The sequence below is a fragment of the Sporosarcina sp. ACRSM genome, from assembly GCF_022346545.1.
GTDB lineage: Bacteria > Bacillota > Bacilli > Bacillales_A > Planococcaceae > Sporosarcina.
In genome coordinates this window covers 57,672-115,342 of the sequence record NZ_JAKRNU010000005.1, presented here as the reverse complement: position 1 = coordinate 115,342, position 57,671 = coordinate 57,672, and the positions used below count along the sequence as shown (strand labels likewise).

General features: G+C 44.0%; 50 protein-coding genes, 1 pseudogene and 1 other annotated feature (1 of these 52 only partly in view). Of the genes and pseudogenes, 43 read left to right on the top strand and 8 right to left on the bottom strand.

Annotated elements, in window-relative coordinates; translation table 11 throughout:
- Both MHZ95_RS09530 and MHZ95_RS09525 read right to left on the bottom strand, forming a co-directional pair.
- On the bottom strand, positions 1-502 hold the start of the coding sequence (locus tag MHZ95_RS09530) for an aminotransferase family protein (protein WP_239390387.1). 884 nt of this gene lie to the left of the window's left edge; only the first 502 of its 1,386 coding nucleotides appear in the window; it begins with the start codon at positions 500-502; its stop codon lies off the left edge, out of view.
- 60 nt (positions 503-562) lie between these two features.
- Positions 563-2,043: pseudogene (locus MHZ95_RS09525) on the bottom strand (aldehyde dehydrogenase family protein).
- A 268-nt stretch (positions 2,044-2,311) separates the two neighbouring features.
- On the opposite strand from MHZ95_RS09525, the gene MHZ95_RS09520 reads away from it, so the two are divergent.
- A complete protein-coding gene (locus MHZ95_RS09520) occupies positions 2,312-5,158 on the top strand; it encodes an AfsR/SARP family transcriptional regulator (RefSeq protein ID WP_239390386.1) in 2,847 nt (948 codons plus the stop codon).
- A gap of 67 nt (positions 5,159-5,225) precedes the next feature.
- Here MHZ95_RS09520 and MHZ95_RS09515 read toward each other — a convergent pair whose 3' ends face one another.
- Positions 5,226-5,675: a universal stress protein gene (locus MHZ95_RS09515; RefSeq protein ID WP_239390385.1), complete on the bottom strand. Its 450-nt coding sequence runs from the start codon at positions 5,673-5,675 to the stop codon at positions 5,226-5,228.
- A 295-nt stretch (positions 5,676-5,970) separates the two neighbouring features.
- Between MHZ95_RS09515 and ald the strand changes: the two genes are divergently transcribed.
- From ald to MHZ95_RS09485, 6 genes are all read left to right on the top strand, one after another.
- Positions 5,971-7,086, top strand: coding sequence for an alanine dehydrogenase (gene ald / locus MHZ95_RS09510; protein WP_239390384.1), 1,116 nt, complete (start codon positions 5,971-5,973; stop codon positions 7,084-7,086).
- Positions 7,087-7,299: 213 nt separating this feature from the next.
- Positions 7,300-8,274, top strand: coding sequence for an iron-hydroxamate ABC transporter substrate-binding protein (locus MHZ95_RS09505; protein ID WP_239390383.1), 975 nt, complete (start codon positions 7,300-7,302; stop codon positions 8,272-8,274).
- Between the two features lie 11 nt (positions 8,275-8,285).
- Positions 8,286-9,305, top strand: coding sequence for a FecCD family ABC transporter permease (locus MHZ95_RS09500; RefSeq protein ID WP_239390382.1), 1,020 nt, complete (start codon positions 8,286-8,288; stop codon positions 9,303-9,305).
- Entirely contained in the window at positions 9,298-10,329 is a 1,032-nt protein-coding gene (locus tag MHZ95_RS09495) for a FecCD family ABC transporter permease (RefSeq protein WP_370642985.1), read from the top strand. The genes MHZ95_RS09500 and MHZ95_RS09495 overlap by 8 nt, the downstream gene beginning before the upstream one ends.
- A 15-nt stretch (positions 10,330-10,344) precedes the next feature.
- Entirely contained in the window at positions 10,345-11,154 is an 810-nt protein-coding gene (locus MHZ95_RS09490; protein WP_239390381.1) for an ABC transporter ATP-binding protein, read from the top strand.
- A complete protein-coding gene (locus MHZ95_RS09485; RefSeq protein ID WP_239390380.1) occupies positions 11,151-11,948 on the top strand; it encodes an alpha/beta hydrolase in 798 nt (265 codons plus the stop codon). The genes MHZ95_RS09490 and MHZ95_RS09485 overlap by 4 nt, the downstream gene beginning before the upstream one ends.
- A 126-nt stretch (positions 11,949-12,074) precedes the next feature.
- On the opposite strand, the gene MHZ95_RS09480 is transcribed toward MHZ95_RS09485, so the two are convergent.
- On the bottom strand, positions 12,075-13,169 hold the full coding sequence (locus MHZ95_RS09480) for a M24 family metallopeptidase (protein ID WP_255726693.1): 1,095 nt from the start codon (positions 13,167-13,169) through the stop codon (positions 12,075-12,077).
- A gap of 105 nt (positions 13,170-13,274) precedes the next feature.
- Here MHZ95_RS09480 and MHZ95_RS09475 point away from each other — a divergent pair, with 105 nt between their 5' ends.
- Positions 13,275-13,955 (top strand): metal-dependent hydrolase, encoded by a 681-nt coding sequence (locus MHZ95_RS09475; RefSeq protein WP_239390379.1) that lies wholly within the window; start codon positions 13,275-13,277, stop codon positions 13,953-13,955.
- A 153-nt stretch (positions 13,956-14,108) separates the two neighbouring features.
- Complete coding sequence (locus MHZ95_RS09470) at positions 14,109-15,416, top strand: DRTGG domain-containing protein (RefSeq protein WP_239390581.1); 1,308 nt, start codon at positions 14,109-14,111, stop codon at positions 15,414-15,416.
- A gap of 35 nt (positions 15,417-15,451) precedes the next feature.
- On the opposite strand, the gene MHZ95_RS09465 is transcribed toward MHZ95_RS09470, so the two are convergent.
- Complete coding sequence (locus MHZ95_RS09465; RefSeq protein ID WP_239390378.1) at positions 15,452-15,775, bottom strand: YtpI family protein; 324 nt, start codon at positions 15,773-15,775, stop codon at positions 15,452-15,454.
- Between the two features lie 109 nt (positions 15,776-15,884).
- Between MHZ95_RS09465 and MHZ95_RS09460 the strand changes: the two genes are divergently transcribed.
- The 8 genes from MHZ95_RS09460 to MHZ95_RS09425 all read left to right on the top strand — a co-directional run bounded on the left by MHZ95_RS09460 (position 15,885) and on the right by MHZ95_RS09425 (position 25,791).
- The gene (locus MHZ95_RS09460) at positions 15,885-16,820 is read left to right on the top strand and encodes a DHH family phosphoesterase (protein ID WP_239390377.1); all 936 of its coding nucleotides are present in this window, start codon (positions 15,885-15,887) and stop codon (positions 16,818-16,820) included.
- Positions 16,821-16,842: 22 nt separating this feature from the next.
- Entirely contained in the window at positions 16,843-19,917 is a 3,075-nt protein-coding gene (locus MHZ95_RS09455) for a DNA polymerase III subunit alpha (RefSeq protein ID WP_239390376.1), read from the top strand.
- 122 nt (positions 19,918-20,039) lie between these two features.
- Positions 20,040-20,699 carry a FadR/GntR family transcriptional regulator gene (locus MHZ95_RS09450; RefSeq protein WP_239390375.1) on the top strand — a complete coding sequence of 220 codons (660 nt, stop codon included), beginning with the start codon at positions 20,040-20,042 and terminating at the stop codon, positions 20,697-20,699.
- On the top strand, positions 20,696-21,553 hold the full coding sequence (accD, locus tag MHZ95_RS09445; RefSeq protein ID WP_239390374.1) for an acetyl-CoA carboxylase, carboxyltransferase subunit beta: 858 nt from the start codon (positions 20,696-20,698) through the stop codon (positions 21,551-21,553). Before MHZ95_RS09450 ends, accD begins: the two co-directional genes overlap by 4 nt.
- A gap of 1 nt (position 21,554) precedes the next feature.
- A complete protein-coding gene (locus tag MHZ95_RS09440) occupies positions 21,555-22,508 on the top strand; it encodes an acetyl-CoA carboxylase carboxyltransferase subunit alpha (protein ID WP_239390373.1) in 954 nt (317 codons plus the stop codon).
- Positions 22,509-22,575: 67 nt separating this feature from the next.
- Positions 22,576-23,535 carry a 6-phosphofructokinase gene (gene pfkA / locus MHZ95_RS09435; protein ID WP_239390372.1) on the top strand — a complete coding sequence of 320 codons (960 nt, stop codon included), beginning with the start codon at positions 22,576-22,578 and terminating at the stop codon, positions 23,533-23,535.
- 42 nt (positions 23,536-23,577) lie between these two features.
- Positions 23,578-25,338, top strand: coding sequence for a pyruvate kinase (gene pyk, locus MHZ95_RS09430; protein WP_239390371.1), 1,761 nt, complete (start codon positions 23,578-23,580; stop codon positions 25,336-25,338).
- A 69-nt stretch (positions 25,339-25,407) separates the two neighbouring features.
- Positions 25,408-25,791, top strand: coding sequence for an FxsA family protein (locus tag MHZ95_RS09425; protein WP_239390370.1), 384 nt, complete (start codon positions 25,408-25,410; stop codon positions 25,789-25,791).
- Here MHZ95_RS09425 and MHZ95_RS09420 read toward each other — a convergent pair.
- Complete coding sequence (locus MHZ95_RS09420) at positions 25,778-26,755, bottom strand: AI-2E family transporter (protein ID WP_239390369.1); 978 nt, start codon at positions 26,753-26,755, stop codon at positions 25,778-25,780. The two genes, MHZ95_RS09425 and MHZ95_RS09420, sit on opposite strands and share 14 nt — an antisense overlap.
- 188 nt (positions 26,756-26,943) lie before the next feature.
- On the opposite strand from MHZ95_RS09420, the gene citZ reads away from it, so the two are divergent.
- The 20 genes from citZ (at position 26,944) to MHZ95_RS09320 (ending at position 48,276) form a co-directional block, all read left to right on the top strand.
- Entirely contained in the window at positions 26,944-28,059 is a 1,116-nt protein-coding gene (gene citZ / locus MHZ95_RS09415) for a citrate synthase (RefSeq protein ID WP_239390368.1), read from the top strand.
- 66 nt (positions 28,060-28,125) lie between these two features.
- A complete protein-coding gene (gene icd, locus MHZ95_RS09410) occupies positions 28,126-29,394 on the top strand; it encodes an NADP-dependent isocitrate dehydrogenase (protein WP_239390367.1) in 1,269 nt (422 codons plus the stop codon).
- Between the two features lie 100 nt (positions 29,395-29,494).
- Positions 29,495-30,433: a malate dehydrogenase gene (mdh, locus tag MHZ95_RS09405; RefSeq protein ID WP_239390366.1), complete on the top strand. Its 939-nt coding sequence runs from the start codon at positions 29,495-29,497 to the stop codon at positions 30,431-30,433.
- Positions 30,434-30,527: 94 nt separating this feature from the next.
- Complete coding sequence (locus tag MHZ95_RS09400; RefSeq protein WP_239390365.1) at positions 30,528-31,004, top strand: MaoC/PaaZ C-terminal domain-containing protein; 477 nt, start codon at positions 30,528-30,530, stop codon at positions 31,002-31,004.
- A gap of 83 nt (positions 31,005-31,087) precedes the next feature.
- Complete coding sequence (locus MHZ95_RS09395; RefSeq protein WP_370642984.1) at positions 31,088-31,798, top strand: response regulator transcription factor; 711 nt, start codon at positions 31,088-31,090, stop codon at positions 31,796-31,798.
- The gene (pnpS, locus tag MHZ95_RS09390; protein WP_239390579.1) at positions 31,798-33,213 is read left to right on the top strand and encodes a two-component system histidine kinase PnpS; all 1,416 of its coding nucleotides are present in this window, start codon (positions 31,798-31,800) and stop codon (positions 33,211-33,213) included. The genes MHZ95_RS09395 and pnpS overlap by 1 nt, the downstream gene beginning before the upstream one ends.
- 111 nt (positions 33,214-33,324) lie before the next feature.
- Positions 33,325-34,293: an FtsH protease activity modulator HflK gene (gene hflK, locus MHZ95_RS09385; RefSeq protein WP_239390364.1), complete on the top strand. Its 969-nt coding sequence runs from the start codon at positions 33,325-33,327 to the stop codon at positions 34,291-34,293.
- The gene (gene hflC, locus MHZ95_RS09380) at positions 34,293-35,303 is read left to right on the top strand and encodes a protease modulator HflC (protein WP_239390363.1); all 1,011 of its coding nucleotides are present in this window, start codon (positions 34,293-34,295) and stop codon (positions 35,301-35,303) included. The genes hflK and hflC overlap by 1 nt, the downstream gene beginning before the upstream one ends.
- Positions 35,304-35,465: 162 nt before the next feature.
- Positions 35,466-38,090, top strand: a complete 2,625-nt coding sequence (gene polA, locus MHZ95_RS09375; protein ID WP_239390362.1) for a DNA polymerase I — start codon at positions 35,466-35,468, stop codon at positions 38,088-38,090.
- A gap of 12 nt (positions 38,091-38,102) precedes the next feature.
- Positions 38,103-38,975, top strand: a complete 873-nt coding sequence (mutM, locus tag MHZ95_RS09370; protein WP_239390361.1) for a bifunctional DNA-formamidopyrimidine glycosylase/DNA-(apurinic or apyrimidinic site) lyase — start codon at positions 38,103-38,105, stop codon at positions 38,973-38,975.
- A gap of 14 nt (positions 38,976-38,989) precedes the next feature.
- Entirely contained in the window at positions 38,990-39,586 is a 597-nt protein-coding gene (coaE, locus tag MHZ95_RS09365) for a dephospho-CoA kinase (protein ID WP_239390360.1), read from the top strand.
- 123 nt (positions 39,587-39,709) lie between these two features.
- Positions 39,710-40,750 carry a glyceraldehyde-3-phosphate dehydrogenase gene (locus tag MHZ95_RS09360; protein ID WP_239390359.1) on the top strand — a complete coding sequence of 347 codons (1,041 nt, stop codon included), beginning with the start codon at positions 39,710-39,712 and terminating at the stop codon, positions 40,748-40,750.
- Between the two features lie 215 nt (positions 40,751-40,965).
- On the top strand, positions 40,966-41,427 hold the full coding sequence (gene nrdR, locus MHZ95_RS09355) for a transcriptional regulator NrdR (RefSeq protein WP_239390358.1): 462 nt from the start codon (positions 40,966-40,968) through the stop codon (positions 41,425-41,427).
- Between the two features lie 312 nt (positions 41,428-41,739).
- Complete coding sequence (locus MHZ95_RS09350) at positions 41,740-43,110, top strand: replication initiation and membrane attachment family protein (RefSeq protein WP_239390357.1); 1,371 nt, start codon at positions 41,740-41,742, stop codon at positions 43,108-43,110.
- A 1-nt stretch (position 43,111) separates the two neighbouring features.
- Positions 43,112-44,053 (top strand): primosomal protein DnaI, encoded by a 942-nt coding sequence (gene dnaI / locus MHZ95_RS09345; RefSeq protein ID WP_239390356.1) that lies wholly within the window; start codon positions 43,112-43,114, stop codon positions 44,051-44,053.
- Between the two features lie 141 nt (positions 44,054-44,194).
- Positions 44,195-44,435 (top strand) — a binding site (T-box leader).
- A gap of 51 nt (positions 44,436-44,486) precedes the next feature.
- The gene (gene thrS, locus MHZ95_RS09340) at positions 44,487-46,421 is read left to right on the top strand and encodes a threonine--tRNA ligase (protein WP_239390355.1); all 1,935 of its coding nucleotides are present in this window, start codon (positions 44,487-44,489) and stop codon (positions 46,419-46,421) included.
- 318 nt (positions 46,422-46,739) lie between these two features.
- The gene (infC, locus tag MHZ95_RS09335; RefSeq protein ID WP_239390578.1) at positions 46,740-47,246 is read left to right on the top strand and encodes a translation initiation factor IF-3; all 507 of its coding nucleotides are present in this window, start codon (positions 46,740-46,742) and stop codon (positions 47,244-47,246) included.
- Between the two features lie 27 nt (positions 47,247-47,273).
- Positions 47,274-47,471 (top strand): 50S ribosomal protein L35, encoded by a 198-nt coding sequence (gene rpmI, locus MHZ95_RS09330; RefSeq protein ID WP_239390354.1) that lies wholly within the window; start codon positions 47,274-47,276, stop codon positions 47,469-47,471.
- Positions 47,472-47,514: 43 nt separating this feature from the next.
- On the top strand, positions 47,515-47,874 hold the full coding sequence (gene rplT / locus MHZ95_RS09325) for a 50S ribosomal protein L20 (RefSeq protein ID WP_239390353.1): 360 nt from the start codon (positions 47,515-47,517) through the stop codon (positions 47,872-47,874).
- Positions 47,875-47,985: 111 nt separating this feature from the next.
- The gene (locus tag MHZ95_RS09320) at positions 47,986-48,276 is read left to right on the top strand and encodes a DUF1294 domain-containing protein (RefSeq protein ID WP_239390352.1); all 291 of its coding nucleotides are present in this window, start codon (positions 47,986-47,988) and stop codon (positions 48,274-48,276) included.
- Positions 48,277-48,349: 73 nt separating this feature from the next.
- On the opposite strand, the gene MHZ95_RS09315 is transcribed toward MHZ95_RS09320, so the two are convergent.
- Complete coding sequence (locus tag MHZ95_RS09315) at positions 48,350-48,727, bottom strand: sigma-w pathway protein ysdB (protein WP_239390351.1); 378 nt, start codon at positions 48,725-48,727, stop codon at positions 48,350-48,352.
- A gap of 93 nt (positions 48,728-48,820) precedes the next feature.
- On the opposite strand from MHZ95_RS09315, the gene MHZ95_RS09310 reads away from it, so the two are divergent.
- The 6 genes from MHZ95_RS09310 (at position 48,821) to MHZ95_RS20995 (ending at position 55,387) form a co-directional block, all read left to right on the top strand.
- Positions 48,821-49,306, top strand: coding sequence for a dUTP diphosphatase (locus MHZ95_RS09310; protein WP_239390350.1), 486 nt, complete (start codon positions 48,821-48,823; stop codon positions 49,304-49,306).
- Between the two features lie 94 nt (positions 49,307-49,400).
- On the top strand, positions 49,401-49,895 hold the full coding sequence (locus MHZ95_RS09305) for a helix-turn-helix domain-containing protein (protein ID WP_239390349.1): 495 nt from the start codon (positions 49,401-49,403) through the stop codon (positions 49,893-49,895).
- Positions 49,892-50,791, top strand: a complete 900-nt coding sequence (locus MHZ95_RS09300) for a metallophosphoesterase (RefSeq protein WP_239390348.1) — start codon at positions 49,892-49,894, stop codon at positions 50,789-50,791. The genes MHZ95_RS09305 and MHZ95_RS09300 overlap by 4 nt, the downstream gene beginning before the upstream one ends.
- A gap of 113 nt (positions 50,792-50,904) precedes the next feature.
- Positions 50,905-51,888 carry a zinc-binding dehydrogenase gene (locus MHZ95_RS09295; protein ID WP_239390347.1) on the top strand — a complete coding sequence of 328 codons (984 nt, stop codon included), beginning with the start codon at positions 50,905-50,907 and terminating at the stop codon, positions 51,886-51,888.
- An 87-nt stretch (positions 51,889-51,975) separates the two neighbouring features.
- Positions 51,976-53,655, top strand: a complete 1,680-nt coding sequence (locus MHZ95_RS09290) for a formate--tetrahydrofolate ligase (RefSeq protein WP_239390346.1) — start codon at positions 51,976-51,978, stop codon at positions 53,653-53,655.
- A gap of 232 nt (positions 53,656-53,887) precedes the next feature.
- On the top strand, positions 53,888-55,387 hold the full coding sequence (locus tag MHZ95_RS20995; protein ID WP_239390345.1) for a GGDEF domain-containing protein: 1,500 nt from the start codon (positions 53,888-53,890) through the stop codon (positions 55,385-55,387).
- Positions 55,388-55,774: 387 nt separating this feature from the next.
- Here MHZ95_RS20995 and MHZ95_RS09280 read toward each other — a convergent pair whose 3' ends face one another.
- Positions 55,775-57,472 (bottom strand): M3 family oligoendopeptidase, encoded by a 1,698-nt coding sequence (locus MHZ95_RS09280; protein WP_239390344.1) that lies wholly within the window; start codon positions 57,470-57,472, stop codon positions 55,775-55,777.
- Positions 57,473-57,671 lie beyond the last annotated feature (199 nt).

The window sequence follows — 57,671 nt, the reverse complement described above, 5'->3', positions numbered from 1 at the left end:
TTGTTGCACCCATTGTCACGCCGTGGTAACTTAGGTCCAAAGAAATGATTTTTCTTCGATTTGGCTGTCCTTTTAGTTTCCAGTAATGGCGCACAATTTTAAAGGCACTTTCATTTGACTCAGAACCACCCGAAGTGAAGAAGCTGACGTTTAAATCGCCTGGTGCAATGCTCGCTAGTTTTTCGGATAACCGAATGACCACTTCATGTGAGTTGTTAAAAAAAGACGAAGCATAGGCCAGTTTCATCATTTGCTCACTTGCCGCATCTGCAAGTTCTTGTCGACCATATCCAAGATTGACATTCCATAGTGAAGAAACTCCGTCAATGTATTCAACTCCATGGACATCCGTAATATGGATTCCCTTGCCTTTTTCAAAAATAACAGCTGGACCATCTGCTTGTTGGAGCGGTAACGGAGTAGTTGGGTGTAGAAAATGTTTTTTATCAAGTTGTTGTAATTGTTCAGGACTCACTTTGTTTTCTGTTATTTGTTTTGTCATTAAAAAAACCCCCTCATATAGTTTGAATTCTTGACTTGATTCAAGTTGCGGTTAGAACACTTAAAGTCCGTACCAGTCGAGGCTTTCGGCATTTAAATCGACCCATACATGTTTCGTTTGTGTATACATGTCCATCGCTTGTATCCCTAATTCTCGTCCAAAACCACTTTGTTTTGTTCCACCGAAAGGAGCTACACTGTCCAAGAAACTATAAGTGTTTAACCAAACGGTTCCAGATTTCAGACCGCGAGCCATGCGTAGGCCTCGCTTAACGTCACGCCAGCCGCCAAGCCGTAAATACTTTCATTGGCTTTGGTGAGGGCATCCTCTTCGTCTTTAAAGCGAATCACAGAAACGACTGGTCCGAAAATTTCTTCCTTGGCAACGGTCATATCATTCGTTACATTTTCTAATATGGTAGGTGTATAGTAGTAGCCATTACCCGCACCTTCATATCGTTCGCCGCCGGTAAGTAAATGGGCGCCTTCTTTTTGACCAATCTCAACGTAGCTTTCAATACGTTTTAACTGCGCATTCGATACTTGCGGACCCATTAATGTGGACATATCTAATTGATTCCCAACTTTAATGGATTGCGTTTTCTTGAGAAAAGCATGCATAAAGTCATCATAAACGGCATCTTGCACCAACAACCGAGAGCCGGCCGCGCACACTTGACCTTGTGCAAAATAAATGCCGAAAGTAGACATATTGACTGCGTTTTGAATGTCGGCATCTGAGAAGATGATATTCGGTGATTTGCCTCCTAGTTCTAATGAGAGCGGTTTCAAATTTTTCGCTGCAGCTTGCATAATAATGCGTCCGGTATTGGTAGATCCGGTGAAAGCCAGTTTGTCGATGTCTGGGTGGGAAGCAAGAGCATTTCCGGTCACAGCACCAAAACCAGGTACAATATTAATGACGCCCTCTGGGATTCCAACCTCTTGGAAGATTTTCATCAGTTCGAGTATGCTAGAAGGCGTTTGCTCGGCTGGCTTTATGACAAGAGTATTCCCAGCTGCTAATGCCGGAGCTATTTTCCACATGGCTAACATCAGTGGGAAGTTCCAAGGAACAATTGCGCCAATAACGCCTAAAGGTTCTTTTAATGTAAAGTTCAATCGATCGGGTGATGTCGCTAACGTTTCACCTTGTACTTTATTTGCCAATCCGGCATAGAACTCAAGTACACTAATGGTTTCAGGAATAGCGATATTTAATGTCTCACGAATGGTTAAACCGGATTCTCTCGATTCCACTTCAGCGAGAAACTCCGTTTTTTCTCTCATCTTCAAGGCGGCTTGATAGAGCAATCTCCCTCGATCTGCCGGGGTCATTAAGGCCCAAGAACTTTTCTCGAATGCCTTTCTAGCCGCTTTAACGGCTAGATCAACGTCTTCAGGACCCGCTTCAGCTACAATTGCATTTGTTTCGCCAGTCCCGGGATTAATCGATTCAAATGTTCTACCTGATAGCGCGTCTACCCATTTGCCGTTGATGAATAGTTTATATTCCTTCGTTATGGTCAGGTCTTTTGTCATGGGAAGTCCTCCTTTAGGGAATAGTGATTGTCTTGAATACTCGGAAAATTTAACTTAAACTGAATAATACATGTTGTTATGCAACCCCTTTCATAAATCGTTTGGAACATGTAACGCTATGATAAATAACAAGACTTACTGCAATCTTACAGAGGGGTAGAATATTCTTACTACCGGAAATTCACATTGAATGATAATGGAAGTCCTAAAATTATCTGAGTGAAAAGTGAAGGATAAAAGGATATGAAATGCTTGGAGAAGGAGTTGGATGACGATGAAAATTGAAGTGAACAGGCTGAGATTACCTACTTACTCCTCATACGCAAAACGAAATCGATTATACGATGAATTTGATCAGTATCCTAACGCCTCGTTCATTTTAATAATGGGGGACAGTGGATACGGTAAAACGACGTTCGTTTCAAATTACGTTCGTGAAAAAAATTTGCCGACTGTTTGGATCCAATTAGCAGGCACGGAACGGTATGCGCATATGTTTCTAAGTTATTTAAAAGTTGGGATCCATCGATTGAAAAATGAAGATTATCCATTAGAAACGGTATTACCTAAAAATACAGAAATGGAGCTGGAAGAAATTGCATCGTTGCTATCCAGACAATCTACACCGATGTATATTGTTTTAGACGATTATCAATCAGTAGATGCAAGTCTTGAAATCGGTTCCCTTTTGACGATGCTCACCAACCGTGCTTCTTCGATGGTGAAATTTATCGTTATTAGCCGAGTTCGTCCTTCTTTATCGACGACGAAATTGAAAATGGAACAAAAGTATATGGAATTATCCACTGCTGATTTAGCGTTTACATTTGAAGAGACAAAAGAATTTTATAACACGACGCATAAATTGGCGCTTGAAGATCATGAGCTTCAGTTAATCCATAAGACAACAGAAGGATGGATTGCGAGTTATCAGCTGATCCTTGGGGTGATCGGTAAAATGAATCAACAGGAACGTACACTTTTTTGGTCTACATTTCCTAATGTTCAAGACATTTATGATTATCTTTCCACGGAAGTCATTCAATCACAACCGGACGATATCAAGTTGTTTTTATATCGAACAAGCTTGTTGCCAGAATTGGATCCGATTGTAATTGATGAATTGCTAGGGATTCAAAAATCGGAGGAAATACTCAATCATCTTTTAAATCATCATTTGTTTATTTATCGGGATGGATTAGGCGTTTTGCGTTACCATCGATTATTTCGCCAATTTTTATATCAAAATTATAAAGGGCTTGTCACAAATGAATTGATCAATCGTGAGCACCTTAAACTTGCAGCGATATATGAAGGTCGTTTTCAACTTATTAACGCATTTGCGCACTACACGGTCGGGAAGGATTATATAAATGCAACAAAAGTTATGGGGATGATCCGAGACCGGTATAACCCTGTAGAATCCATGCTCTTATTAGACGGATGGCTGGATGAAATAGCACCGGATGAATCATTTGCCAGCAATACATTGTTTTTAATCCGATGCATTCCGTTATCTGCCTTCAACGAGTTAACAGTACTTTTTGAGAAAAGTATTTCAGTGTTGGAGAAGGAGAAAAGTGAACTGTGGCTTTGTAATCTTCAACATCGGCTTGCAACGATTTATTTGATGCGAGGGGAAATCAAAAAGGCGAAGGACCTTTTTCAAAAATCTTTGGATAGCTCGGAACGGTTTCATAATCATACAACAAATGCATTGAACTTAACTCTTCTGGCGGAAATCTATCGATACTTAGGGAATTATCCGAAAGCGATGGAATACGTGCGAGAGTCGTTATTTATTTCAGATAAATATCGGATCAGACATACACAAATTCAGGCACTTGATACGATGGCAACGATCTTTCTCGATGATAAAAAAACGGAAGAGGCTTCCCTGTATATCCACCAAGCATTGGAACTGGCACAGCAGTATGATAAATCCTCCCTGTTTTTTGTCTATACGACAATGGGAAGGTTGTTTCGCATAAAAGAAGATTTTGCAAAATCGCAGGAGTGGGGAACAAAAGCGGTTGCAATAGCGGAAAGTTATCGAGCTGAATTTGATTTAGGTTGGTCTGCTCATGAGCTGGGAAAAAGTTATCTTGAAAATGGAGAGTTTGAGAAAGCCGAGCATTTTCTTGAAAAAGCGAGCCACGCTTCTTCCTCATTTACACTTTATCATTGTGAGGTAGGGATAACGCAATTGGAATTATACAAACAGAGGGGAGATGCGAAGCGTGCAGCAAAAAAACAAGCAGAGTTGCTCGGATTATTGAAGGAGCATGACTACGAATGGTTGTTGAATCAAATGGAAGAAATTAATCACGTGAAAGAGGAGAAACATCCACGGCTCGTTATTCAAACACTTGGTCGATTTAAATTATTTTATAACGGGGAACCGCTTATTATAAAAAGAAGTTCAAGTCTTCGGCTTCTCCAGTTTTTTATTACAAATAGAAATAAGCAAATTGAAAGAGATATCCTCCTCGATGCCGTGTTTCCGGAAGGATCATTCGAAACCGTACAAAATCAGTTTCATGTCGCTGTGTCAGTATTGCGCAAAGTATTGGAGCCGAATTTAACATCGGGAACCCAGTCACGTTTCATCAAACGTATCGGCAATCACTATTTGTTTTGTACGGAAGAAATGGATTTGGACATCGAGCGTTTTACATCTTTAACATCCGTACAGGATCATCATGACTCCGAAGAAACGATTCATAACTTACAACAAGCAATTTCTTTATTTCAAGGAGATTTTTTTGAAGAGTATCCATATGAATTATTTTTGGAAGCGGAACGTGAACGACTTCGGGCATTGTTTATCAAAACAAGCCGGCGATTAGCAGATTTTTACTATGTACAGAAGGAATACAATACTTGTTTCGAATATTTTGAGAGAATCTTGAAAAAAGATCCAGATCACGAACAGACCTATCTTGACTATCTTGAGTTGCTTTTGAAACAGAAACGTACTTTAAAAGCTTCCAGTATCGCTAGTCAAATGATTCAACATTTTGATCGGGAAATGGGGATTGATGTGGAAGAATCCGTCGCCATATTATTCGCGAGGTATGATCATCCGGTAAGTTTGCAACGTATTGGCAATTAACCAATTAAGAAAAAGAGTTGTCCGACAAATGCAGGACAACTCTCTTTGCTTTAAACACATTTCTTGCTTAATGCTCTTCAGGCGTGCGGATGACCAGTACATCACATTTCGCTGAGCGAACGATATTTTCAGAGACACTACCGATCAGGAAGCGTTCAACTGCATTCAAACCAGTCGCACCACAAATGATCAAATCAGCATTCAATTTCTTGGCGATGTCTTTGGAAATCATTGTTTTAGGAGAACCATATTCAACAAGAATATTGACATTTGTCACGCCCGATTGCAGAGCCTCTTCTTTGTATTTGTTCAGCAGTTCTTCAGAGAATTTCTGAGCCCGTTCTGCAATCGACCGATCATAAGCTTCAACAGATGCATATGAACGAGTATCGATGATATTGATCAAATTCAAAGTGGCCTCATTTCGATCAGCGATTGCTACTGCCTTTTTAAACGCCCATTCCGATTCTTTTGATCCATCCACTGCTACAAGAATTTGATTATAAACTAGTGTCATCCTTTCCCACTCCATTCTTTAGTTGTTATTATTAATATTTCGAGAGTTAAGAGAAAATTCCTTTTAATTTTCTAAAAAAAAATTTGAAATTCGTCGAGATTCGACAATATTGTTACGATATATGGAATTTGCTTTACAAATGTTCATGAAAAAATACACGGTTGAATATTCCGTATTTTTCTGAAAATGAAGCCAAAATGACGACTTTCTGCTAAAATGGTAGCTACGTTGGTTTCTGACGGTTAGATTCAATACTCAATTACACTAACAAACATGTTCTTTAGGAGGAATTGTAATGCGAATCGGTGTTCCAAAAGAAGTTAAAAATAATGAAAATCGTGTCGCCATGACACCAGCGGGCGTTTTTAATTTAAAAACAGCAGGTCATGAAGTCATTATTGAAACAGGCGCAGGTCTAAACTCGAGCTTCACGGATGAAGAATATATCCAGGCAGGGGCGAAAATTGTTCCGTCCGCAGCTGAGGCATGGGATGTAGAGATGGTGATGAAGGTAAAGGAGCCGGCCGCTTCAGAATATGATTACTTACGTGAAGGGCTCATTCTTTTCACCTATTTGCATTTGGCGTCTGAAGAGCAGCTGACAAAAGTGCTTCTGGAAAAGAAAGTTATAGCAATCGCATACGAAACGGTTCAGCTAGAAAATAAAACACTGCCTCTCTTAGCACCGATGAGTGAAGTTGCAGGTCGCATGGCGACGCAAATCGGTGCGCAATATTTACAACAAACGCATGGTGGTAAAGGGATTCTACTAAGCGGTGTACCGGGTGTCCCGCGTGCCAATGTGACTATCATTGGCGGTGGGCAAGCGGGGACAACTGCTGCCAAGGCCGCGGTTGGCATGGGAGCGGCAGTCACGGTACTCGATTTGTCTGTTGAGCGACTTCGTCATTTGGATGAGTTTTTCGGGAATGACATTCAGACACTTGTTTCGAACCCATTCAATATATCAAATGCGGTGAGAGAAGCCGATCTCGTAGTCGGTGCAGTACTGATTCCTGGGGCAAAAGCGCCGAAACTTGTTACGGAAGAAATGATCAAATCGATGAAACCAGGATCGGTTCTTGTTGATATTGCGATCGACCAAGGCGGGATTTTTGAGACGTCTGATCGTGTGACGACGCATGATGATCCGATTTTTGTCAAGCACGGTGTCGTCCATTACGCAGTCGCAAATATGCCAGGGGCTGTGCCGCAAACTTCTACGATTGCTTTGACAAACGTCACGGTTCCTTATGCACTTCAAATTGCCAATAAAGGATATCGACAAGCATGCTTGGATAACCATTCCTTGCAAAAAGGCTTAAACACATTAGAAGGATATGTTACGCATCAAGGAGTAGCCGAAGCACGAGGATTTGAATACGTACCGGCAGAGACATTATTGAAATGAGCTGCTGAATGAAGATAAAGGGCTGTTCGGAAAATCAGTGAAAACTGATCTTCCGGAACAGCCCTTTTTGCTATTTTCTGCATAACTCTATTGACAACTACATAGAAGATACGGTAGATTTTAAGTGATACTGATAATCATTATCAATTGAGGGGGTATAAGTAGGCCTGCTTATATCCATTACATATTAATTACTTAAAGGAGAAGAATCGAATGAATATGAAAAAACTTTTGACAGTTGGGCTAGCAGCGACTTTTCTTGTCGCGTGTGGGAATAAGGATGTAACGAAAGGTTCTGAAGAAGAAAACGTTTCGAAAGTAGAAACTGCACAAGAGGAAGGAACTGCAACAGAACAAACGATTACATATCTTGGGGAATCTTATACCGTACCTGCAGAAGTGAAAAATATCATTACTGCAAGTTTAGAATCGATGGAGGACGCTGCAATACTTGGTGTTAAGCCGATTGGTGTAGTGACGATTGCAGGTGATCTACCGGACTACCTTGCCACCGATTTGGCTGGTGCAGTTTCAACTGGGGAGAAAACACAACCCAATTATGAAACGATTCTTTCATTGAAACCAGATGTTATTTTAGGTACATCGAAATTCCAAGAGGAAGTTGTTGAAAACTTAAACAAAATTGGCACGATGATTCCTATATCGCATATTTCTACAGATTGGAAAGACAACTTGCTCCTAATGGCCCAGCTCTCCGGTAAAGAGGCGGAAGCCGAAAAAATTATTAGCGATTACCAAGCGGATGCTGAAGCGGCAAAAGCGACCCTTGCTTCATCGGTAGAAGATAAAGAAGCTTACGTCATACGTGTCCGTCGTGGAAGCTTGTTCGTTTATCCGGCAGATGTCTATTTAAATCCTGTTTTGTATGAAGATCTTGGATTGAAAGTTCCAGAATTGATTACTTCAACTGCCGCACAAGAAGAAATATCATTTGAAACATTGGCCGATGTCAATCCGGATATGATTTTCTTACAGTTCGAACAAAGTGAAAACGATGATAATCCAGCTCTGCTAGATGAGATAGTGAACAATCCAATTTTCCAAAGCATTGATGCTGTAAAGAACGATCAACTTTTTGTCAACGTTGTGGACCCGATGGCACAAGGTGGTACAGCTTGGAGTAAAGTGATGTTCTTAAGTGCTGCTGTTGAAAAACTTTCCGAGTAATGTGCAGGGTTATGACGAATCGTTTTGAAAAAACGAAGTTTGTGCCAACTTTCATTCTGGCTTTAGCTCCCATTCTGATCGTATTTACAATTGCCTTATCGGTCCTATACGGTACGAAAGAGATTGAACTAACGACTATTTGGCAAGCGATTGCTCATTATGATGAAGGGAATGTCGATCATGCGATCATTATGCAATCCCGGTTACCTCGAGTGCTAGCTGCCTTGCTTGTAGGAGCTTTCCTCGCGATATCTGGAGCGATCATGCAGGGGATGACGAGGAATTATCTCGCCTCCCCCTCCATCATGGGGGTGACGGATGGTTCCGCCTTTGTCATTACCATCTGCATGATTTTTTATCCAGGCATGTCGAATTTCACAATGATTCTCTTTTCGATGATCGGTTCAGCTCTTGGAGCGGGTATCGTATTCGGTTTTGGTTCGTTGATGCGCAACGGGTTATCCCCCGTACGTTTGGCTATTATTGGGACGGTTATCGGGACATTTCTGAGCAGTTTATCGGCTGTTCTCGCTACATACTTTCAAGTTTCACAAGATATGAGTTTCTGGTATAACTCAAAAATCCATAAGGTAGACCCGGATACACTTGTCCTTGCTTTGCCATTAGGTGTAGGGGGACTTATCCTTGCCTTGATCATCGCCAAATCCATCACGATTTTATCGCTTGGTGAAGATATTTCAATCAGTCTTGGACAGCGGACAAAATGGGTGAAAGCGATCAGTATTTTGATTGTCGTCTGTTTGACGGGAACGGCAGTGGCGCTCGTTGGAAAAATCGGCTTTGTCGGATTGATCATCCCGCATATCACCCGATTTTTGGTAGGTGTGGATTATCGCTTCGTCATTCCGTGTTCCGCGATTATCGGAGGGGTCTTTTTAGCCCTTTGTGATGTAGCGAGCCGTTTTATCAACTTTCCGTTTGAAACGCCGGTCGGTGTTGTAACTGCGTTAATCGGGGTTCCATTTTTCCTCTATTTAATCCGTACGAGAGGGGGCGAACGCCGTGCTTAAACAGCATCGCAATCGATTTGTGATGATGATCACCGCTTTAATCGCGCTCATCTGCTTTTCTATTTACATTCATCTGACGAACGGTACGTTTGATATGACTGTCAAGGAGATTATCACTACATTGTTCCGTGTGAACCCGGATCCTAATTTTGACTTGGTCATTTTCCATTTCCGTCTTCCACGGATTGTCATTGCGGCACTTGTTGGATTGGGATTAGGGATAGCAGGTACGGTCGTGCAGGGGATTACCCGGAATGGATTGGCTGATCCGGGGATTTTAGGCATCAACGCCGGCGCTGGAGCATCCATCGTTCTTTTTATGTTCTTCTTCCAGATGCAACTTGTTGTATCGGGCACCTCGAACTGGTTTTCGATTTTAATCATGCCTGTCTTCGGTTTTGTCGGTGGGTTAGTTGCCGCCCTCATTATTTATAGTTTTGCGTGGCGCAACGGCAAATTGGATACACAGCGTCTGATTTTAACAGGTATTGCAATCAGTTCGGGCTTCGGCGCCCTTTCCATGTATATTTCGCTGAAGATGCGTGCCAGTGATTTTGAGATGGCAACCGTTTGGATGTCTGGGAGTATTTACAATGCCAACTGGGTGTTTATCGTTGCCATGCTTCCTTGGTTACTGATCTTGTTGCCCATTATTTTTAGGAAAGCTTATATACTGGATTATTTACAGCTTGAAGAAGCGACCATTAAAAGCCTTGGTATTCAGATTGAAAAAGAAAAAGCGATCTTGCTTCTTAGTAGCGTTGGTATCATTAGTGCATGCGTTTCCGTATCCGGCAGCATTTCTTTTATCGGATTGATGGCTCCACATATCGCAAGGCAACTTGTGGGCATCCACCATCGATTTGTCATTCCTATAAGTGGGGCGGTTGGGATGTTTTTAGTCATTATTTCCGATTACATCGCCAAGACACTGTTCGCTCCTGCGGAAATCCCGGTCGGCATCATTGTGGCCATTCTCGGTGTGCCTTATTTTCTATATTTGTTGGTGAAATCAAAAGCGTAAAAGGGGAATTCTTAGATGACTGCAACTATTATTCGAGCGGAACGATTAACGTCAGGCTATGACAAGTTCACGGTTTTTTCCGATTTGAGTACGACCATCCAGAAAGGGAAAATCACAACGATCATCGGCCCGAATGGCTGCGGAAAATCGACACTGTTGAAAACGGTCGGCCGGATTTTAAAGCAGCAGAGCGGGAAGGTGCTTTTACAGGAGCAGGATATGAAATCGATTTCGACGAGAGAGATCGCAAAACAACTTGCTCTCCTTTCCCAAAATCCAGAAGCGCCTTTGCAATTGAAAGTGGAAGAACTCATTTCTTACGGCCGTTTTCCACAACGGAAAAACACGGGTGCTTTATCGAAGAAAGATATGGAAGTGATTGAATGGGCGATGGAAATCACGAAAACAACAGCATTTCGGGATCGGGAAATTGCGCAGTTGTCAGGTGGCCAACGCCAAAAGGTTTGGCTTGCGATGGCACTTGCGCAAGAAACGAGCATTTTGCTGTTGGATGAACCGACGACTTATTTGGACCTCGCTCACCAATTAGAAGTGCTCAAAATTGTAGAGCGTCTCAATCGTGAGCATCATTGCACGATTGTCATGGTGCTTCATGACATCAATCACGCAGCCCGTTTCTCACATCACATCATCGCAATGCGCGATGGGGAAATCGTTACTACTGGTTCACCAGAAGAAATTCTGGAAAAAGAGGTGTTGAAGAAAGTGTTTCATATCGATGCGCGCATTATGATTGATCCTGAAAATGGTTCGCCGGTGTGCTTTGGTTATGATGCATTGCTAGAGGAGGCAGAAGCGAGATGAACGATAAAGTTACATTAGAACACACGGAAACTTGGTCCTGCTACTCTGAAGAAATGGGGGACACATACGATATAAGCGTTTCATTGCCCAAGTCTCCTTCGCCTGAAGAGGGCTATCCGGTTTTATATGTACTGGATGGCAATGCTTATTTCCAATTTGCGCGGGATGCAATCCGTTTACAATCTAAAAATGCACCTAAAACGTTTGTAAAAGCAGCGATTGTAGTCGGTATTGGCCATCCGGGAGAAGACGAGGAAGTTTCCAAACGGCGCTTTTATGATTTTACTGCGCCTGCTAAAGCCTATCATTATCCGGAGCGTCTAAAACGGTTGAATGTGGAAAGGGAACATGGAGGAGCGCTAAAATTCTTGACGTTTTTAGAAACCCGTTTAAAACCTGAAATCGAACGTCGTTATCGCGTAGATGAAAGGAAACAAGCATTATACGGTCATTCGCTTAGCGGACTTTTTACGCTATTTACGCTGTTCACAAAGCCGACTGCCTTTCAGACTTATCTTACTATCAGTCCATCGATTTGGTGGAATGACTATGAATTGCTTCACTATATGGAGCAGTTTCTTGAGCGGATGGAAAAGAACGGGGTACAACGGCTTTTCATCGCCGTTGGTGAGCAGGAGCGATTTATGGTAGACGATGCGAAACGATTAGTCGAACGATTGGAAGCAGCGCAACTGGAAAATTTGGAGTGCACCTTCTACTGTGCACCTGAAGAGAATCATGCATCCGTCGTCCCGACGACCATGAGCCGAGCCATTCGTTTTACCAATCAATAAAAAACGCTGAATTATAGTAGCCGTTCAGAGATTAACCTTAGCTCACATGCATCTTTTCGTTGATAAAGAAGGGGCTGTCCAGAAAGTCGGTTGTTACAGACTTTCCGGACAGCCCCAGTTCTAATTTCACTGAATAATGACAAGTTCTTTCGGAAATTTCGTAAGGACTTCCACACCGTCTGCCGTGACGGCTACGTCATCTTCAATCCGAACACCGGTGATTTCCGGATGATAGATGCCAGGTTCGATTGTGAAGACCATTCCTTTTTCAAGTTTAAGTTCATTAGTCCCTGTGACGGATGGATATTCATGGACGGAGATACCGAGACCGTGACCGACGCGATGTGTGAAATATTCACCATAGCCGGCTTGGTCGATAACATCCCGTGCCGCTTTATCGATTTCCATCGCTTTGACGCCAGGTCGGACGAGGTCGATAGCCGCTTGTTCCGCCTTTCGGACCGTCTCATAGATGTCGCGTTGTGCATCGCTAGGTTCGCCAAACGCAACGGTCCGCGTAATATCCGAGCAATAGCCTTCATAGACGACTCCTAGATCAAACAGGATGAAATCGCCTTTTTGAATTTTCCGATCGCCGGGCGTTCCGTGGGGGGACGCTGTTTTAGGACCAGAAAGGACCATCGTGTCGAAAGACATCTTTTCGGCACCTTTTTTCTTCATTTCAAATTCGATAGCCATTAGAATTTCCAGTTCCGTTTTACCTTCCGCGATTTCCTTGCAGCCGACTTCAATGGCATAATCCGCCAGTTGTGCTGCTTTTCGCAGTTTTTCCAGCTCGTCTTCACTTTTAATATTACGCATCCCATTCAATTGTTCATCGAGTCTGGAGAAAGTAGCTTCTGGAAATAGTTCAGTCATGCGCTCGAGCCGCTCCACTGTTAAATGGGATTTTTCGATGGCGATGGTAGCAGGGAGGTCTCCGCGTTTTTGTACCGCCTGTTTGACGATTTCCCAAGCATCATCTGTATCTTCATGCCCGATTGCTTCAAAAGACCAGCCAGCCGCCTTCACATCCGGCACTTCCATCAATGGACTAATAAGGAAAGGCTCCGCATCTTTGAATACCATGACACCGAGCAATCTTTCGTGTGGATCGCTGTGAAAGCCCGAAACGTAAAATACATTATCGGGGGTAGTGATAAATGCAGCATCTAAATTTTCTCGCTCTAAATATTGCTGAATTTCCTCTACTTTACTCAATATAAATTCCTCCTCTTTAACTTCATTAATTATAACAAAAAAGAGGATTTTTCGGTCATATAACGAAAAATGTCATATAGGCTAAAAAGATGGAGGGATTTTTCAATGCAAATTTCATATCATGGACATTCTATAGTGAAAATTAAAACTGGCAATCATACCATTCTGATTGATCCGTTTATCACAGGTAATCAATTGACCGATTTGAAAGTCGATGAGGAGAAACCCGATGCGATTTTGCTGACGCACGGACATAATGACCACGTCGGCGATACAGTAGCAATTGCGAAAGCGAGCGATGCACTCGTCATTGCACCGAATGAACTGGCCGTCTATCTCGGCTGGCAAGGGATAAAAACGCATGGCATGAACATCGGAGGCGCATGTGAATTTGAATTTGGAACGGTGAAGTTTACAAAGGCCTTCCATAGTTCGTCCTATACGACAGAAGATAATGAAATCATCTATACCGGGATGCCAACAGGAATTTTGTTTACTGCAGAAGGGAAGACGATTTACCATGCAGGGGATACATCATTGTTCGGTGACATGGAGATGATCGGTAAGAGACATCCGATTGATGTGGCGTTTGTTCCGATTGGGGATAATTTTACAATGGGACCGGAAGATGCGGCGCATGCCGTTGAATTGCTGAATCCGAAATTGGCCGTGCCGATTCACTTCAATACATTCCCACCAATCAAACAGGATCCAGAGACATTCAGAGCACTTGTCAAAGGCCATGAAGTGAAAGTGCTGGAAGCGGGAGACCTATTCGAACTGTAAACGTCTAAACGTTCGGTCCGGGCGAATGGCGCGCCACGGACCGTTTTTGTAGCCCGATTCAATGAAGTGCTTTGCAAAGATGCAAGAAAGCGTAAAAGGTGGCGGTTTGTGATAGAATGGGCTATAGGTCATGAAAGAGAAAAAGGTGAAGACATGTCGACAAAACATGAACAGATATTACGCCATATTGAAGGGCTAGCCGTCGGCGAAAAGATTTCAGTCCGTCAAATTGCCCGCGCGCTTTCTGTCAGTGAAGGAACCGCTTATCGGGCGATCAAAGAAGCAGAAAATCAGAAGCTTGTCAATACGATCGAGCGAGTTGGAACCATTCGGATCGAGAAGAAAAAGAAAGAGAACATCGAACGCTTGACGTATGCGGAGGTGCTCAATATCGTGGACGGCCTCGTACTTGGCGGGCGAGGCGGCTTGCATAAAACCTTGACGAAATTTGTCATTGGCGCCATGCAGTTGGACGATATGATGCGCTATATCGATGCGGGCAGTCTCCTCATTGTAGGAAACCGGTTAAAAGCGCATGAAACGGCGCTATTAGCAGGAGCGGCAGTCCTCGTGACAGGCGGTTTCGATGCATCGGAAGATGTGAAGAAATTGGCCGATGAACTTGAGCTTCCGGTCATTTCAACGAGTTATGATACATTTACAGTTGCCACGATGTTGAATCGAGCAATCTATGACCAGCTGATTGAAAAAGAAATATTACTTGTGGAAGATATTTTGACACCACTTGAGAATACAATTACGCTACATACAAAAGATAAAGTCGCACATTTTAACGAAGCGAATCGCAAGACGACGCATGCCGGTTATCCTGTTATTGAAAAAAACGGGAAATTAGTAGGGATCGTCACATCGCATGATGTCATTGGTAAAACGGAAGATGAATTGATTGAAAAAGTGATGACACGCAACCCGATTAGTGTCACCGGGAAAACGAGCGTAGCTTCAGCAGGTCACAGCATGATTTGGGAAGGGATCGACTTGATGCCCGTGGAAACGGAAAACGGAATGCTGGCTGGGATCATCAGCAGGCAAGATGTGTTGAAAGCCTTCCAGATGGCGCAGCGTCAGCCGCATCAGGGGGAAACGATCGATGATATCGTAAAAACGCAAATGAAAACAATCGAGAATAAGTCGTCTATCGTGGAATTTACAGTCGTTCCGCAAATGACCAATCAATTCGGATCGCTTTCTTATGGTGCACTGACAACAATCATGGCAGACGCAGGCAGTCGGGCGATCAAAATGAAAAAACGCGGGGAAAGTGTCCCTGAAAGCATTTCGTTGTACTTCATTAAGCATGTGCAATTGGGTAGCGTGATCATTGTCGAACCACGTATTTTGCAAATGACGAGACGCTTTGTCAAAGTGGATTTCGAAATTCAAAGTGAAGGGGAACTGATCGCAAAAGGCATGATCATGTACCAGCTATTTGATAAATAAGCAACAGGAAAGAAAAACTGATGCATTCATATGCATCAGTTTTCATTCAGCTCGGTCTCCTCATCGACGAAGCGTTTATAATGTTTAAATGCCCGGTAATTGAACGTACCGACGTAAGCACCTAAAGCAATGAAAATAGCAGCAACGACATAGGTGATGGTCCCGTCAAATAAGATCAGTTGATTGATCCCGAAAAAGAACAGCAAACCACCAAGAGAAGCACCGGCCATGCTCGCGTACATTTTTTTCCGGATTGGAAAAACGAGCCGTGTTCTGAATTGCCGTGTCTTAAAATAAAAATAGAAAACCGCCGAAGCGATAATTAAGAAAACAACAATGAAATGAATCGTATCGCCCAACTAAAAGCCCTCCAATATAAATAGAACTTCATAAACAGAACTTCTTATATTGTAGCGACTTTCGAAACGGATTGAAACCGGAATATATGAAAACGCGGAGGAATTGAAAATGAAAAGACAAATCATCGACACAATTGAGAAGTATGACAAAATCATTATTCATCGACATGTGCGGCCGGATCCGGATGCCTATGGCTCGCAGTTAGGGTTAAAGGAACTGATCCGAGCCAATTATCCGGAGAAGCAAGTGTTCGCTACTGGAACCCACGAAGAAACGCTTACATACTTAGGTGACCAAGATCAAGTCGATTGTGCTTTCTATGAAGGGGCACTCGTCATTGTAACGGATACGGCGAACACCGGCCGCATTGACAAAAGCTGTACAACTGCCGGCAATCTGCTGATGAAAATCGATCACCACCCCGATGAAGATCCGTATGGTGATGTGAAATGGGTAAACACCTCTGCAAGTTCCACTTCGGAAATGATCTATACATTGTATGAAGAAGGAAAGGACTCCTACGGTTGGAAAATGACGGATGAGGCTGCGAGACTGCTGTTCGCGGGTATTGTCGGCGACACGGGTCGTTTCATATTTCCGAGCACAACCTGCAAAACATTTGAAATCGCCAGCGATTTGATCAAATATGATTTCAACCGACCGGAACTCTTTGCAGGTATGTATGAAGTAAAACGTGAATTGCTTCATTTGAAAGGCTATATTTATCAAAATTTCACGATGGATGAAAATGGCGCTGCATTCGTCAAAATCGACAAATCGATACTTGAACAATTTGGCGTGACGCCTTCGGATACATCACAGCTCGTCGGTGCGTTAGGGGATGTGAAAGGGATTTGCGCCTGGATCATTTTCATCGAAGAAGCGGATCAAATTCGTGTGCGATTACGTTCAAAAGGTCCTATTATCAATAAATTGGCGGCTGAGCACGGTGGCGGCGGCCATCCACTTGCTGCCGGCGCATCCGTTTATACATGGGAAGAAGCAGATAGAGTCATTGAAAAACTGAAACAATTATGCAAGTGAAAAATGGAGCGGAGGGATTGCATTGACACTTGTCTATCCGCAAATCGTGACAGGAGCAGATCTGCTACGCGGCATTATAAAACTTGATCGACTGGCCCCACTTCTTCAAAGGAGAGGGGCTGTCTCTGTTGCAATCGTTAACTCAAAGTTGCATGGCATCCGTTCCTTTTACAAAGTGATGACAAAATACGGTATCCGCCCCGTTTTCGGCTTATCCGTCCATTTGGACATCGGAGAGGAAGCGACACCTCTTTTGTATGTGTATGCAAAAGATGATGAGGGCTATCGCAATTTATTGAAAATGAGTAGTGCAGCGGCTATTCGGGATGCGGAGACGTTGCCGGTCCAATGGGTGAAAGCGTACAGTGCGGGCTGCATCATCGTCTGCCCGTTGACGGACGCCACCTGGAAGTCGGTGGAGGATGAATCGGTAAGAGCGATCTTGAAGGCTTGTGAACAAGCGACAGTTATGGTTGGAATCAGCCGTGCGGGTGGTATGAAACATGAGAAAGAAGCGGAAATTCAAGCTTTTTCAGAAGGGAGCGGCTTGCCGATCGTCGCTGTTCATGAATCGCGTTATGTCGATCCTGACGAGGCTTTCGTCTATGAAGTCGCTCAAGCGATCCGAACCGGCTATAAGCTGAATGATCCGGCAAGGCCTAAAAACAACGATCGCGCAGCCTATTTACCGGAGGAAAGCGAGCTGTTGGAATGGTACGCAGATCGGCCCGAATGGCTGGAAAATATGACCGCCATGTTGTTAGCTTGTACGGCGTCATTGCCGCCTGCCGATTCCATGATGCCGATCTATCCGGTGAACGAAGGGGAGACATCAAGTGCATTACTGGAGAGAAACAGTTTGTCAGGATTGCACAAGCGTGTTCCTGAAGCGGATGAAGCATATCGGGAACGGTTGGCCCATGAGTTAGACATTATTAGCAAGATGGGCTTTGCCGATTATTTTCTCATTGTTGAAGACTTTATGCGCTATGCCAAAGAGCAACAGATCCTGACAGGACCTGGACGAGGTTCGTCAGCTGGATCACTCGTTGCATTTGCACTTGGCATCACAGACGTCGACCCGATAAAATACGGTTTGATCTTTGAACGATTTCTCAATCCGGGCCGCATCACATTGCCGGATATCGATATCGATTTTGCGGATAATCGTCGCGGAGAGGTCATTGAATACGTCGCCCGGAAATACGGAAAAGCGAAAGTGGCTCAAATCATCACATTTGGCACTTTATCGGCGCGTTCTGTTGCTCGGAACGTGGCCCGCGTATTTGATTTTTCGAATGAGGAAATGGCCTTTTTGTCGAAAGAAATCCCAAATCGACATGGCATCACATTAAAAGAAGCCGTTTCCTTATCCAAGCCGTTACGTGACTGGGTCGCTATGGAACCATTGCGTACGAAGTGGCTGAACGCTGCGATGGCACTGGAAGGGTTGCCGCGAAATGCATCGACGCATGCCGCGGGGGTGATCCTTTCACCGATTCCGCTTGTTGATGTGGTGCCCTTGCAAAGTGGCGGGGACGGCATTTATTTGACGCAGTGGCCAATGGGAGATGTTGAAGAGCAAGGGCTTTTGAAAATGGATTTTCTAGGTTTGCGGAACTTGACATTATTGGATCGCATCAGAGCGATGATTGCCTATGATAGAGGGGAAAGAATTGATTTTGAATCGATTCCGCTTGATGATGCCAAGACATTTGAGCTGTTCAGGGCCGGGGACACGACTGGCATCTTTCAGTTTGAATCGGAAGGGATGCGTAACGCATTGCAGTTGATCCGACCCACTCAGTTCGAAGATCTCTTTGCGATCAATGCATTGTATCGTCCGGGCCCGATGGATCATATCCCACTTTATAGCCGTAGAAAAAACGATAACGAGAAAATTACATATATCCATCCGTTATTGGAAACGGTGTTGGCAGAAACCTACGGCGTCATTGTCTACCAAGAACAGATTATGGAAATTGCGGTCCGGGTCGCAGGTTTTACGATGGCGGAAGCGGATTTGTTAAGGCGAGCTGTCAGCAAGAAAAACAAAGAAGTGCTCCAGAAAGAACGGATTCACTTTACGCAAAGTGCTGTAGAAAACGGTTTTCCTCAAGAATCGGCGATTGCAATTTATGACCTCATCGTGAAATTCGCAGATTATGGATTTCCAAAAAGCCATGCGGTCGCCTATTCACTGATCTCTTATCGCCTCGCTTTTTTAAAGGCGAATGAACCCGCCTATTTTTATGCTGCATTGTTGTCCTCGCTGACAGGCAATAGTGAGAAGACAATGGAATTATTGCGGGAAATGGACGCGAAGGGAGTCAAGCTCTTACCTCCATCCATCAGACAGAGCAAATATATGTATACGGTTGAAAATGGAGCGATCCGGATCGGTCTCGGGATCATTAAGGGCGTGACGCCAACCTTTTACGAGGCACTCAAACAGGCGAGGAAATCCGACGGCCATTGGAAATCGATGTTCGATTTGGCTGTATCACTGGGAAGTGGGGCTTTTACGGAAAAATCGATCCGACCACTCATCAAGGCAGGAGCACTCGATTTGTTCGGGGAAACACGGGATGTCCTGCTTGCCTCTATCGAAGCGGCCATTGCACATGCGCAATTCGTTCGACCGGATGATGACACAGATATGTTTGGCGATATGTTCCAAACTTTGGCCAGCCCCAAGTATTCTCCGGGGACTTCCATGTCGCGAATGATGATGTTGGAATATGAAAGGGAAGTTCTTGGATTTTATCTTTCGGAACACCCCGCTCTAGAAGCGAAAAAAATGGATGGCGGACGGTGTAATTCAATCGTTTCGGTTGCAACGCTGCGGGATCGGACACCGGTAAGACTGATTGGTCTCCTCGTGGATATAAAACGGATCCGTACGAAAAAAGGAGAAGCGATGGCGTTTCTTACGTTACAGGATGAAACGGGACAAATTTCTTGTACGCTATTTCCAAAACAATATGCCCCTTCGAATAATGCCCTCGTTGAAATGGGGATGCTTCAGGTAGAAGGGACAGTTGAACATCGCAGGGGTCAGCCTCAAATACTTGTTCAACAGATCGGAAAATTGTGAGAGTTGCGGCTATATGATAAGATTTTCAACTATGACTTTACGTACAAGCCGCTTTTCTGTATGCTAGTGACAAGAGTGGTCAGACCACTTCTGATAATGATGATCATTAGAGGGGTTCATGCATGCAAAATCCAAAACCGTCATCAAAAATGTTCCTCGATATTGTCGGTGAACTCAAAAACATCATTAAAGTGGAAGGCATTAAAACGGGAGGGAAACTGCCGTCCGAGCGGGAATTGGCTGAACGTCTCCAAGCAGGACGATCAACGGTCCGTGAAGCGCTGCGCAGTTTGGAGCTATTAGGACTGATTGAGACCCGCCGTGGAGAAGGGACATTTCTTGCTGATTTAAAGAAACACCAGCTTGTTGAAGTGCTTGCCGCTTTCATCATGCAACAACCGGAATCTTACCTCGATGTACAAGAAACGAGAAGGATTCATGAAAAAGCAGCCATTTCAACGGTCTGTTATGATAGTGCCTTACGCGATTTACCAGTTTGGACAAGTTTACTCGCAAAAATTGAAACGGATGGGGGAATCATTCGGGAAGATCTTATCCGTGAGATGATCGTTGCAACGGGGAATCGCCTGTCACTCAAGATCTGGTTTTTATTAAAACAGTATAGCAGGGTCCCTTATCAAGAAATGACAACAGCGGCTGAGAATGATGTTGTCAAATGTCTTCTTGAACATTTACTTAAAGGCGACGAAAAGGAAACGATGGCAGCTTATTCGAAATGGATTGGGCTAGTAGAAGGTGAAAGAAGGGAAAGAAGCGTATGATCCGCGATATATTTACTAAAAACAAAAAGAAACGTGCAACGGTTCCGTCCGTCGACGCAAAAAATGACGTCCCGGAAGGAATTATGACCAAATGTCCGCAATGTAAAGATGTAATTGTCACGAAAGATTTACTCAAGACGAAAAAAGTTTGTCCAAAATGTGGGTATCATTTCAAAATGACCGCAGCGGAGCGAGTGGACTGTTTGTTTGACGAAGACACATTCCAATCGATTGATAACCATTTGAAAACAGAAAACCCGCTCCAATTTCCTGCCTATACGGAGAAGGTGGAAGCGGATGCTGAGCGGACAGGGTTAAACGAGGCTGTGCTTACAGGAACCGGGAAAATCGACGGAATGGAAGTGGCCGTCGCCATTATGGATTCTCATTTCCGGATGGGGTCAATGGGATCCGTCGTCGGCGAAAAAATAACACGCGCAATTGAAAAAGCGACCGCATTGAATATTCCAATTCTCATATTCTCCGCAAGTGGTGGTGCCCGGATGCAGGAAGGCGTATTGTCGCTGATGCAAATGGCAAAGACGAGTGTCGCCCTCAATCGTCATGCCGAAACAGGAAACTTATATATATCGATCATGACGTATCCGACAACAGGAGGCGTATCTGCAAGTTTTGCATCGGTCGGAGATATCAATTTAGCCGAACCTAAAGCATTGATCGGTTTCGCGGGGAGACGCGTAATCGAGCAGACTGTTAGAGAGAAACTGCCTGATGATTTTCAAACTGCAGAATTCCTCCTCGAACACGGTCAGCTGGATGCGGTCGTCCATCGTGAAGAGATGAAGGAAACATTGGCTAAAATTATACGTCTGCACCAAAAGGAGGCGAAATAAGATGAGTAAAACAATGGGATTTGAAGTGCCAATCGTTAAGTTGCGCGAAAAAATTCAGGAACTGGAAGAGTTTACGAAAACGAATTCGGTCGATTTATCCGATGAAATCAACACGTTGAAGAAACGGCTGAAGAACTTAGAAGAAGAAATTTATGGCAATATGGAACCGTGGGATCGGGTACAAGTCGCCAGGCACCAGGAGCGTCCGACAACATTGGACTATATCCAAGCATTATTCGAAGATTTCATTCAGTTGCATGGAGACCGGGCGTATGGAGATGATGCGGCAATCGTCGGTGGAATCGGGTCGTTTGACGCCAAACCGGTTACAATCATCGGTCATCAGCGCGGAAAAGATACAAAAGAGAATGTGAAACGAAATTTTGGTATGCCTCATCCGGAAGGGTATCGCAAAGCATTGCGCCTGATGAAACAAGCAGAAAAATTTGGACGCCCCATCATTTGCTTTATTGACACGAAGGGGGCTTATCCCGGCAAAGCAGCAGAAGAACGGGGCCAAAGTGAGGCTATTGCACGGAATCTCGTTGAAATGGCGAATCTTCGGGTTCCAGTCATCTCGATCGTCATTGGAGAAGGTGGAAGCGGTGGCGCTCTCGCATTAGGGGTTGCAAATCATATTCATATGCTGGAACACTCCACTTATTCGGTCATTTCGCCTGAAGGAGCCGCTTCCATTCTATGGAAGGATGCAAGCTTAGCGAAGCAAGCCGCAGAAGCGATGAGAATTACAGCGCCGCATCTAAAAGAAATGGGAATGATTGATGAGATCATTCCGGAAATTCTCGGTGGTGCACATCGTGATCCGGCTACACAAGCGACATATATCGGACAAGCGATCCGTAATTCACTAGAAACATTAGGGACATTGGATGGCGATGCGTTGGTAGAAGACCGTTATGAAAAATTCCGTCGAATCGGTGTGTTTTCCGAATAAGGAAAACACGATGGATCATTACTTCTAACATTCGGAGATACTGACTTTGAAAGCGGGAGTGTTGAAGATGAAAAAGATAGCAGTTTTGACAAGTGGCGGTGATGCGCCCGGCATGAATGCTGCGGTGCGTGCAGTTGTAAGAAAAGCAATTTATGAAGGTCTGGAAGTTGCGGGTGTATACAATGGCTATCAAGGATTGATCGAAGGGAAAATCGAGCGATTGGAACTCGGTTCGGTAGGGGATATCATTCAACGTGGCGGTACGATGCTGCGTTCTGCCAGAAGTGCGGAATTCCGTACGCCCGAAGGACAGAAAAAGGCTATGCAACAATTGAAGAATAATGGAATCGATGGCTTGGTTGTCATTGGCGGAGATGGTTCTTTTAGGGGAGCACTCGAATTGACGAAATTGGGCTGTCCATGTGTTTGTGTCCCTGCAACAATTGATAATGACATTAACGGCACCGAGTTTACGATCGGCTTTGATACAGCTTTGAATACAGTCATCGATGCGATCGATAAAATTCGAGATACGGCAACTTCCCATGAGCGGACATTCATCATTGAAGTGATGGGCCGGGATGCCGGTGATTTGGCGCTCTGGGCAGGGCTTGCAGGGGGAGCGGAAACGATTTTGATTCCAGAGGAGAAAATTGAAATTCCGACAATTATCGACAGGCTCGTCAGCGGTACAGACCGTGGTAAAAAACATAGTATTATCATTGTGGCAGAAGGCGTCATGACTGCAGCAGAACTTGCTGAAATCATTCATAAGGAAGCAGGAATCGAAACGCGCATCTCCGTCTTAGGCCATATCCAGCGGGGTGGATCCCCTTCGGCACGTGATCGGGTCATTGCCAGCCAATATGGGGCAAAAGCGGTAGAGGTGCTGAAAGACGGGAAAAGCGGCGTAGCGATTGGCATGAAAAATTATGACGTGATAGAATATAACTTGAAAGATGTCTTCGAACAATCTGATGAATTGGATATGGATATGTACAAATTATCCAAGGAATTGTCAATCTAACTTGATACGGTTGTTAAGCAAATTGGGAAGAGGCGAGAATGAATGAGAAAAACAAAAATCGTTTGTACAATAGGCCCTGCAAGTGAGTCTCCAGAAGTTTTGGAAAAACTGATCGATGCTGGCATGAATGTTGCCCGGTTGAACTTCTCTCATGGCGACCATGACGAGCATAAAAAACGGATTGAGACAATCAGAAATGTGGCGGAAAAAAAGGGGAAAGTGGTCGGTATCCTGTTGGATACAAAAGGTCCTGAAATCCGTACACATTCGATGAAAGATGGACAAGTTGACCTAGTCGCGGGTCAATCTATTAAAATCTCCATGCAGGAAGTCCTCGGTGACAGCGACGTCTTTTCGGTTTCGTATGACAAGCTGATTGACGATGTTCATGCAGGCTCAGTTATATTGTTGGATGACGGTCTTATTCAATTGGAAGTAACGGATCTAGATAAAGAGAATGGGCTTATACATACCGTCGTCGTCAATTCTGGAACATTGAAAAATAAGAAAGGCGTAAATGTACCTGGCGTTTCTGTACAACTTCCAGGCATGACGGAAAAAGACGCATCTGATATTCTGTTCGGAATAGAACAGGGAGTCGATTTTATCGCCGCGTCATTTGTTAGACGACCGTCGGATGTGATGGAAATCCGAACGCTGTTAGAGAACAATAATGGCGCTCACCTCCAAATCATTCCAAAGATCGAAAATCAGGAAGGTGTCGATAATATCGACGAAATCTTGACGATTGCGGATGGATTGATGGTTGCAAGAGGGGATTTAGGCGTTGAAATTCCAGCTGAAGAAGTGCCGCTCGTCCAGAAAAAACTGATCGAAAAATGCAATCAGGCCGGGAAACCGGTTATTACAGCTACTCAAATGCTAGATTCGATGCAACGCAACCCGCGCCCGACACGTGCGGAAGCAAGTGACGTGGCGAATGCTATCTTGGATGGTTCGGATGCGATCATGCTTTCCGGTGAAACGGCGGCAGGTCTCTATCCAATTGAATCTGTTCAAACGATGGATCGAATTGCCAAGACAACTGAAGCGTCCATCGACTATCGTTCTGTCGTCTCCACACGCCGCCGTGAAAAGCATGGCAATATGACAGAAGCGATTGGACAAGCGGCTGCTTACACGGCTATCAATTTAAAGGTGAAGGCTGTGCTAGCGCCTACGGAAAGCGGTCATACAGCGAAAATGATTGCAAAATATCGTCCTGGTTGTCCGGTTATTGCGGTCACATCTTCCGACGCCTGTTCAAGAAAACTTTCGCTTGTTTGGGGCATCTATCCGATTGTCGGTAGAAAAGTGGCGTCCATCGATGAAATCTTGCAGGAATCTGTTGAAGAAAGTGTCAAACATCAATATGTCAGTCATGGAGATGTTGTCATTATTACAGCAGGTGTTCCGGTTGGCGAAGCAGGGACGACGAACTTGATGAAAATCCATGTGATCGGTGACTTATTGGCAAGAGGACAAGGTATTGGAAAATCAGTTGCATTTGGTCGTGCAGTTATAGCTAACAATGCAAAGGAAGCACTTTCTTATGATACGGAAGGGGCGATCCTCGTGACGACTGCATCGGACAAGGACATGATGCCAGCCATAGAAAAATGTGCAGGACTGATTACAGAAGAAGGCGGACTGACGAGCCATGGAGCCGTCGTTGGTCTAAGTCTCGGTATTCCGGTCATTGTCGGAGTTGAAAATGCGACAAAGAATATTCTTCATGGTAATGATATAACGATCGATGCTGAGTCTGGTGTTGTCTATAACGGTCATGCCAGCGTACTTTAATTGATTTAAATATTAAACAAGGCTGCTTCCGGCTAGATCGGAGCAGCCTTGTTTAGGAGGTTGTTACGTATGAAATGGCTTATCCTTGCGTTTATTGCAATCCCTACGACTGAGCTTGCGTTGCTGATCTATTCAGGAAAAGTGCTTGGTCTTTTTCCGACCATCGCTATTATTTTGCTCACTGGAGTAGGAGGCGCATATTTTGCCAAGAAACAAGGGATGAAAGTATGGAAAGAGTTTCAGTATCGACTGGCTGCGATGGAAACGCCCGGTAATGCACTCATCGACGGCGTATGCATTTTCTTTGGTGGAATCTTATTGCTGATGCCTGGCTTTTTGACAGATATTTGCGGATTGCTATTGCTCTTCAAAGGACCCAGAAATCTGATCCGCCCCTTCATCCACAGATGGATTTATAAAAAAATGAAAAATGGTCGAATTATGATGATGTGAACATCGAATGCCTTCTCACTTTTATTGCGGCAAACAGTAGAAATGGCGTCAGAAGGATACCGGGTATTCCGAACAGGTAGAACGAACATACCGTGATATAAAATGCATGTATCGGTTTCACTTGGAATGTGGAGGCCCACATATACGATTCCGCCATTTGCCGGGTTGTCATAGTGAAAAAATAAAGAAAAATCAATGAAATTCCGATGAGTTTGTTTCCGGTATAAAGGAAAAATGCAGACATTGGTAATAGAAAGATACCTATCCCGAGAAGCGGAAGACTGTCTGCCAGTGAGATAAGAAAAGCGGTGCCTATTGGTGACTCAAATCGCAGAAAGAAAAAACCGACTGTCAGAACTAAAAATGTTAGTAAAAACAATCTGAACTCCACAGATAAGAATGTGCCAATCAACATACTGCTCTTGGTAATCATATCCTTTGTGGATGTCCGGATCACCTTTGGAAAATAGATAAGAAACCAGAAACGGTTTTTACCCGATTCCCTTAATGCAAAGAAATAGGCGACAAGGAAGATGAATAAGCTAAACATTTGTTGAAAAAAAGCGCTGATTTTTGTGACCGTATATTCCAACAACGCATGTCCGTATTGAACGATATTATTTTCCAAAAAAGTAAAGGTTTTAGCGATGATATCAGTGTTTCCTGTAAAAGGAGAAATTTGTCGTTCAACGGCAGGAAGCGTATCGAGTAATCCGTGTAAAGCCATAAAAGTAAAAGCACCGACTAGTAAAAAGATCAGGCACATGACGATAAGTGTCGCAAGCGTCAGTGGCAATTTCACGATAGATCGGATCGCCTGTAAAATCGGAGCGGTGAAGTAGGCGACAATGACCGCAATAGCAACCGGGGGCACGAAAAATAAGACGGCCAATATTAAAATAGCAGGAAGCCATTTTATAATCAGTCGTTGCAAACCCTGATGTTTACTGTTGAAAACAGTCATTTTCCACCTCTTTTTTTATAGTACTGAAAACAAAAACAAGCGTTTCCATTCACAAAGGTGACAAAATTGCTTATAATACTATTTGTAAGCGTTTTTAGTTGTTTTGCTTTAGTATCATTATTAAAGAGTAGCTATTTTTTTCTTTCCAAAGAACAGAATAGCTACATTGAACAGAAGGAGCGATTTATATGACCACAACAAAAGGGTTGGAGGGAGTTGTAGCGACACAGTCCGCCATCAGTTCAATTATTGATGACACACTTACATACGTCGGCTATGACATTGACGATCTAGCAGAAAACGCGAGTTTTGAAGAAGTTATCTATCTTCTATGGCATCAACGCCTACCAAAAACGGCAGAGCTCAACGAATTGAAACAACAGCTTGCAAACAATATGTCTGTTCCTCAGGAAGTCCTGAACCATTTTACAACATACCCAATTGGGGAAGTTCACCCAATGGCTGCGCTTCGCACGGCTATTTCTCTACTCGGATTATACGATGACAAAGCGGAAGATATGTCCGATGAAGCAAATTACGCAAAAGCGATTAAACTACAAGCGCAAATCGCTACAATTGTTACTGCGTTTGCACGTATCCGTAAAGGGCTTGAGCCAATCGCTCCAAAATCGGACTATGGCTACGCTGAAAACTTCTTGTACATGTTATCTGGCAAAGAGCCGGAAGCGATTGCCATCGAAGCGTTCGATAAGGCGCTTGTCCTACACGCAGACCATGAGTTGAATGCTTCTACCTTTACAGCTCGTGTATGTGTGGCAACACTTTCCGATATGTACTCTGGCGTTACGGCTGCGATCGGCGCATTGAAAGGCCCATTGCATGGCGGTGCGAATGAGCAAGTTATGAAAATGCTAACAGAAATCGGATCAGAAGAAAATGTGGAAACGTATATTCGCGAAAAACTTGACAACAAAGAAAAAATCATGGGGTTCGGTCACCGCGTCTATCGCAAAGGCGATCCTCGTGCAAAACATCTGCGTGAAATGTCCAAAAAATTGACAGCACTTCGCGGAGAAGAGCAGTATTACAATATGTCTTTAAAAATTGAAGAAATCGTTACAGGCGAAAAGAATTTGCCGCCGAATGTTGATTTTTATTCGGCTTCCGTGTACCATTCACTTGGAATCGATCACGATTTATTCACACCAATTTTTGCAGTGTCCCGCGTATCCGGTTGGATTGCACATATCCTTGAACAATATGCAAACAACCGCTTAATTCGTCCGCGTGCGGATTATAATGGACCGGGCATGCAAAAGTACGTAGCAATCGGCGATCGATAAAAATAGAAATGGAGCGGCCTCAACAAGTGCCAGCCCTAGCATCTTGAAATTAGGAGGAAATGAATTATGACTAACGGTGGTAAAATTACAGTAACAAATGGTGTTTTGAATGTTCCTGATCACGCAACAATCCCTTTCATTATCGGAGATGGGACAGGTCCTGACATTTGGAACGCTGCATCGCGCGTACTTGAAGCGGCTGTTGAGAAAGCATACGCTGGACAGAAAAAACTTATTTGGAAAGAAGTCCTTGCGGGTGAGAAAGCATTCAATGAAACAGGCGAATGGCTTCCACAAGAAACGCTTGACGTGATTGAAGAATACCTAATCGCGATCAAAGGCCCTCTAACAACGCCAATCGGAGGCGGTTTCCGTTCATTGAACGTAGCGCTACGCCAAGAATTGGATCTCTATACTTGTCTTCGTCCGGTTCGTTATTTTGAAGGCGTACCTTCTCCTGTTAAACGTCCGGAAGACTGTGATATGGTTATTTTCCGTGAAAACACAGAAGATATTTACGCAGGTATCGAGTATCAAAAAGGTACTGACGAAGCGAAAAAACTAATTACTTTCCTACAAGATGAAATGGGCGTGGACAAGATTCGTTTCCCAGAAACTTCTGGTATCGGGATCAAACCAGTTTCAGAAGAAGGAACGAAACGTCTAGTACGCGGTGCACTTAACTACATCATCAAAGAAGGTCGTAAGTCATTAACACTTGTTCATAAAGGGAACATCATGAAGTTCACAGAAGGTTCATTTAAAAACTGGGGCTATGAAGTGGCAGAACAAGAATTCGGTGATAAAGTGTTCACTTGGAACCAATACGACGCGATCAAAGAAGCTGAAGGAACAGAAGCTGCAAACAAAGCACAAGCAGATGCTGAAGCAGCTGGCAAAATCATCGTAAAAGATGCGATTGCGGACATCTTCCTACAACAAATCTTGACACGTCCGAAAGAATTCGACGTTGTTGCAACGATGAACTTGAACGGAGACTATATTTCTGACGCACTTGCAGCACAAGTGGGCGGAATCGGTATCGCTCCTGGTGCGAACATCAACTATGATTCAGGTCATGCGATTTTTGAAGCAACACATGGTACAGCACCGAAATATGCGGGTCTTGATAAAGTGAACCCATCTTCAGTACTTCTTTCAGGCGTTCTAATGCTTGAACACCTTGGCTGGAACGAAGCTGCGAAAATGATCACTGCTTCAATCGAAAAAACGATTGCTTCAAAAGTGGTCACATATGACTTCGCTCGCTTGATGGATGGCGCTACTGAAGTGAAGACATCTGAATTTGCAGATGAACTGATTAAAAACCTATAATTCCAATAAGGGATTCTGAATATCTTGGATAAATAGTAAAAATGAGAACGGAGGGGGACCAGTCCCCCTCCGTACATTTGAAAAAAAGGAGAGTTTTCGCATGACAATGAAACGTAAAAAAGTGTCCGTCATCGGTTCCGGTTTCACAGGTGCAACAACTGCATTCCTTCTAGCACAAAAAGAACTTTGTGATGTAGTCCTTGTTGATATTCCGCAAATGGAAAACCCGACAAAAGGAAAAGCGTTAGATATGCTTGAAGCCGGACCTGTCCAAGGGTTCGATGCCAATATTATCGGTACTTCAGACTATGCAGAGACAAAAGACTCTGATATCGTCATCATTACGGCCGGTATTGCACGTAAACCGGGCATGAGCCGTGACGACCTTGTACAAACGAATCAAAAAGTCATGAAAGCTGTTACAAGTGAAATCGTAAAACATTCTCCAAATACGACCATCATCGTATTGACAAATCCAGTAGATGCTATGACATACACGGTATACAAAGAATCGGGATTGCCGAAAGAGCGTGTAATCGGTCAATCAGGCGTTTTGGATACAGCTCGTTTCCGTACATTTGTTGCGCAAGAATTGAACTTGTCCGTGAAAGACGTTACAGGTTTCGTTCTAGGCGGACATGGAGACGACATGGTTCCACTCGTACGCTATTCCTATGCCGGTGGAATTCCGTTGGAAAAGTTAATCTCACCTGAGAGACTTGAAGAAATTGTAGACCGCACACGTAAAGGTGGAGCGGAGATCGTGAACCTCCTTGGGAACGGTTCTGCTTATTATGCTCCAGCAGCATCTCTCGTAGAGATGGCTGAAGCCATTCTAAAAGATCAGAAGCGGGTTCTTCCTTCCATTGCTTACCTTGAAGGGGAATACGGCTTGGAAGGCATTTACCTTGGTGTCCCGACTGTTCTCGGAGCAGGTGGCATCGAGAAAGTGATTGAACTCGAATTGACAGAGGAAGAAAAAGCTGCCCTTGCAAAGTCGGCTAACTCTGTCAAAGCTGTTATGGAAGTTCTTGTCTAATCATATATGAATGAATCGGGTAGCGTTCGCTACTCGATTTTTTTTCGATTAATTGATAAACTTGAATTATCTTATATTCGAAGGGGGAAATAAGTTGATATTAGGGAAAAAAAGGCGCCTTGGAAGAAAAGTTGGAGATATTTCTGTCGGGGAAAAGTTGAAGCTGACAGAAAAAATTGAAGATAAAGACCTGTTATTATACCTTGGCTTGACAAATGATAGTAATCCGCTCTATATCCAACATGATTATGCTTTGCAAACAGCTTATGAAAAGCCGGTTGTACCCGTGATTATGCTTACAGGTATTATTACATCTGCCGTTTCAAAGTATTTACCAGGGCCAGGTTCGCATATTGTTGCTCAGCAACTTACATTCCCTAAAGCGGTTTATCATTATTCGACGATTGATTTTCTATTTGAAATCGTTCGTGTGGATCAAACGGAAAATAGTATTGATATTTCAGTTCTAGCGACGAACGAAGAAGAGGAAATTGTCATTACCGGCCAGGTGACCGTCATTCCTCCTAAGGTGAATGAATTGCTTACTTCACAAACGATGGAAAACTTTTAACTTGCTTTAGAATGAATATAAGTCCAGAGCAGCGGGGGCGTAATTACGTCAAGGTATTTTTGACTAGGGAGTGTTGACACGTGATGAATATGACAACTAAGAAAATATTGATTGTGGATGATGAACAGCCAATTCGTACATTGCTTGAATACAACTTGAAACAGGAACGGTATGAAACCATTTCTGCGGCGGATGGCGAAGAAGCTGTACATAAAACGGAATCAGAACAGCCAGACCTGATTCTGCTTGATCTGATGCTTCCTAAAATGGATGGAATTGACGTATGTAGAACGTTGAGACAACGTGGCATTGAAACACCAATCATCATGTTAACCGCAAAAGGGGACGAGTTGGATAAGGTACTCGGACTTGAGATTGGCGCGGATGACTATATGACGAAACCATTCAGTCCGAGGGAAGTGGTTGCCCGGGTTAAAGCGGTGTTAAGGCGGACCGGTGATCGAATTGATCGGGAAGAGGAAAATGGACTTTTGCAATCCGGACCATTGACCGTCCATCCGGAACAATATATTGCTTATTTAAACAAAGAGGAACTTGAGTTTACACCTAAAGAATTTGAACTGCTCGTGTATTTTATGCAAAATAAAAATCGTGTCCTTTCGCGGGATCAGTTGCTGAGCGCAGTTTGGAATTATGACTTTGCGGGCGATACGCGAATCGTGGATGTACACGTCAGTCATTTGCGTGAGAAAATTGAAGAGAATACAAAGAAACCTCTTTTTATCAAGACAGTGAGAGGAATCGGATATAAATTTGAGGAGCAGAAAATGTGATGAAAGGCCTCTATTTCCGTCTTGTCATTGCTTGTTCCGTGTTGGTTTCGGTTCTACTAACTGGTCTCGGTATTGTCCTTGGCCAGTTTTTTTCATTGTTTGCAGATACGGTTGATTTGGAAATTCAAAGAAAATACTGGATATTTCTTCTTGTGACGCTCATTATCGCTTTCTTCTTATCGATGATTGTGGCATCTAAAATGATGCAGCAATATGCACATCCAGTTGATAAAGTGACGAATATCGCCATGCAGATTGCAAAGGGCAATTATTTGGTAAGAGTACAAACGGAAAAGCATGAGTATGACACCGAATTAGCCACAGCGCTGAATAGGATTGCTAGCAATCTTCAAGAAATGTCAACGTTAAGAGTGATGGAAAAAGAGCGTTTGAAAACATTGGTTGAAAGTATGGGAAGCGGCTTATTGATGTTCGGTCGAGAAGGAACTGTCAATTTGGTAAACGGTGTTTTCGAGAAAACATTTGGCTATTCAAAGGAAGAACTAGACGGCAAAACATATAAATCGATTGGCTTGCCAACAAATATTGAAAATCTGATCGAGGATGTCTTCATGACGGAGCAGGTCATTGAAAAACAGGTTCGCATTGAAGTTGGCGGGCAACTTTCTTACATGGGTGTTTATGGTGCCCCGGTTATCGGCCACCATGGCAATTGGCTTGGAATCGTGGTTGTTATGCATGATATAACTGAGCTCGTCCGTCTTGAAGAAGTGCGCAAAGATTTTGTTGCCAATGTTTCACATGAATTGCGCACACCGGTAACGTCCATCAAAGGTTTTACCGAAACATTGCTGGATGGAGCGATGCATGAACCGGCTATTTTACAAGAGTTTCTTGTCATTATACAAAAAGAAAGTGATCGGCTCCATCTTCTCATTGCAGACTTATTGGAACTATCTGGAATCGAAAGGGAAGGGTTTTCCCTCGAGTTTGTTCGGGTCAATGTAAAAGAAACAATAGAAAATGCCTTAAAGATCGTCTCTGGCAAGTTGGAACATAAGAACATGGAGCTGATGGTGAATATTCCGGATTATCTGATCATCGAAGCGGATACGGATCGCCTCATCCAAGTGATGGTTAATCTTTTATCCAATGCGATCACTTATTCAAAAGAAGGGACAAAAGTGACAATCACGGCTAAGAAGACTGCTGAGCAGGCTGTGATTGAAGTGCAGGACCAAGGGATCGGCATCGAGCAAGCGGAATTGCCTCGGTTGTTCGAAAGGTTTTATCGGGTCGATCGTGCCAGAAGCCGCGATTCCGGAGGGACAGGTTTAGGATTAGCCATTGTGAAGCATTTGATTGAAGCACATGGGGGGACGGTCGAAGTGAAAAGTACCATCGGAGTTGGTACGACCTTTACCATCCGCCTTCCATTTTCACAGCAAACGTAAACGATCCAGCGCTTTGGATCGTTTTTCCTTTGGATTTTATTCATTGCTATGAAACTTTCATGAAATTCAACCGTATAATCAAGAAGATACATAAAGAGGAGGGGCTATTTTATGAGTACACGCCGAATTTCAGTACTGATCGGCATGATAATTGCCGGCTTGTTGCTAGTCGTCATCGCCTTGACGACGTGGTACACAGTCGATGAGTCCGAACAGGCTGTTGTCATTACATTTGGTACGGCAGATACGACAGTCACGGATTCAGGATTACATTTTAAATTACCATGGCCGATCCAGCATGTGGAGATACTTTCTAAAGAAACCTATAGTTTACAATTTGGCTACAAGCAGGATCCTGGGGGAGAATTGGTTTCATTCGATAAGGAAACAAAAATGATTACGGGAGATGAATATATTGTCCTCACGGATCTCGTTGTACAGTGGAAAATTACCGAACCACAAAAATATTTATTCAACGCCCGGGATCCACAAGAAATTCTGACAGATGCCACTTCTGCATCCATTCGCTCAGTCATTGGAAGTTCGAAAATTGATTCGGCCTTGACGGATGGAAAAGCGGAAATTGAAGCACAGACACGCGAATTGCTTGCATCACTCGTCGACAAATATGATATCGGGATTGCTATCCAAGGTGTGAAATTGCAAGATGTCGAATTGCCGAATGCTGAAGTGCGTGCAGCTTTCACTGCGGTAACAGACGCACGTGAAACGAAAGAAACCAAAACCAACGAAGCTGCGAAATATAAAAATCAGAAGATGAGCGAAGCGGAAGGGGAGCGTGACGCTATCAAATCTCGGGCAGCAGGGCAAAAAACAGCCCGGATCGAACAGGCGCGCGGAGATGTTGCTCTCTTTAACAACTTGCATGCTGAATACATGAAGAATAAAGAAATTACGCGACAACGACTGGTCATTGAAACGCTTGAGCAAGTATTGCCGAAAGCGAAAATCTATATTATGAACGATGACGGGGAAACCGTGAAGTACTTGCCATTGCAACAACTGGAAAACCAAACCCCTCCCCCTGCAGAAAATAGTAAAGAAGGAGGCGGGAACTAATGGCGAACGACAATAACCCATTCAAAAGTATGGAAGAGAAATTTATCGAAAAACAACGTGCGAAACAAAAAGGGAGTAAAGAACCGAAAACAGCCGGCACGCCTAATCGTCCGAAAAAACCGCTAGAGTTCAAAAAATATGCGAAACTGACCGTCATTTTAACAGCTATTTTTGCAATCGCCATCATCTTAATCGCAAACTTATTTATTGTTAAAGAAGACGAGTATCGGGTCGTCCGTCAATTTGGAGAGATTAAACGGATCGTCAAAGAGCCGGGCATCAATATGAAAATACCGTTCATCCAAAGCGTCACGACTTTGCCGAAAAATCAGATGACGTACAACGTTTCCGAAGAAGAGATCAATACAAAAGATAAGAAACGGATCATTATCGATAATTATGCGGTCTGGAAAATAACAGATCCCGCTAAAATGATCGCCAATGCCCGCAATATCGTAAACGCGGAAGCAAGAATGGAAGAGTTCATTTACTCGGTGGTCCGCACAGAACTCGGTCAGTTGGATTATGTAGATATCGTCAATGATGAAAATTCTTCCCGAGGCAGTTTAAATGATCGTGTAACAGAGCGAGTGAATGAATTTCTCACTGAAGGGAATTACGGCATCGAAGTGGTGGATGTCCGGATGAAACGCATCGACTTGCCGGAGGAAAATGAACAATCAATTTACACGCGAATGATTTCTGAACGCGAATCGACGGCACAAAAGTATTTATCCGAAGGGGATGCGGATAAGAAACGAATTGAAGCTGAAACCGACCGTGAAGTACAGGAAATGCTTGCACTTGCGAAAAAAGAAGCGGCTGTCATCCACGCTGAAGGGGAAGCTGAAGCCGCTAAAATTTATAACGATGCTTTCTCGAAAGATCCCCAGTTTTACAACTTATACCGCACACTGCAGTCTTATACGAAAACGATCGGGGATGACACGATGATCATTCTCCCTGCGGATTCGCCGTATGCGAAAGTGTTGACTGGTTATTTGGAATAACGAAAATGCCTGCATGACTAGCCTTCTGCTAGCCATGCAGGCATTTTCAATTATAGCCGCAGACGTGGTAAGATGAAGGAAGATGACGCCTTTGCTTTCAGGAAGCGGCATGAAAGTAAAGTCTCCGGTATAGTTGAAGAGACGAATAGGAGTGGACACTTCATGACAAAAAAGAAAATTGTATTGCTGGACGGAAACAGTTTGGCATATCGGGCCTTTTTCGCCTTGCCCTTATTGACGAATGACAGCGGCATCCATACGAACGCCGTTTACGGATTTACGATGATGCTGCAAAATATTTTAGCGGATGAAAAACCGACGCATATGCTCGTAGCTTGGGATGCGGGAAAAACTACCTTCAGGCACAAAACGTATGGAGAATACAAAGGGGGACGTCAAAAAACACCGCCTGAATTATCGGAGCAATTCCCTTATTTACGCAAGCTGCTCGAAGCATTTAATATCCCTCAGTATGAACTGGATCAGTACGAAGCGGACGATATTATCGGCACACTGAGTAAAACGGGTGATGCGGATGATTCCGAAGTGATCGTCATTTCGGGGGATAAAGATTTAACACAGCTGGCGAGTGATAAGACAACGGTGTATATCACCCGAAAAGGGATGACGGATATCGAGAAATATACACCCGATCATGTGAAGGAAAAATACGGTATCGAGCCACAACAAATTATTGATATGAAAGGCTTGATGGGCGATACATCCGATAATATACCGGGTGTGCCTGGTGTCGGGGAAAAGACTGCATTGAAGTTGTTGAAAGAGTATGGATCGGTTGAAAGCGTCTACCAGTCCATCGACAATATCACGGCAAAAAAATTGAAAGAGAATTTGACGAACAATGAAGAACAAGCCTATATGAGTAAAGCGCTTGCGACAATCGAAGTGAAGGCGCCCCTGACGATTTCAATCGATGATCTCTCCTATGCAGGGCCAGATATGGACAAGCTGACATCGATCTACCAAGAGTTGAAATTTAAAACTTTGCTTGAAAAAATCGCGCCTCAAGAAGTGGAGCAACCGCAAGAGGCGATTGATATCCAATTCCTCGTCGAAATAACGGAAGCGGATCTCACAGATGAGATGGCTATCCATATCGAGATGATCGAGGATAACTATTTGACCGCGGATATTTTGGGGATCAGCCTAGCGGATGAAAAACGTACATTGTTCGTTACGTTAGCAGTTGCTCAAGAATCGGCTATTTTCAAGGAATGGCTTGGGAATCCGGCCAACAAGAAATACACGTCCGATTCAAAAGCGGCAATCGCCTCCCTGGCAGAGCGGGGACTCATTGCAGAAGGCTTTGAGTTTGATCTTCTACTCGCTTCCTATATCGTCAACCCATCATCGACTTATCCGGATATTGCCTCCATTGCAAGGGACTTCGGAATGACAGAAGTGCAGTCCGATGAGAGTGTATACGGAAAAGGTGCAAAAAAATCAGTGCCGGATGAAGAGAAAATTGCCGAGCATGCCAGTCGGAAAGCGCGGGTGATTTGGGATCTGCGAGATGTTATTGAAACGAAACTAAAAGAGAATGATCTTTATGATCTCTATCACGAACTTGAACTGCCACTGGCAAAAATTTTGTGCCAAATGGAAGTCACAGGCGTTAAGACGGACTTGAAGACGTTGCAGGAAATCGGCTCCGATCTCTCCGCAAAGTTAACCGAACTCGAAGCGGCCATCTATGAAGCGGCAGGTGAAAAATTCAATATCAATTCGCCGAAACAGCTCGGCGTCATCCTGTTCGAAAAAATCGGTTTGACACCGATCAAAAAGACGAAAACGGGGTATTCGACGGCAGCCGATGTTCTTGAAAAACTGGAAAACGAACATGAAATCATCGGATTGATCTTAACTTATCGCCAACTCGGCAAGTTGAATTCGACTTATATCGAGGGATTGTCCAAAGAAATTCACGAGGATGGAAAAATCCATACACGTTTCCAACAAGCGCTGACAACGACCGGCCGTCTCAGTTCTATCAATCCGAATTTACAGAACATCCCTGTCAGGCTTGAGGAAGGTAGGAAAATCCGAGCTGCATTCGTCCCATCGGAACCTGGCTGGTACTTATTTGCAGCGGATTATTCCCAAATCGAGCTCCGTGTGCTAGCGCATATTTCGAAGGATGAAAAAATGATCGAGGCATTCCGGGCTGGCGCGGATATCCATACGAAGACGGCAATGGACGTGTTTGGTGTGGATCAAGACTCCGTTACATCGGATATGCGTCGGGCAGCAAAAGCGGTCAACTTCGGAATTGTCTACGGGATAAGTGATTATGGGCTCTCACAAAGTTTAGGTATTACACGTAAGGAAGCTGCGACGTTTATTGACTCTTATTTGAACAGCTTCCCGGGTGTGAAGGCGTATATGGAAGAAATTGTGGCTGATGCGAAGCTGAAAGGCTATGTCACGACATTGATGAACCGGAGACGGTATTTGCCCGATATTACAAGTTCGAACTTCAATTTGAGAGGATTCGCAGAACGGACAGCGATGAATACGCCGATTCAGGGAAGCGCTGCTGATATTATCAAAAAAGCGATGATTGACATGGCAAAAAGACTGGAAGATGAAGGCTTACAGACACGCATGCTCCTGCAAGTGCATGACGAGCTCATTTTTGAAGCGCCTGAAGATGAAATTGAAAAATTGAAACAAATCGTACCAGAAGTGATGGAATCCGCCATTGCATTGGATGTACCGCTGAAAGTGGATTGGGCATTCGGATTGTCCTGGTACGAAACGAAGTGAGGAAAGTAAAAGATGCCAGAATTACCGGAAGTTGAAGGGGTCGTCCGTGCACTTGCGCCGGTCGCGAAAGGTAGGACGATCCAGGAGGTGACCGTGTCCGATACGGTTATCCATTCAAAACAATTAGGAAAAGAAGCGATTATCAAAGGAATCACCACAGAGGATTTTAGGACAGAGATGGTGGGCATGACCATCATGGAAGTGACGCGCCGCAGCAAATATATTTACTTTCATTTACAAAAAGAAGGGAACGCTTGCCTCCTTGTCAGCCATCTTGGCATGACGGGTGCCTGGTTCAATGTGAACACGATCGATGACATACCGGAGTTGAAGTTCCGCAAGCATATTCATGTTCTATTCAAGATGGAAGATGGAGGTTTACTCGTCTATTCGGATATCCGTCGTTTCGGGGAAGTGAGACTGTTGGGTTGCGAGGCGGATCATCCGCCTCTATTGAAAATGGCACCAGAACCTTTTGAGGCGGATGCTTGCCGTCATTTCCTGGAGATGGCGGCGCTAGCGAAATATGCCCGGAAACCGATTAAAGAAGTGATCATGGATGGTCATGTCATTTCAGGTTGTGGCAATATTTATGCAACAGAAGCGCTTTTCAATATGAGCATCCATCCGGGAAGAACAGCGGGACAGATCAGCGAAAAAGGAAAAAAAGAATTGTTTCATGCTATTGTCGCTGTGTTACAAGAAAGTATTGATGCAGGCGGCAGTTCGATTTCCGATTATCGGAATATCAATGGAGAGGCCGGGACAATGCAGGAAAGACTTCGGATGTATGGACGGAAAGTGTGCGCTGTATGCGGAGCAACGACGGAAAGCATGAAAATTGCAGGCCGCACATCCGTCTATTGTCCAACTTGCCAAAAATGAGGGGAGGGAGAACGATGATTATCGGTTTAACTGGAAGTATTGCAAGTGGAAAAAGTACCGTATCTACGATGTTGAAGCGAAAAGGCTTTCCAATTGTGGATGCGGATGAAATCGCGAGACAGGTTGTTGAACCGGGAAGCCCAGTTCTTACAGAGATTAGCCAAGCGTTTGGACAAGAGGTGTTACAAGCTGACGGATCGTTGAATCGCGAAAAACTTGGCGAGCTGATTTTCAATGACAAAGAAAAGCGTCTGCAATTAAATGGAATCATCCACCCTGCCATACGTAAAGAAATGTTAAGGCAGAAAGAAGAATGGTTGGCGAGCGGTGCCAAGACGGTCATCATGGATATACCCCTTCTATTCGAAAGTAAGCTCCAGTCGCTTGTCGATAAAATCATTGTCGTATCTGTTACACCGGAAATACAAAAAGAAAGACTCATTGCGAGAAATGTGTTATCGGAAGAAGAAGCGGATGCCCGTATTCAATCACAGATGCCTGTGAAGGAGAAAGAAAAAGAGGCGGATGCCGTTTTATACAATAATCATACGGTTGAACAGACGGAAGAACAGCTAGAAAGACTTTTACTAGATTGGGAAATGAAGTCTTGACTTGTATTCTGAAAAGAAAGATATTATAAAAGTTTAGTTTTCACCTTGGTTATCACATATAATGTGTTATACTAATCACAGATAATAGATAAAAAGTATAACATACATGTGGGAGGACTACTTATGACTACTTCAATAGCGATTAACGGGTTCGGAAGAATTGGACGGATGGTGTTCCGACAAATGATTTTAGAGGATGATGTAACGATTGTTGCAGTGAATGCGTCATATCCACCTGAAACGCTTGCACACTTGATCAAGTATGATACAACTCATGGTACATTTGAGGGTGAAGTGATTGCAGAGGACGGAGCTCTCGTGGTCAACGGAAAGCGTGTAAAAATTGTTGCGGATCGGGACCCACTGAATCTTCCGTGGAAAGAGCTTGGCATAGATATCGTTATTGAAGCAACGGGTAAATTCAATTCACGTGAAAAAGCAGCCCTTCATCTTCAAGCGGGAGCGAAAAAAGTGATTTTGACTGCTCCAGGAAAAAATGAAGACATAACGATCGTGATGGGTGTCAACGATGACAAGCTCGATATTGACAAACACGATGTCATTTCGAATGCCAGCTGTACAACGAATTGTTTGGCTCCAGTAGCTAAAGTGCTGAATGATCGATTCGGCATTGAAAATGGCTTGATGACGACAGTCCATGCGTATACAAATGATCAGAAAAACTTAGATAATCCGCATAAAGACCTTCGCCGTGCACGTGCATGTGCGCAATCCATCATTCCGACTACGACAGGGGCTGCCAAAGCATTGTCGCTTGTATTGCCTGAATTGGAAGGGAAGATTCATGGCTTGGCATTGCGCATTCCAACACCGAATGTTTCGCTTGTCGATCTCGTAGTGGATGTGAAACAGGATGTCACAATTGAAATGGTCAACGAAGCTTTTGAGCAAGCTTCGAAAAATGAACTGAACGGTGTTCTCCGATTCACGACAGAACCGCTTGTCTCCATCGACTTCAATACAACAACTGACTCGGCAATCATTGACGGTCTTTCGACTATCGTCATGGGTGACCGAAAAGTGAAAGTGCTTGCTTGGTACGATAACGAGTGGGGCTATTCAGCACGGGTTGTGGATTTGACGAAAAAAGTTGGAAAAGCACTAAACAGTGTAAACAATTTTAAAACAGCAGTAAATGCATAATGTTTGTTCCGCCTCAATCACCAAGAAGAGGCGGAATTTTTTTATCTTTTTCCGCTTGATGTCATAGCGTGTCGGATAGGGATTAGAAGAGGTAGGATCGTGTCGAACTATTCGGAATGTGGGGGATGGCACAATTCTTTCAACTACATTCCGATTTTTTGAGGGCGTTCTGTTATAATTAAGTTACTATCTATGGAAAAGCGGAGGAAACAGCTATGATATGTCCAGCATGCCAGTATAATGGCACCCGGGTCGTCGATTCTCGGCCGGCAGAAGAGAATCGATCGATACGACGCCGGAGGGAATGCGAAAGTTGTGCATTCCGATTCACGACATTTGAAAAAGTGGAGGAAATGCCACTGATCGTCGTGAAAAAGGACGGTAGCCGAGAAGAGTTCAATAGCGAAAAAGTGTTAAGAGGGTTAATCCGGGCATGTGAGAAACGCCCTGTGTCGCTGGAGGATTTGAAAACTATCGTCTATACAATCGAGAAAAATTTAAGAAGTGCAGGTATTGTGGAAATCAATTCGGATGAAGTCGGTGAAATGGTGATGGAACAATTGATTGACGTCGATGAAGTTGCTTATGTCCGATTCGCTTCTGTCTATCGTCAATACCAGGATGTGACGGTGTTCATCGAAGAATTGCAAAACCTGCAAAAACGGACAAAAAAATAGCGTAAGGAATTTATCCCGCATTAACGGGCAGTAAGACTCCCACCTCAAGACTTAAGTAAAACGATAAGGATAGGTGGGAGATCAACTGCCAATCGAACAGCGAAGGGTTCGATTTGCCGTATTTCTGCGCTTTTTGCAGAAATTAAGGCACTTACAGGACGCCGCGAACTTAAGTCGCCTTCCTACAGCGGTTAGTTTGGGCATCCATTAAAGGAAGATAAAAGCCCGATTGGTTCAACTAACAATCAGTGGGGGATGAGGAAAACCCCCACTGATTGAAGTTTCACTTTATGAATGGAAAGGAGGAGTAAAGTGGCACATCTCTATAAAGAACTGCAACCAGTCGATGCATACACCATTGGGTTGCCACATCCATTTTCGGATTATGATCGTCAACTCCTCACTTTATTTTATCAGCCACTGATCGGTCCTGATGCGTTAAGCCTTTTCATGACGCTTTGGGCGGACGGGGAACAGGGAAATGTCACTACGTACAATCACTATCATCTGATGAACATTTTGACGATGCCCCTTGGGCGTGTTTTTGAAGCACGGATCTCATTGGAAGCAATCGGTCTATTGCGGACAAGAAGAAAGAAGGAGGGGGATGTAAGGGAATTCATCTACGAGCTTTTACCCCCTCTTGATGCAAAAGCTTTTTTCGCAGATCCCTTATTATCGACATTTTTATTTAGCAAAATAGGAGAGCAGGCATATCGAAATTTAAGAGCACATTTTGCGCTTGATCACGAAGCGGATGATGGATACGAAGATGTCTCCCGAACATTCATGGATGTATACAAGCCTGTACCGCAGAGTTTTAGTGAGGAAATGTTGAACGAAAATTTCCAAGGTCGGAACGAACCGAAACCAATTCCGTTTGTAGAATCCTCTTTCGATTTTGACCTCCTCAAAGCGGGATTATCCGAGCAGATGGTCCCGCAAGCTGCATTGTCCGCAGTTTCCAAAGAAATGATTGCGAAGTTGGCATTCCTTTATTCATTAACACCACTGGATATGCAAAAAGTCGTGATGATGGCACTTGATGAAGACCTTAAGTTGCCGGAAGAACGCTTGCGTAAAGCTGCAACCGAATTTTACAAAATGAATGTATCAAAAGAGCCTCCTGTTCTACGGAAAGTGTACGAACAAGCGCAACCGACGCAACAAGTGGAACTGAAAACTAGAGACGATGAATTGGTTCATTATCTTGAAAACACACCACCTATCGATATGCTCCGCGATATTAACGGGAAGGAGCCGCTTCCTGTGGATGTGGAGCTTGCGGAGAGACTGATCCATACACATGGTTTGTCCATAGGTGTTGTCAATGTGCTGTTGCAATACGTCCATTTGCGCAATGATGGTAAAATCACGAATAAATATGTAGAGCGAATTGCTTCCCACTGGATGAATAAGAAGATCGAAACGGTGCGGGCCGCAATGGAAATTTCGCGGCAGGAGCATGATCAGTATATTAAATGGAAAAACGAAGGACAGAAGGCGCCGACAAGACGGAAATCCGGGAGAGAAGAGCGGGTTCCCGATTGGTTTTATAAGAAAGAAGATAAACCGGAAAAACAGGAGAAACCGAAGAAATCTTCCGCAACCGATTTCAACGTTGAAGAAGAGCGCCGTAAATTGATGAAAGAACTGGGTATTACAGGAGATGAGGTGAACTGAATTGGAACGAATCGGAGATGCATTGAATCGGGTTGTGAAGGCACCGACATTTGCAACACGCTATGAAGAATTACGAAAAGAAGTGATGGAGAGTCCCGGGGTACAACAATTCTTGTCGGATCATTCCACTGAAGTTGATAAGGAAATTGTAGACCGAAGTCTCAATAAGCTATACGAATATGCAACTGCCTCACATCGTTGTGACAAATGTCCGAACCTCGATGGCTGCACAAACATCATGAAAGGCTTCGAACCGAAACTCTTAATGGCTCGTGGGCTGATTGACGTGGAGTATATGAAGTGCCCGACCAAGCTCGCTGACGAAGAAGTCCGCAATGTTGCCAAAATGGTCGATAGCATGTACATGCCAAAAGACGTCATGGCAGCGAAATTGCAGAATATCGATATGTTTTTTGACGAGAGTCGGGTGAAAGTGGTCCGTGTAGCTAAAGATTTTCTGAATGCCATTGACGAAACAGGAAAGCTTCCTGAACGCGGACTATATATTTACGGACCTTTCGGGATTGGAAAGTCCTTCATTCTCGGCGCATTGGCCAATGAGCTAGCCACTCGGAAAATCCGCACAGTGGCCGTCTATGTTCCCGAGTTTTTAAGGGAAATCAAACAATCGATCCAAGATCAATCGCTCAATGAGAAGCTCGACTTTGTAAAAAAAGCGCAAGTGCTGATGTTGGACGACATCGGTGCGGAGGCAGTCACGGCTTGGACAAGGGATGATGTTCTTGGAACGATTTTGCAATATCGGATGGCCGAAAAACTGCCGACCTTTTTCACATCGAATTTCAATCTGGATGATCTTGAACATCACTTGGCCCATACACAACGAGGAGAAAAGGAAGTCGTCAAAGCTGCACGGATCATGGAAAGGATCCGTATGGTCAGCATTCCCGTGCAGTTGGATGGGGAAAACCGGCGGCGCTGATAGAAGAGTGGCAGCTGGTAGACATTTTGTCGTCCCAAAACGTTACTTAGTGGGGCAGAAATGTACAGCGAAGGTCGTAAGTTTTGAAAATGACTTGCATTTTCGCAAAAATCGACGTATACTACAAATTATTCAATAAGCTGAAATGCAAGGACGAGGACAAGAATCGATTTGTCGACTTACAGAGAACAGGGTCATTGGCTGGAAGCCCTGTAGAACAGACAGACGATTTACCACCTCCGAGCAGCATCGGTGAACCGATACGAGTAACCGATGACGGAACCCGGCCCGTTAGCCGATGTCAAGCTTCATCTTTCTGTCAATTGTTATGACAGATGGAAGAAACAAGGGTGGAACCACGAGCTAAAGCTTCGTCCCTTTCCAGGGATGGGGCTTTTTTTGTTGCTTAAAAAGAAAAAAGGAGCGTATTCAAATGGCAGAAATGATTAACTTAACATTTCCGGATGGTGCGGTGAAAGAATTTCCACAAGGTACAACAACAGAGGAGGTTGCGGCATCGATTAGCCCGGGACTTCGGAAAAGTGCGCTGGCAGGGAAAATTGGCGATAAGCTAATTGACTTGAAAACGCCGATTAAGGATGATGGTGAAATTGCGATCATTACACCGCAATCACCGGAAGCTCTTGAGATTTTGCGCCATAGTACAGCGCATTTATTGGCTCAAGCCGTCAAACGGAAGTTTCCGGACGCGAAGCTCGGTATCGGCCCTGTAATCGATAGCGGATTTTACTACGACATCGATTCCCCAGAACCGATTACGGCAGATGACTTACCGGAACTTGAAAAAGAAATGAAAAAGATCATCGGTGAAAATGTTGAAGTGATTCGTCACGATGTAACACGTGAAGAGGCGGAAAGACGTTTCAAAGAGATCGACGATGAGTACAAGCTGGAACTGCTCGAAGCGATTCCGGAAGGGGAACAAGTATCCATTTACGAACAAGGGGAATTCTTCGACCTTTGCCGTGGTGTCCATGTACCGTCGACAGGAAAACTGAAAGAATTCAAATTGCTTAGCATCGCGGGCGCTTATTGGCGTGGAAATTCCGATAACAAAATGCTACAACGGATTTATGGAACAGCCTTTTTCAAAAAAGATGAATTAAAAGAGCACTTGCGTCTACTGGAAGAAGCGAAAGAACGGGATCACCGGAAAATCGGGAAAGAACTCGATTTGTTCATGAATTCCCAAAAAGTCGGCCAAGGCTTGCCACTCTGGTTGCCAAAAGGTGCGACAATCCGCCGTGTTATTGAGCGCTACATCGTCGATAAAGAAGAAAAACTAGGCTATGACCATGTGTATACACCGGTACTCGGAAGTGTAGAACTCTATAAAACATCTGGTCACTGGGGTCACTACCAAGATGGCATGTTCCCAGTCATGAGCATGGACAATGAGGATCTTGTCCTTCGTCCGATGAACTGCCCGCATCATATGATGATTTACAAAAACGGCATCCATTCTTATCGGAATTTACCTATCCGAATTGCAGAGCTCGGTATGATGCACCGCTATGAAATGTCCGGGGCGCTATCCGGTTTACAGCGTGTCCGTGGGATGACATTGAATGATGCACATATTTTTGTGCGACCGGATCAAATTAAAGAAGAATTCAAACGTGTTGTTCAGCTCATTATCGATGTCTATAAAGATTTCGATATCAAAGATTATTCCTTCCGTCTTTCTTATCGTGATCCAGAAGATACGGAGAAATATTACGATGATGATGAAATGTGGGAACATGCACAACGTTTGTTAAAAGAAACGATGGACGAAATGGAGCTAGACTATGTAGAAGCGATTGGGGAGGCAGCTTTCTACGGACCGAAGCTTGATGTTCAAGTGAAAACAGCAATCGGAATGGAAGAGACGCTCTCCACTGCACAACTGGACTTCCTGCAACCTGAACGTTTTGACTTGACGTATGTCGGAGAGGACGGTAAACACCATCGTCCAGTCGTCATTCACCGAGGTGTCGTTTCGACGATGGAGCGTTTCGTTGCTTTCCTTATCGAAGAATACAAAGGGGCATTCCCGACTTGGCTTGCACCTGTTCAAGTCGAAGTGATCCCAGTTTCACCGAATGCTCATTTCGACTACGCTGATGGAATTCGTGAAAAGCTAGTGGCAGCAGGATTCCGGGTGGATATCGATAGCCGTGACGAAAAAATCGGTTATAAAATCCGGGAAGCCCAAATGCAAAAAGTGCCTTATATGCTAGTGCTTGGTGACAAAGAAGTGGAATCCGGTGAAGTGAATGTCCGTAAATACGGAGAACAAAAATCGGAAAGTATGCCATTCGAAGCATTCCTGGCGAAATTAAAAGACGAAGTGGTCAACGTCTAACTCTTTTCGAAAAAAGTAATTGACACATATCTTTATCCATGTTAAAGTAATTAAGGTTAGTAATGACTGAATACAGTTTGTGGTATAAGAAGAGGCTACCCGCTTCTCACCTGTTTGACGCCTAACCGTTGTTGACAGGTCAGCACATGAGTGAACGTGCCGTACATCTTGATGTGCGTACACATACGCGGGTAGACAAATTACATTTGTCTACCTTTTTTTATTGGATGGACCTGTGGGACCGACCTAACCAGGCGGTATACCCAAACCATGTATTCGCGAGATAATATCCGGAGGTGGATTACTATTAGCAAAGACATGTACGTAAATGAGGGCATCCGTGCCCGCGAGTTGCGCATTATCGATCATAACGGCGAACAGCTCGGAATCAAATCCCGCAACGAGGCATTGGAAATTGCCGCTCGTGTGAATTTGGATCTCGTCCTTGTCGCTCCGCAAGCGAAACCCCCAGTAGCTCGTATCATGGACTATGGGAAGTTCAAATTCGAACAGCAGAAAAAGGACCGTGAAGTACGTAAAAATCAGAAAATCATTCAAGTCAAAGAAGTCCGGTTAAGTCCGACGATCGATGAGCATGATTTTCAGACAAAATTGCGTAACGCGATCAAGTTCCTTGAAAAAGGCGACAAAGTGAAAGCGTCCATCCGTTTCCGCGGACGTGCCATCACGCACAAGGAAATCGGACAACGTGTCCTTGACCGCTTCGCAGAAGCGTGCAAAGATGTATCGACGGTTGAACAACGACCGAAGATGGAAGGCCGCAGCATGTTCCTAGTGCTTGCGCCAACTGCAGAAAAACAGTAACAACGAAAGATTTAGGAGGAACAGATCATGCCAAAAATGAAAACTCACCGCGGCTCAGCGAAACGTTTCAAAAAAACCGGAGCTGGTAAAGTAAAACGTGGCCGTGCTTACACAAGTCACCTTTTTGCAAACAAGTCGACGAAAGCGAAACGTCATTTGCGTAAAGCTTCCCTCGTTTCTTCAGGCGACTACAAACGCATTCGCGAAATGATCACATACATGTAATAAGCAAAAAACAATCGGACAGAAAAGCAGGAGGTAATGAACTATGCCACGCGTAAAAGGTGGAACAGTGTCGCGCAAGCGTCGTAATCGAGTATTAAAATTAGCAAAAGGCTACTACGGGTCAAAACATAGACTTTACAAAGTTGCAAACCAACAAGTGATGAAATCACTTAACTATGCATACCGTGACCGTCGTCAAAAGAAACGTGAATTCCGTAAACTTTGGATCACACGTATCAATGCGGCAGCACGTACAAACGGTCTATCTTACAGCACACTTATGCACGGATTGAAAGTTGCTGGTATCGAAGTAAACCGTAAAATGCTAGCTGATCTAGCTGTAACAGATGCACAAGCATTCGCACAACTAGCAGAAGCAGCAAAAAAATCAATCGCAAAATAAGAATCAAATTAAGAAACCGCCTCGTGAAACGGAGTTACTCCGGGACGCGGGGTGGTTTTTATTTGTACCGAAATGGTGTAAAATGGGAAAAGAGAAAAGGAGGGGGAGCGAATGGAGTCTGTGCTCGTCAGCTGGATCATGTTCATGTCGATCTGGGCGTTCGCTGCGATGGGGTATGATAAAAATCAGGCGAAAAAGAAACAGAAGCGTATACCCGAACGGAATCTATGGCTGCTTGCTCTTTTAGGGGGAGGCATCGGTGCTTACATCGGCATGCAGATGTTCCGACATAAAACAAGGCATACGGCATTCCGGGTAGGATTTTTTGTAATAGCCATTGCTTATGGTATCGGACTTCTTTATCTGCTCGGTGTCAATTTACCTGGGCTGACAAAAGTATAAGAAAAAGCCCGAAAGATATCCGGGCTTTCTATCGTCATCCAGACTCTGGGCGCCAGCCGCCCTGCGCTTTTGTTTATTTCATCAATTGTTCGATAGGGTTTTTCCAGCTGATGTCCGCTTTTGGATAATTGGATAGAATTTCTGACTTGAGGAATTGGAAATCGTCTTTTGTAAATCCTTGTAGTTTCGCTTCGTCTTTTACCCAAACAAAAATGGAGACGACATCGATGGAATCATGAGTGGTTCCCAAATACTTTTCACCTTCGAAAAGTGCACCTTTGTACGTGATGAAGAAATTTTTCCGCACATTTTTTACATCGTCATAAAAATAAAATTGCTCTTGTTCGTATGCCTCATCCAATTTCCGTTTGGCGTCAGTTAAATAACGAATTCCACGGTAAAATAGATAAATGATGAGTGCAATAATGGCTAAGCGGATCAGAAAGCCCATGACAGATCCCCCTTACTAATTTTATGGTACTCTCTTATACGGATGACTGAATGATTTGGTTTCAAGAAATTCAAAAAAAGTGGAGGTTTTTTTATGCAACTAACAACATTATTTTCTATGCAACGGGAACTGGATGCTTTTATCCAACAAAATCGGGACAAACAGACAGATGTCTTTTTAGAAAAAGGCCTGGCACTTCTCGTAGAATTGGCTGAGCTTGCCAATGAAACACGCTGTTTTAAATTTTGGAGTCAAAAAGGGCCGTCGGAAGAAACTGTCATCCTTGAAGAGTATGTAGACTCCATTCATTTTCTCCTATCGCTTGGGATTGAAAAAGAGCTGGATACCCTTTCAGACTGGCCAGAAGGGGAAGTGGAAGGAAATCTGACACAATTATTCTTGAAGACAACTGCAGTCATTCATCGTTTTTTAAATGAGCTTACAATGGAAGCTTACCAGGAGATTTGGATTCATTACGGAGCGATTGCGAAGAAGCTTGGATTTACAAATGAAGACATTATAAAGGCATACATAGCAAAAAACGAAGAAAACTATGAACGTCAAAAAACGGGATACTGAATAAGTTTTATAGAAAAATCAAAAAATTGATTGACAGAAACCTCCGATTAAAAAATAATAGAGATAGAAAGTGAAATATTAAGGGGGCGTAAGTGTGATTGAATGGAACAAAGAAGATTTTGGTATGCGTTTAAAGCAGTTAAGAGAACAACGCGGATTATCGATGATGGCCTTTGGAACCGCCATCGGTACATCTGCAAGCCGTATTAAAGATTGGGAAAAAGGAAAAAATGCACCATCTGCCGCTTGGATTGCAAAAATTTCTGAACGCTTCAATGTTTCGACGGACGAACTCATCTTAGGGACTGGGAATACCTCGACTCCATTTAAAACATCTGGCGCAACAAATGCGGAAATGCTCTACGAAAAGTTGAGAGAGTCGATGATGAGCGAGGTGGAAACAGGTGAACAAATAGAGTCAATGGATGAGTTATATGCCGAAATCGATGCGCAAAATAAAGAACGGTATCGGAGCGGGAAAGGGAGAAGGTTGGCAGAACGTGAATTATTGGCGATTTTAACTGAATTGCCGAAAAAAGAAGTCCTTGAGTTACTAGAGCTGGCAAAAATGAAAAAGCGCTGGTTATGACTGCATCGACATCCCCGAAAAAGAGCAATGGAAAGCATTTACGACGATTCACGAAGAAGAGATGCTTTTTACTATTTCTACTAGTGGGTCTTTGTGTTTTTGAGCTTTACCGAAGTAATGCGACAGTCGGTATTACGCATTATACCCTCATCTCAGAAAAACTACCCGATGCATTTCATCACTACACAATTGTCCAACTATCGGATTTACATGATGCCGTTTATGGCCAAGATCACGAAGTGGTTGTGCGCAAAGTGAGGACGATCGCGCCTGATGTGATTTTCATTACCGGCGATTTGGTCGATAGCAACCGCTATCATCTTGAACAAAGCTTGCGGCTTGTAGAGGCGCTTCAAACAGTTGCGCCGATCTATTATGTGACCGGTAATCATGAAATTGCGACAAATGATGTAGAACATATAAAAGGCGCGCTTGAAAGATTGGGCGTTTATGTATTAACAGATGAAGCGTATAGAATTACACGGCCACCCGACCAGTCGATTGTAATAGGTGGAATTGAGGATCCATTAGCAAGTGAACAAGAGGACGATATTACAGTGAAGGCATCGATTCAACGGACGTTTCGACAAGTGCCGGACGAACGATTCAAAGTACTATTATCCCATAGGCCGGAACAATTCGAAGTCTATGTCGAACAAGGCATAGATGTCGTTTTTAGCGGGCATGCACATGGCGGACAATTTCGGATTCCAGGAATCGGAGGGCTTGTATCGCCGGGAGAAGGCTGGTTCCCGAACTATACATCAGGCGTTCATGAGGAAAATGGAAGTCGAATGATTATAAGTCGCGGCCTTGGAAATAGTATCATACCGATCAGGATGTTGAATCAGCCGGAAATTGTTGTGGTCACTTTACAACAAACGGCTAACGAATGAAAAGCGTAAAGGGAAAATGCCTTTTACGCTTTTTATATGAAAATAGGTAAATCTTCAAGTATGATTGAATACAGTGGATGTTTTGATTACTTGTAAAGGAAAGGGAGAGGGCTATGAAAGCATTTATTCATGAAGCGGGAGAATTGAAAGTAGGGAATATGGAAGAACCGATTGCCAAGAATGAGGAAGTCATTGTTTCCCTGAAGGTTGCTGGCTTAAATCGCCGGGATTTATATATTCCTGCACGGAGAGGAAATGCGCCGGAAGCATTGATATTAGGGTCGGATGGTGCAGGGATCGTTGAATCGATCGGTGAAAATGTGAAGAATGTGAAGGTTGGAGATGAAGTGATCATCAATCCATCACTACGGTGGTTTGAAAATAGCGATGCCCCGCCAAAAGAGTTCGATTTGTTGGGCATGCCCGATCATGGAACATTCGCCGAGAAAATCGTTATCTCCGAAGAACAACTGGAAAAGAAGCCTGCTCATCTCACTTGGGAAGAAGCGGGAGTGCTAGCTTTATCCGCGCTGACAGGATACCGGGCTCTTTTTACGCAGGGCGGATTGAAAAAGGGAGATACGGTATTCATCCCCGGTGCGGGTGGCGGTGTGGCGAATTACTTGATTTCGTTTGCCAAAAATATCGGGGCACGTGTCATCGTGACATCTCGCAGTGAAGAGAAGCGGAAACGAGCACTTGAACTAGGGGCCGATCGAGCGATTGATACGAATGGGGACTGGAAGAAGGAATTGAAGGATGAGACAATCGATCTTGTCATTGAAAGTGTCGGTAAAGCAACGTTTAACCGCTCTTTAAGCGTTTTGAAAAAGGGCGGTCGTATCGTTGTGTTTGGAGCGACAACGGAAGATGTCGTTGACTTCGATTTACGATCGTTTTTCTATGGTCAATATCAGTTATTCGGTTCAACGATGGGAAGCCGTGAAGAGCTGCGGGAGATGCTTGCCCATATTGAAACATACGCTATGCGGCCGGTCATCGATCGCGTGTTCCAGCTGGATGAGGCACAGCAAGCGTTTGATTATATTGCAGAAAGCAAACAGTTCGGGAAAGTGGCGCTCCGGATATCGAAATAACTTTTCTGTCAGTATTTTTCACAAAAATGACTACCCTATATATGTGGATATGACCTATACTATAGGTGATGAAAGGTGGCATTAAATATGACAGAAAAAGTCATTCCATTAACGGATTTACAAATCGCATCCCAGGCAACGATGCAACCGATTGCCGAAATTGCGGAGAAAGCAGGTATACCAGAAAATGCGGTAGAACCTTACGGGCGATACAAAGCGAAGATTGATGTCTCCCAATTGCCCACAAAGAGCGCGGACGGAAAAGTCGTACTTGTAACGGCGATTAGCCCGACACCGGCTGGAGAAGGAAAATCGACGGTTACCGTCGGATTGGCCGATGCATTATCAAAACTGGGCGAAAAGACGATGGTTGCTTTGCGGGAACCATCCTTGGGTCCTGTCATGGGTATAAAAGGCGGTGCAACGGGCGGCGGTTATGCGCAAGTATTGCCGATGGAAGAGATCAACCTGCATTTTAACGGGGATATCCATGCGATTACGACTGCAAATAATGCACTGAGTGCAATGATCGATAATCATTTACATCAAGGAAACGCATTGCGGCTCGATCCGCGTAGAATTACGTGGAAACGCGTTTTAGATATGAACGACCGGGCGCTCCGGAAAGTGACGATCGGACTTGGTGGGCCGGCTCAAGGGGTCCCACGGGAGGATGGCTTCGACATCACAGTCGCTTCTGAAATTATGGCTGTGTTCTGCTTGGCGATTAGCTTGCAAGATTTGAAAGAGCGGATTGCCCGGATCGTGATCGGCTACACATATGATAAGGAAGCGGTGACGGTTCGTGATCTAGGGGTACAAGGGGCGCTGACATTGCTTCTGAAAGAAGCGTTCAAGCCGAATCTGGTCCAGACGATGGAGGGAACGCCCGCGTTGATCCATGGGGGACCGTTTGCGAATATTGCGCATGGTTGCAATTCGTTGGTCGCGACAAATACGGCACGTCAATTGGCTGATATTGTAGTGACTGAAGCTGGATTCGGCTCCGATCTCGGTGCGGAGAAGTTTATGAATATCAAAGCACGGAGAGGCGGATTTGCACCCGATGTCGTTGTAGTCGTCGCGACGATCCGTGCGCTCAAAATGCATGGAGGCGTATCGAAATCGGCGTTAGGCATTGAGAATGTACAGGCGGTTGCTGCTGGGATCGCAAACTTGGCTAAACATATTGATACGGTTCACGCATTTGGCGTAAAACCGGTCGTTGCATTGAACCGTTTTATCACAGATACCTCTGATGAGCATCAGGTGGTGCTGGATTGGTGCAGAGCAAATGATGTGAAAGTAGCGCTTACGAATGTTTGGGAAGAAGGCGGTGAAGGCGGAATCGCCTTGGCCAAAGAAGTCGTCGGTTTAATGGAGGAACCGACTCAGTTTACGCATTTATACGATGTAGAACAATCGATCCATGACAAGCTGACAACGATCGTTCAAAAAGTGTACGGTGGCGAAAGTGTTAGGTTAACTGACCAAGCTTTGAAAGATCTGCAGCTAATTGAAAAGAACGGATGGGAAACATTGCCGATTTGTATGGCGAAAACCCAGTATTCATTTTCGGATGATCCTAAACTGCTTGGACGTCCCGAAGGCTTTGTCATCACCGTGCGTGAAATCATTCCGAAGTTGGGAGCCGGTTTCCTCGTTTGTCTGACGGGTGATATTATGACGATGCCGGGGTTGCCAAAAACGCCAGCTGCTCTTCAGATGGATATCGACGAAAATGGCAATGCGATCGGATTAACTTAAAATAACAATCTTAAAAATGCAGGACGTCCACTGGCGTCCTGCATTTTATTTTGTCCAGATTGAGAAACCATGCAAGAGGTCGTGCAAAATAGACTTTTATTGTTTATTTAAAAGGACAATAGTTACAGAAAACTCTATAAAGATATGTCTTTTCTCATAATAGTAAGCTAAACTAGATAAGGGAAATTAATTCCAAGGGGCGATAACGGACGAAAGTGGAGGAGAGAGAAAAGTGAACAAGTATTTTAGAATGCAACTGACGTTGATTTTGATTGCTTTTTCCTTGGCAGTATCTTTCGTGATCGCTTTTTTTGATTACGGAAAGTTGAAGGAACGCGTTCGCATTGGCCATGAAACCGAAATAAGCCTAGTTGAAGACAAAATTGTCGAATCACTGACTACAATTGATAACGTTTACAATTTAATGGACTATCAAATTGCCGATGAAATGAGGGGATATTCGGATGAAATGCTTGCTTTGTATGAAAAGGAAAATGATTTTGAAAGATGGGATTTTCAAGCATTGAAAGAGCGATTCGGGATGGATATCTATGTCATCGATACACGTAATCAGGTGGTTTACAGTAGTTTCGAGCCGGATATCGGTCTAGATTTCAATAAGTGTTGTTCCGCATTTGCCGAATTATTGAACGAAAGAAGAGCGGGAGACAAATTTTCGCATGATGGACTGGATTTACAGCAATACAATGGGGAAATCAAAAAGTTTAGTTACGTGCCAACCCCAGACAATCATTATCTATTGGAACTTGGCATATCACTTGAAAATCATGGTATTTTCGAAAAGTTCAATTTCATAAAAACAATGGACACATTAAAGAGCAGATACGAGTCCGTTAATTCCATTCAAATCTATAATTCTGAGGGATTTCGATTTGGTGAGACGGAAGCTGCTAAATACGATAAAGAGATATCACCGGAAATGCGACCATTGTTGCGGGAGGCTGTTTTAAGCGGCAAGGTACAGGAACGTATTCAAAGTATGGGAAAACACCGTGTAACCTATCGCTACATTCCCTATAATGCTGACGAAAAGAGGGGCATTTCAACGCAACGGGTTATTGAAATCATTTATAACGACGCTGAATTCTCCGGTTTGCTTGGGCAATATCGCAATGAGTTCGTCCAACAATTACTGTTGATTTTAATCGGTGCAGTCAGCCTTTCCTTTTTAATCGCCCGTCTCGTCGCAAGGCCGATTCATCTTGCTTTCCATGATAGCCTAACTGGACTGAAAAACCGTGTAGCCCTTGAGGAAGAGGTTCACAAACGGTTGGAAAATAAACAACGTTCACTTGCATTGATGATGATTGATCTGGATAATTTTAAAATGATTAATGATTCTTTGGGGCATGGGGAAGGGGACCGGGTTTTACAGCTGGCGGCAAAAACGATTCAAGAGATTGTCGGCGAGAAGAATTTTTCTGCGAGGATTGGCGGAGATGAATTTGTTGGCCTATTCTCGGATATAGGTGCAACGGAAATTCGTCAGCTGGCCTGCCAGTTAATCGTAAAGATCAACGAATCATTCGATGCTTTAGGCCATATTGAAAATCTTGGGGTCTCCATTAGTATCGGTATCGCGGTAGCATCGGAACATGATCGATTTGAATCCCTTTATGAAAAGGCGGATCGTGCACTTTATTTATCCAAGGAAAATGGGAAAAATCAGTATACGATTTACGACGGTGGGCTGGATAACCAACTGGACTGAATAAAACGGAGTTACCCTCATGAATGGGCTAACTCCGTTTTGCCTTTTTATCCCGCATTAACGGGCAGTAAGACTCCCACCTCAAGACTTAAGTAAAACGATAAGGATAGGTGGGAGATCAACTGCCAATCGGACAGCGAAGGGTTCGATTTGCCTTAATTTCTGCGCTTTTTGCAGAAATTAAGGCACTTACAGGACGCCGCGAACTTAAGTCGCCTTCCTACAGCGGGTAGTTTGGGCATCCATTAAAGGAAGATAAAAGCCCGATTGGTTCGGGCCAACACGATGTTGGTCACACAAGCGTTGTCACAGGACGTGACGCTTTTAGCTTGTGCTCCCCTCAATCAGTGGGGGATGAGGAAAACCCCCACTGATTGAAGTTTCACTTTATAAAGATTTATCGTCAACCGAATCGAGCCAAGCCTCGATTGTACCGATGACAGACTCCACACAACCGTCTTCGAAAGGCGATAATAAGTTCGCTTCTGCAACTAGTTTAGTAAACGATTTGGATCCGCCTAGTGTACAAAGATGTAAATAGTCTTTCCAGGCCGCATCGTGGTTTTCACGGGACCGCTTCCAAAATTGGAAAGCACAAATTTGTGCAAGTGTGTAATCGATGTAATAGAACGGACTAGTGTAAATATGAGCTTGACGTTGCCACACGCCGCCCGATTCTAGAAATTCAATCCCATCATAATCACGCATCGGCAAATACGTCTGTTCAATTTGTTTCCAAGCGGCTTTTCGTTCTTTAGGTGTCATTTCCGGTTTTTCATAGACGACATGCTGAAATTCGTCCACTGCGACTCCATAAGGCAAAAAGAGCAGGGCTTCGCTTAAATGCGCGAATTTGTATTTGTCGGTCTGTTCTTTGAAAAACAGTTCCATCCAAGGCCATGTGAAAAATTCCATACTCATCGAATGGATTTCTGCACCTTCATAGGTTGGCCACATATATTCCGGAATGCCGATATGCCGGCTTGAATAGACTTGGAAGGCGTGCCCGGCTTCATGTGTCAAGACATCGATATCACCTGAAGTTCCATTGAAATTGGAGAAAATGAAAGGTGATTCATAGTTATCGATATAAGTGCAGTACCCTCCCGCTTCTTTTCCTTGCTTCGCTTCGACATCCAATAGGTTCTTATCGGTCATATACTTGAAAAATTCATCTGTTTCGGGTGACAGTTCCGCATACATTTTTTTCCCGTTCTCGATGATCCATTCAGGGGAACCTTGTGGAGTTGCATTGCCTGTCAAGAAATTAAGGGATTGGTCATAAAATTTCAATGTATCCACTTGGATACGCTCTGCCTGGCGTTTGTACAGCCGATTTGTCAGCGGTACAATATGTTCCCGCACTTGCTCCCGAAATTTTTTGACCATGTCGGCATCATAGTCGATGCGGTTCATGCGTACATAGCCAAGTTCGACAAAGTTTTGAAAGCCGAGGGTTGTCGCCATTTCATGCCGCAGTTTAACGAGACCATCATAGATGGCATCTAATTTCTCCCCGTTATGAGCATAGAACTGATAAGAAGCTTCCATTGCCGCTTTTCTGACAGCCCGGTTTGGCGATTCTGCATAAGGTCCCATTTGGGCGAGCGTCAACGTTTTTCCGTCAAATTCGATTTGTGCGGACGCGATCAGTTTAGAATAATCGGAAGTCAGCTTGTTTTCTTTTTGTAATAGGCCGATGATTTTCGGTGAAAAAGACTTAATGGCATTATCGGCCAGTGCAAACAGCTGCGACCCCCATTTCTCCTCGAGTTCGGAGCGGAAAGGGGTGGCTACCAACTCTTTATAGTAAGCGGTTTCCAGCTCCTGGTATTCAGGACCAATTTCATCGAAATAATCGCGCTCTTGTTGATAAAATGCATCGTTTGTATCGATGGATGCTCGAATATAGACAAGGTTGGCCTGCGTTGAGTAATCATTACTGATGGCATTGACTTTTTGCATAATCTCGTTTTGCTGTTCTGATGAAGTGGCAGAACGGAAACTTTGCAACAGAACGTCAAACTCTTCTTTCAGTTTGTTCATATCAGGTCTAGTGTATTGATAATCTTCAAATGTAAGCATGCGAATCCCCCCAAAATGATTAGTGACAAAAACTTTTACAGTCTCTATTGTTCATGAAGTTCGAAGAGATTGCAAAAAAAATTTATGAAACCCGGATTTTCAGGGGAATATTTTGAAATTTACCCTTTTCACTTGAGAATGATGTAGTATGGAGAGTGGTGATTTCATCGCCCAAATCCAATGAATGTACATGAGAGGC

Excerpts from the sequence above, each read along its gene's own strand:
- MHZ95_RS09520 (WP_239390386.1), top strand. The coding sequence starts at position 2,312 with ATGACGATGAAAATTGAAGTGAACAGGCTGAGATTACCTACTTACTCC.
- MHZ95_RS09515 (WP_239390385.1), bottom strand. The coding sequence starts at position 5,675 with ATGACACTAGTTTATAATCAAATTCTTGTAGCAGTGGATGGATCAAAA.
- ald (WP_239390384.1), top strand. The coding sequence starts at position 5,971 with ATGCGAATCGGTGTTCCAAAAGAAGTTAAAAATAATGAAAATCGTGTC.
- MHZ95_RS09505 (WP_239390383.1), top strand. The coding sequence starts at position 7,300 with ATGAATATGAAAAAACTTTTGACAGTTGGGCTAGCAGCGACTTTTCTT.
- MHZ95_RS09500 (WP_239390382.1), top strand. The coding sequence starts at position 8,286 with ATGACGAATCGTTTTGAAAAAACGAAGTTTGTGCCAACTTTCATTCTG.
- MHZ95_RS09490 (WP_239390381.1), top strand. The coding sequence starts at position 10,345 with ATGACTGCAACTATTATTCGAGCGGAACGATTAACGTCAGGCTATGAC.
- MHZ95_RS09485 (WP_239390380.1), top strand. The coding sequence starts at position 11,151 with ATGAACGATAAAGTTACATTAGAACACACGGAAACTTGGTCCTGCTAC.
- MHZ95_RS09475 (WP_239390379.1), top strand. The coding sequence starts at position 13,275 with ATGCAAATTTCATATCATGGACATTCTATAGTGAAAATTAAAACTGGC.
- MHZ95_RS09470 (WP_239390581.1), top strand. The coding sequence starts at position 14,109 with ATGTCGACAAAACATGAACAGATATTACGCCATATTGAAGGGCTAGCC.
- MHZ95_RS09460 (WP_239390377.1), top strand. The coding sequence starts at position 15,885 with ATGAAAAGACAAATCATCGACACAATTGAGAAGTATGACAAAATCATT.
- MHZ95_RS09450 (WP_239390375.1), top strand. The coding sequence starts at position 20,040 with ATGCAAAATCCAAAACCGTCATCAAAAATGTTCCTCGATATTGTCGGT.
- accD (WP_239390374.1), top strand. The coding sequence starts at position 20,696 with ATGATCCGCGATATATTTACTAAAAACAAAAAGAAACGTGCAACGGTT.
- MHZ95_RS09440 (WP_239390373.1), top strand. The coding sequence starts at position 21,555 with ATGAGTAAAACAATGGGATTTGAAGTGCCAATCGTTAAGTTGCGCGAA.
- pfkA (WP_239390372.1), top strand. The coding sequence starts at position 22,576 with ATGAAAAAGATAGCAGTTTTGACAAGTGGCGGTGATGCGCCCGGCATG.
- pyk (WP_239390371.1), top strand. The coding sequence starts at position 23,578 with ATGAGAAAAACAAAAATCGTTTGTACAATAGGCCCTGCAAGTGAGTCT.
- MHZ95_RS09425 (WP_239390370.1), top strand. The coding sequence starts at position 25,408 with ATGAAATGGCTTATCCTTGCGTTTATTGCAATCCCTACGACTGAGCTT.
- MHZ95_RS09420 (WP_239390369.1), bottom strand. The coding sequence starts at position 26,755 with ATGACTGTTTTCAACAGTAAACATCAGGGTTTGCAACGACTGATTATA.
- citZ (WP_239390368.1), top strand. The coding sequence starts at position 26,944 with ATGACCACAACAAAAGGGTTGGAGGGAGTTGTAGCGACACAGTCCGCC.
- icd (WP_239390367.1), top strand. The coding sequence starts at position 28,126 with ATGACTAACGGTGGTAAAATTACAGTAACAAATGGTGTTTTGAATGTT.
- mdh (WP_239390366.1), top strand. The coding sequence starts at position 29,495 with ATGACAATGAAACGTAAAAAAGTGTCCGTCATCGGTTCCGGTTTCACA.
- MHZ95_RS09395 (WP_370642984.1), top strand. The coding sequence starts at position 31,088 with ATGAATATGACAACTAAGAAAATATTGATTGTGGATGATGAACAGCCA.
- pnpS (WP_239390579.1), top strand. The coding sequence starts at position 31,798 with ATGAAAGGCCTCTATTTCCGTCTTGTCATTGCTTGTTCCGTGTTGGTT.
- hflK (WP_239390364.1), top strand. The coding sequence starts at position 33,325 with ATGAGTACACGCCGAATTTCAGTACTGATCGGCATGATAATTGCCGGC.
- hflC (WP_239390363.1), top strand. The coding sequence starts at position 34,293 with ATGGCGAACGACAATAACCCATTCAAAAGTATGGAAGAGAAATTTATC.
- polA (WP_239390362.1), top strand. The coding sequence starts at position 35,466 with ATGACAAAAAAGAAAATTGTATTGCTGGACGGAAACAGTTTGGCATAT.
- mutM (WP_239390361.1), top strand. The coding sequence starts at position 38,103 with ATGCCAGAATTACCGGAAGTTGAAGGGGTCGTCCGTGCACTTGCGCCG.
- coaE (WP_239390360.1), top strand. The coding sequence starts at position 38,990 with ATGATTATCGGTTTAACTGGAAGTATTGCAAGTGGAAAAAGTACCGTA.
- MHZ95_RS09360 (WP_239390359.1), top strand. The coding sequence starts at position 39,710 with ATGACTACTTCAATAGCGATTAACGGGTTCGGAAGAATTGGACGGATG.
- nrdR (WP_239390358.1), top strand. The coding sequence starts at position 40,966 with ATGATATGTCCAGCATGCCAGTATAATGGCACCCGGGTCGTCGATTCT.
- thrS (WP_239390355.1), top strand. The coding sequence starts at position 44,487 with ATGGCAGAAATGATTAACTTAACATTTCCGGATGGTGCGGTGAAAGAA.
- infC (WP_239390578.1), top strand. The coding sequence starts at position 46,740 with ATGTACGTAAATGAGGGCATCCGTGCCCGCGAGTTGCGCATTATCGAT.
- rpmI (WP_239390354.1), top strand. The coding sequence starts at position 47,274 with ATGCCAAAAATGAAAACTCACCGCGGCTCAGCGAAACGTTTCAAAAAA.
- rplT (WP_239390353.1), top strand. The coding sequence starts at position 47,515 with ATGCCACGCGTAAAAGGTGGAACAGTGTCGCGCAAGCGTCGTAATCGA.
- MHZ95_RS09320 (WP_239390352.1), top strand. The coding sequence starts at position 47,986 with ATGGAGTCTGTGCTCGTCAGCTGGATCATGTTCATGTCGATCTGGGCG.
- MHZ95_RS09315 (WP_239390351.1), bottom strand. The coding sequence starts at position 48,727 with ATGGGCTTTCTGATCCGCTTAGCCATTATTGCACTCATCATTTATCTA.
- MHZ95_RS09310 (WP_239390350.1), top strand. The coding sequence starts at position 48,821 with ATGCAACTAACAACATTATTTTCTATGCAACGGGAACTGGATGCTTTT.
- MHZ95_RS09300 (WP_239390348.1), top strand. The coding sequence starts at position 49,892 with ATGACTGCATCGACATCCCCGAAAAAGAGCAATGGAAAGCATTTACGA.
- MHZ95_RS09295 (WP_239390347.1), top strand. The coding sequence starts at position 50,905 with ATGAAAGCATTTATTCATGAAGCGGGAGAATTGAAAGTAGGGAATATG.
- MHZ95_RS09290 (WP_239390346.1), top strand. The coding sequence starts at position 51,976 with ATGACAGAAAAAGTCATTCCATTAACGGATTTACAAATCGCATCCCAG.
- MHZ95_RS09280 (WP_239390344.1), bottom strand. The coding sequence starts at position 57,472 with ATGCTTACATTTGAAGATTATCAATACACTAGACCTGATATGAACAAA.